Consider the following 45,972-nt stretch of genomic DNA (forward strand, 5'->3'; position numbering starts at 1 on the left):
TGCACGGGGAGCGGCGCAGGTGCACGACGGCCTGACCGAGCTTCACCAGGGCCTCGTCCGGCCCGGCGACCAGGGCCGCCCGGCGCAGGGCCTCGCCGACGGCGGTGTCCGTACCGAAGCGGGCGGCATGACGGACGGCCTTGTCGGCCAGGGTGCGGGCGCGCTCGGGGTCCTCGTCCTTGAGGGCGACGGCCAGGTCGAGCGCCCAGGGAGCCCAGAGGGTGTTGTTCCGGCCGCGCTCCTCCAGCCTGCGCCCGGCGGTCTCCAGCTCCTTGATCGCCTCTTTTCTGCGGCCCTGGGCAAGCAGCAGGCGCCCGGCCAGGCACGCGGCCTCCGGCAGCACGATCGCCGGTGTGTAGGGCGGCTGGAAGCCGTTCTCCTCGGCGAAGGCCTGGGCCTAGTCGACCCGGCCGCGCGCGAGCAGGGTGTCGATCAGCAGGCAGGCGCCGTCCCAGTGGATCGGCAGGCCGGGGCCGAGGCGCTTGCCCAGCCGCAGGCCCTCGCGCAGCAGCACCTCGGCCTCGTCCAGCTCTCCGCGGCGGCGGAAGACCAGGCCGAGGAAGTCGTGCGCGAAGGCGAGGTGGCCGCCGCTCCAGCCGGAGATCTCGAAGGCCCGTACGGCCTCCTTGAAGAGCTCTTCGGCCTGGTCGAGCCGGTCGGTGTAGGCCAGGGTGATGCCGATGATGCTGGGGACCTCGAAGCCCCAGTCGGTGTTGGTCCAGCCCATGCCCTCGGCGAGCCGGCCGTCCACCAGGGCCCGCTCGGCGAACTCGACCACCTGCACGGCGTCCTCGCCGCGGATCATGCCGTCGAAGGCGCGCAGCGCCAGCAGGCTCCGCTCGGCGTTGTCGCGGCCGCGGATGCGTTCGGCGAGCTCGGCGATGCGGCGCGAGCGGCCCAGGGAGTCCTGCTCCTCCACCTGGATGCCCTGCCACAGATAGTGCGCGGCCTGCAGGCGCATCCGCCCGGGGCCCGGCGGGGTGCGCTCGGCCTGGTCCTTGACGACCGCGGCCGCCTCGCGGAGCTGGTTGTTGTGCGCGTAGGCCTGGGAGAGGCGGTAGGTGGCGTCGACGCGCAGGTCCTCGCTGAGGTGCGGCAGGGAGAGCGCCGTCCTGAGGTGGTTGACGGTGGTCGGCGGCGAGGTGAGCAGCGCGGAACAGCCGAGCTCGTAGAGGACGGCGGCCCGCTCCTCCTCGGGCGGCGGCTCCTGCAGGGCGCGCTCCAGACAGCGGCGGGCCGCATCCGGCGCGCCGACCGCCAGGTGCTCGCGGGCGGCCACGCGCAGCTGCTCGACCAGCTCGGAGTCGTGGTCGGGGTGGACCTCCAGCAGGTGCCGGGAGGCCGCGGCGGCGCCGAGCCCCGCTTCGGTGACGGACCAGGCCGCCTGCCCGTGCATGGCGGTGCGGGTGGCGGGCGGGATCGAGGCGTAGATGGCGGTGGCGATCAGCGGGTGGACGAATTCCAGGTCGATGGCGCCGGTGAGGATACGGGCGTGCCGCAGCTTGTCCGCGCACTCGGCGGCCTGGGCAGGCCCCATGCCCGCGAGGTTCGCCGCCAGGGACGGCTGGATCTCGGTGCCGAGGACGGCCGCCGCCCAGGCGAAGCGGGTGACGGCGGTGCCCAGCCGCTCCAGGCGGGACACCAGCCCGCTGCCGCGGGAGGTGGCGCCGAGGTCGCGCAGGAGGGAGGCGGACTCCTCGACCGGCTTGAGGCCGCGGTCCTGTGCCTTGGCGACCAACTCGACGGTCTCGTAGGGATTGCCGCCGGTGACGGCCCAGACCTCGCGGCAGAACGGGGCGTCGGCCTGGTCCGGGAAGGAGTCGCGCACCAGGCGGTTGACCGCTTCCGGCGTCAGGGCGCGCAGCTCCACGGGGCGGGAGCTGCGACCGGTGACCAGAGCGCGGAAGCCCGGTGCGTTCTCCGGGAGTTCCTCCGGGCGGTAGGAGATGACGGCGAGCAGCGGCGTCTCCTGCAGGCGCACGGCGAAGTAGGAGAGCCAGGTGAGCGATTCGGCGTCGGCCCAGTGGGCGTCGTCGATCATCATCACCACCGGCTCCTGCCGTGTGGCGAGTTGGGTGACGAGCCAGTCGATGCCGTCGCGCACGCCCTGGGGGTCCTGCGGACCGATCGGCGGGGCGATGCCCAGCGCGGGGCCGGCGATCTCGTACCAGCCGCCGAGCAGCTCCTTGCGGTCGCTTTCGGTCATCGGCGCCAGGAACGGCTGGAGCAGCTGGCGGACGACGTGGAAGGGGACCGGCTGCGCGGACTCGCTGCCGCGCGCGAAGAGGACGGTGCACTTGCCCGCCTCGATGGCCATCCGGCGCGTCTCGCCGAGCAACGCCGTTTTCCCCAGGCCCGCTTCGCCGCTGTAGAGCAGCAGGCCACCCAGCCGGGGCCGCCCTTCGGTCGCAGTTCCGCACAGCCTTTGCACCGCTTGTTCAGCGGCTTGCAGCTCGAGCTCCCGCTCGAACAGGGCGGCGGATGCGTTCTGTTCACGCTGATGCCCTGACATGGCGATGTCTCCCCGGAAGATGTGGTGGGGCGAGCCTAGCCCCGTCCGTGAGGCCAGGGGCAGGGTTCGGCAGACGGACCACTCGGGAGCGTGACCCTCCCCCGCCCGCCCCCGGAGCCCGTTCCGCACCACGGGCAGCATGCCCAACTTGCACCGAACACACATTCATACGATTCGTAAACCCATTCGGAATTCGAAGCGCGAGGCCATTATGGAGCCTTTCGAATTCCTACGTCAGGCCAATCTGCGAATATGACAACTTCGCGCATGAGCCCCGCGCGACCGGCTACGCTCCATGTCGCGCAGCGGGTTGTGGCGACTACTTCACGGTGCGCACAAGTGCTGCGCCGGCGCCGTTCTCCGCGGGAGACACCCGGAGAATGCCGCGCGCCGGATCCCGTTGCAGATACGCCTCCTTACAGAGTTCCGAGGATCCCGATGGTTGGTACCGGCTCGTCAGTTCAACGGCGGCCCGTCTCCGCTCTGATATGGCTGATCTCCCCCTTGGTGCTGGCCGTGTGCACGGGTACGGCGATTCTCGCCGTCGCTCCCGACGCCCGCGTGCCGGTGGCCTGGTGCGGGTCCTCGGCCACGGTCGCGGTGGCGTTGGCAAGCTCCGAGGCCGCCCGGCGGGGACGGATCATCGCCGCCTTGCGGCGGCGCTGCGCCGAGCAGGAGGCCGGCCTGCGGTACCAGCTCGACCAGCACGAGACGGAGACCCGCCGGCTGGCCAAGGAGCTGCTGCCCCGGGCCATCCACCTGCTGCAGCGCGGCGCCCCCACCGAGGTCGTGCTGCGCCACACGCTGCCCGTCCACGACCTCGAACCCGGCTACGCGGCCGCCCACCGCTCGGTGCTGAAGTCCGTCATCGAGGCCGTGCAGGCGGAGGAGGGGCTGCGTGACTCCGCGCAGCGCGCCTTCGTCAACATCGCCCGCCGCATGCAGGCCATCGTGCACCAGCAGGCCTACGACATCCGGGAGATGGAGCACAAGCACGGCAACGACCCGGACGTCTTCGGCGACCTCCTCCACCTCGACCACGGCAACGCCCTGACCGGCCGCCTCGCCGACAGCATCGCCGTCCTCGGCGGCTCCCGCCCCGGCCGCCAGTGGAAGAACGAGATCCCGCTGTACAACGTGCTCCGCGGCGCCATGTCGCGGATCCTGGAGTACCGGCGGGTCGACCTGCACTCGGTGGCCGACGTCGCCGTCGTCGGGGCCGGCGTCGAGCCGGTGATCCACGCCCTGGCCGAGCTGCTGGACAACGCCACCCGCTACTCGCCCCCGCAGACCCGGGTGCACCTGACGGCCGTGGACATCCAGTCCGGCATCGCCGTCGAGATCGAGGACGCCGGGGTCGGCCTGACCGACGAGGCGCGCCGCCGCACCGACCGCGTCCTCTCCCGCGAGGGCGCCCTCGACCTCGACGACCTCGGCGAGGCGCCGCGGCTCGGCCTCGCGGTCGTCAGCCGGCTCGCCCGCACGTACAACTTCCTGGTGTCGCTGCGGCCCTCCGCCTACGGAGGCGTCCGGGCCGTGCTGGTCATCCCCATGGACCTGATCACCGCCAGCAAGCACCCCGGCGGCGACATCGCCCGCGCCGCCAAGCTCCCGCCCATCAAGTCCAAGCGCCGCCCGGGCCAGAAGATCCCCCCGCCCGCTCCGCAGACGGCTCCGCCGATGATGGAGCACCCCATCCCGCCACCGCTCGGGGACAGCGGGCTGCCGCAGCGGCGGCGGCGGCGCGGCCCCGCGCCGCTCCCGTTCGGCCGGGGCGCGGCCGAACGGCGGGACCGGTCACCGGCCCCGCCCGCCGCGCCGGCCGCTCCGGAGGAGGCCCCCAAGCAGCCCGGGATGTGGCTGGCCGCCTTCAACCGCGGCATCAACGGGGAGTCCCTGGAGCCGGATCCCGGCCGGCCGAACAGTGATATCCCGTCAGACAAGGAAGAGTAGCCAAGTGACGCAGCCGCGGTTCAACATGGACTGGATGCTCAAGGACCTGGCAACCAGTGTTCCGCAGACCCGCCACGTGATCGTGCTGTCCTCGGACGGCCTGCGCATGGCTCAGCACGGCACCGACCCGGACGCCGCCGACCGCCTGGCCGCCGCCTGTGCCGGACTGCAGAGCCTCTCGACGGCGATCGCCGGTGAGTTCCCGCACGGGGACGGGCAGATGCGCCTGGTCGTGATCGAGGTCGACGGCGGATTCTTCTATCTGATGGCCGCCGGGGCCGGGGCCTTCCTGGCGGTGCTGGCCGACGACGACGTGGACGCCGAGCTGATGGGCATGCGGATGCGGGATCTGGTGGCCCGCATCGGTTCGCATCTCACCAGTCCGCCGCGGGTCGGCGGGTCGGTGACATGAGCACGGAGGGACCCGGCTCCCCGACGGCGCCCGGCAGCCCCGACCGGCTGTACATCCTCACCGGAGGCCAGGCCCGCGCGGAGCGCAAGACGGAGCTCGACCTGGTGACGCTGATCGTCTCCCGGTCCGAGGCCGACCCCGGGCTGCAGCCCGAGCACGCCGCCATCGTCAGGATGTGTGCCTACCCGCTCTCCGTCGCCGAGATATCGGCCTATCTGGAGCTGCCGGTCAGCACCCTGACCCTGCTGCTCACGGAGCTGGTGGCGGGCCGGCACGTGGAGGCCCGGCCGCCGGTCCCGGCGGCAGCCCTGCCCGACGTACAACTTCTGGAGGCGGTGATGAATGGACTACAGAAGCTCTGATCCCCCGGGGTTGGAGACCTATGCGGGGCCGCGCAGCGAGGACGTCCTGCCGGCCTCGGCCACCGCGGCCGTCAAGGTGGTCATCGTCGGCGGATTCGGGGTCGGCAAGACGACCCTGGTGGGCTCGGTGAGCGAGATCCGGCCGCTGACCACCGAGGAGACGATGACCCAGGCCGGTGTCGGCGTGGACGACATCGCCGGCATCGAGCACAAGACCGAGACGACCGTGGCCATGGACTTCGGCCGGATCAGCATCAACGAGCAGCTGGTGCTGTATCTGTTCGGCACGCCCGGCCAGGAGCGCTTCTGGTTCCTGTGGAACGGCCTGTTCGAGGGCGCCCTCGGTGCGGTCGTCCTCCTCGACACCCGCCGCATGGACGTCAGTTACGACGTGATCGGGCGCCTTGAGGAGAAGGGGGTGCCGTTCGTCGTCGGCGTCAACCGCTTCCCCCAGGCCCCCAGATATCCGATGGAGAAACTCCGGGCGGCCATGGACCTCGACGACTCGGTGCCCATGGTCGACTGCGACGCCCGGGACCGCGCCTCCTGCCGCGACACCCTGCTCACCCTCATGCGCTACCTCTACACGCTCACCACCGCCTCCACGGAGCACCAGTGACCCTGCCTTCCGAACGCCCCCGCACCACCTCCCCGGCCGGGCCTCCCCCGCAGTGCCCGGCACACGCGACCGGCCCCGGCGGCATCACCCGGCTCTACGGCCCCGAGGCCGAGGCCGACCCCATGGGGCTGTACGAGCGGCTCCGCCAGAAGCACGGCCAGGTGGCGCCCGTCCTGCTGCACGACGACGTCCCGGCCTGGCTCGTCCTCGGCTACCGCGAGAACCTCGACGTGGCGCGTACCCCCTCGCGCTTCTCGCGCGACTCCCGGCGGTGGATCGAGGCGCGGGAGGGCCGCGTGGCGCCGACCCACCCGCTCGCGCCGATCACCACCTGGCAGCCGATCTGCGTCTTCGCCGACGGCCAGCAGCACGAGCGCTGGCGCGGTGCCGTCAACGACAGCATCGCCCGCTTCGACAAGCGGGGCATCCGCCGCCACGTCACCCAGTACTCGAACCAGCTCGTCGACCGCTTCTGCGCCGCGGGCCGGGCCGATCTGGTGCACGAGTTCGCGGAGCAGCTGCCGATGATGGCGATGACGCAGCTGCTGGGCATGCCGGAGGCGTACAGCCCCCAGCTCGTCAATGCCGCCCGGGACATGATCAAGGGCACCGAGACGGCGATCGCGAGCAACGAGTTCGTCCAGGAGACGCTGCGCAAGCTGGTGGCGCGCAAGCGCGTCGAGCCGGGCGCCGACTTCACCAGCTGGCTGCTGGAGCACCCTGCCGGGCTGTCGGACGACGAGGTGCAGCAGCATCTGCGGTTGGTGCTGATCGCGGCCTTCGAGACCACGGCGAACCTCATCGCGAACACCCTGAAGATGGTGCTCACCGACCACCGCTTCCAGGCCTCGCTGGCCGGCGGGCACATGACGCTGCCGGATGCGGTCGAGCAGGTCCTGTGGGACGAGCCGCCGTTCATCACGATCCTGGGCCGCTGGGCGACGCAGGACACGGAGCTGGCCGGTCAGCAGATCAAGGAGGGGGACGCCCTGGTCCTGGGGCTGGCCGCCGCCAATATGGACACGGTGATCCGCCCCGATCCCGACGTCCCCGTCCACGGCAACCGCTCGCACCTGGCGTTCAGCGGCGGTCAGCACGAGTGCCCGGGCCAGGACGTCGGCCGGGCGATCGCGGGCGAGGGTATCGACGCCCTGCTGCTGCGGCTGCCCGACCTCACCCTCGCGGTGGAGGAGCCGGAGCTGACCTACCGCTCGACCCTGATGTCCCGTCACCTGACCGAGCTGCCGGTCCGGTTCACGGCGCGGGCGCCGCTGCCTCCGGAGGAGACGCCGACACCCGCGCCGGAGCCGCCGGCGCCCGCTCAGCCGGCCCGCGCCGAGCAGCCGGCCATCCCGGCGCCGCCGGTCCGGGCCGCCGCCGTGGAGACGCCCGGTTCGCGGCGGTCGTGGTGGAGGTCGCTGCGGCGCCTGCTGTGGCGGCGGTAGCAGCCGGCCTCGAGCTGGTCCCACCACCAGGCGATGGAGGGAATGGGCAAGGGCGCCGGGCTGTCGTCCGACGGGAGTGGCTTCCACCACTCCGCGCCCTCCCCGGCCCCGTAGGGGTCCAGGTAGCGGGCGCAGCCCGAGGCCCAGTCCAGGTGCCCGCGGACGAAGTGTCCCAGCGCCACCAGATAGCAGCGCAGTTCCACTCCGGCCATGGGCCAGATCTGCTCCCGTAAGCGCAGGAAGAGCGTCATGACGCGGTCGCGCATCGCCATGGCCTCTTCCTGGGCGCGGGCGGGTTCCCAGCCGCGCTCCTGGGCGAGGACGTCGATCAGGTTGAGGTTGTCACCTGCACGCTGGATCTCCTTGTTCCGTGAGTAGAAGTCGTTGTCCCAGGCGACGAGCGTCCAGGTCATCTCGGTGAGGGCCCGGACCTCGGGCCGGTCCAGGTCGCGGTCGTCGAGCTCGTAGCCTCCTGCGATGTCCATCAGGGCGGTGGAGGGTGCCATGCCGATGGCACGCATCCACATGGCGGCGTAGTCGTTCACCGACGGCAGGGCGCGGTCGCGGCGGCAGGCGGCCTCCCACACCAGGCTGGTCAGGTAGGTGCGCATGCCTTCGGTCCAGCGGCGTAGCTGGGCCGGTGTCGCGTGCTCGGCCAGCTCCAGGCGGACGGCCCGCAGCGCCGCGGCGTGGGGCGAGTCATCCGGCCACTCCGGCACCGGCGCTTCCAGGACGCGCATGATGCGTGAGGTCGCGTGCGCCAGGCCGTGGGCGCTGGCGGTCGACTCGTCGCACAGGGCGTCGTCCAGGGAGAAGAGCACGGCGTGGAGCTTGGCGACGACGGTGAGCGCTCCGGGCTGACCGTAGGGCATGGTCCGGGCCGTGAGCCCGCCGAAGTCGCACCGGACGAGGCGCTGTCGCTGGTGGGCCGAGGTGTCGAGCTGCCGCTGGAGCATCCAGTCGACCGACGCGCGGTCGATCTCCCGGACGCACGGGTGCACCGCCGGCGGTATCGGGCAGTAGAAGGGCACGTTCTCCAAGGGCTGTACTGATATGCGATCTCGCACGCCCGTCACGGCGCCTCCCCAGGCCGGCTCGCAGCGATCCTGTCCACTTTTGCGCGGTACCTGCCCAGGGTGGACCGGGGATAACCCGCGGCGCATACCCGGTCACACCTTTCCAGCGCGGGACGGAAGGCTCACTTCGGATCGTTTCTGACCGGACCCGGCCAAAAGAGCTTTTCCCATGAGAGGCGACGGTGGAATATTGCACCCCGATGTCGGAGTTTTTTCCCCATGATCCTCCGCTGTTCGAAAACATAAGGGTTTGGCCGGATCTCGCTCACGCGTCACGCGGACGAATGATCGACGATCTACGACGGCCGGCGACCGTTCGGGCCCAGGGAGGCACGCCATGACGACGCAACCGCCGGACGGCCCGTACGCCCGGCTGCTGACCCGGCCCTGGCCACGGGCGGCTGCGGCAGTGGGGGCGGGAGCGCTGCCCGCCCTCACGTTTCCCACGCCTTCGCTGTGGTGGCTGGCCTACGTGGCTCTCGTGCCCTGGCTGTCCCTGATCCGTACGGCGCCGGGCGCGCGGCGGGCGGCGCTCGACGGCTGGCTCGGCGGTGGCGGATTCCTGCTCGCCGTGCACCACTGGCTGCTGCCGAGCCTGCACGTCTTCATCCTGGTGCTGGCCGCGCTGCTGGGGCTGTTGTGGGCGCCGTGGGGCGTGCTGGTCAAGCGGCTGCTGGGCGGTTCCCCGGGGCCCGCGCGGGCCGCCGCGGCCCTCGTGGTCATCCCTTCCGGCTGGTTGATGGTCGAACTTGCCCGTTCATGGGAGTATTTGGGCGGACCGTGGGGTCTGTTCGGGGCGAGCCAGTGGCAGGTGGCACCGGCCCTGAAGCTCGCTTCAACGGGTGGGATCTGGCTGGTTAGTTTCCTCCTCGTGGCCCTCAACACCGCCGTTTCCACGGTCATTTGGGCTTCTCGCGCGCGTATCACCGGACTAGTCGGTCTGGTCTGCTGCGCAGCGGTCGTCGCCGGGGTGTGGGTGTGGGCGCCTTCGCCGCGCGCTGCGGGCACCGTCCGGATCGCGCTCGTGCAGCCGGGCGTCGTCGACGGGGCGGGCAACGTCCAACGGCGGTTCGACCGCCAGGAGGAGCTCACCAGGAAGCTGGCCGGGCAGCGGGTGGACCTCGTCGTATGGGGCGAGAGCAGCGTGGGCGACGATCTCGTGCAGCGCCCCGACCTGCGGAACCGGCTTACGGCGCTCTCCCGCGCGGTGGGCGCGGACCTCCTCGTCAACGTCGACGCGCGCCGCTCGGACCGGCCCGGCATCTTCAAGAGTTCCGTGCTCGTCGGCCCCGGCGGCCCGACCGGCGACCGCTACGACAAGATGCGGCTCGTGCCGTTCGGGGAGTACGTGCCGGCGCGGTCGGTTCTCGGCTGGGCGACGTCGGTGGGCAAGGCGGCCGGCGAGGACCGCAGGCGCGGCGAACGCCCCGTGGTGATGCGGCTGCCCGCTTCCCCCTCCGCCCCGGCGGGCCTGCGGATCGGTCCGCTGGTGTGCTTCGAGTCGGCCTTTCCCGACATGAGCCGGCAGCTGGCGCGCGACGGCGCCCAGGTGATCGTGGCGCAGTCCTCCACCTCGACGTTCCAGCACAGCTGGGCCCCGCCGCAGCACGCCTCGCTCGCCGCGCTGCGGGCCGCCGAGAGCTGGCGGCCGGTGGTGCACGCGACGCTGACGGGGGTGAGCACGGTCGCCGGTCCGCGGGGCCGGGCGGCCGGAACCCCGCTCGGCACCGACCGCAGCGCCTCCGCCGTGTACGAGGTGCCGCTGGCCCGCGGCACGAGCCCCTACGTCCGGTACGGGGACTGGATCGTCCTGGCGTCCTTTGCAGTGATCGTCTGCACGTGCGCCGCCGAGGGCGTCCGTCTGGTGCGACGTCGTGTCAGGAAGCCTGCTGCAGAGCGTCGTTGACGATGCGCTCGCACAGCTCGTGGGTGAGCAGCGCGTCCTCGGCGTCGAGCAGCTTGCCCGCCTGCACCGCGTCGAGGAAGGCGAGGACGGTCTGCTCGATGCCGCGCTGCCGGGAGACGGGCACCCAGTCGCCGCGCCTGCGGACGCTGGGCTGTCCCTTGTGGTCGATCACCTCGGAGAGGTTGAGGACCTGCCGCTTGGTGTCCTGCCCGGAGACCTCCAGGATCTCCTCGGTGGAGCCGCTCATCCGGTTCATGGAGCCGATGGCCGTGAAGCCGTCGCCGGAGAGCTGGAGCACGACGTGGTGCATGAGGCCGTCGCGGACGCGGGCGCGCACGTCCACGTGCTCGACGGGCCCGGGGACGAGGAAGCGCAGGGTGTCGACGACGTGAATGAAGTCGTCGAGCACGAGGGTGCGCGGGTCCTCGGCCAGCCCGACGCGGTTCTTCTGCATCAGGATCAGGTCGCGCGGGTGGTCCAGGCACTGGGTGTAGGACGGCGCGTAGCGGCGGTTGAAGCCGACCATCAGGCTGACGCCCCGCTCCCGGGCGAGGCGCACGAGCCGCTCGCTGGTGGCGAGCTCGTAGGCGAGGGGCTTGTCGACGTAGACCGGAACGCCGGCTTCGAGGAGGCGGGTGACGAGCTCGGGGTGGGCCGCGGTCGCGGCGTGGACGAAGGCGGCGTCGAGGCCCGCCGCGAGCAGCGCGTCGAGGTCGGTGTGGCGCTGGGCCCCGGGGATGCGGTGGGCGTCGGCGACGCGCGCGAGCGTGGCGGGGGTGCGGGTGTGGAGGTGGAGTTCGAGGCCGGGCCGGGTGGCGAGCACCGGAAGGTAGGCCTTCTGTGCGATGTCTCCGAGCCCGATGCAGCCGACCTTCACAGTGCCTCCCTGGTACGTGCCTTCGTTTGGGAAGCATACGGGCGTACGGAAGGGCGCCGGCGAAAACCTCTGGCGCGGGCGGCACGGGGACGCCAGGATGACCGCCATGATCGTTCCTGAGCGTCCCCAGCCCCCCACCGTCTCCGACGAGCGCACCAGCCTGGAGAGCTGGCTCGACTTCCACCGCGCCACGCTGGCCCTCAAGTGCGCGGGCCTGGACGAGGCGCAGCTGCGCGAGGCCTCCGCGCCGCCGTCCTCGATGAGCCTCATGGGTCTCGTCCGGCACATGGCCGACGTCGAGCGCAGCTGGTTCCGCCGGTGTCTGGCCCGCGAGGAGGCCGGGCCGATCTACTACTCCGACGAGGATCCGGACCGGGACCTGGAGGTCACGGAGGCGGACGGCTGGGAGGAGGCCTACGCCACCTGGCAGGCGGAGATCGCCGCGGCCCGGGAGGCGGCGCGCGGGCGCTCGCTGGACGACCGCGGCTTCGCCCCGCACCGCAACAAGGAATTCGACCTGCGGTGGATCTACATGCACATGATCGAGGAGTACGCGCGCCACAACGGCCACGCCGACCTCATCCGTGAGCGGATCGACGGGGCGACCGGCGCCTGAGCCATGCCGGACGCATGATCGCACATCACCCGTGCGGGTAATTCCCAATGCGGACGACCGCACAGCAGAGTTGAGCGAGTGCATCGACTGCCTGCAGTGACGGTCATGGCGGCGGTGGCGATGGCGGCCGCCGGGTGTGTGTCCGTCTCCCAGCCGCCCGCCTCCCACTCCCCGCCCCGCCCGCCGGGCCACTCCCGGACGGGCGAGCTCCTGCCCGGTCCCGCCCGCGAGGATCTGATCACCACGGGTCCCGACGGAGCGCCCGTGCCCACGGCTCCCGGGCAGGACCCGAGAGCCGCCACGGCCGGGGGCGCATCGGGCCCGGAGGGCGCGATCACCCCCTCCGGCCGCTCCGGCGCCGGGGACCACCACGACCGGGCGGATCCCTACGGCTTCGGCGACGCCCCGGAGCTGCGGCCGTCCGACGGCGAAGCGGAGCCGTCGCGCTCCTCCGGCTTCCCGCGGATCTCGCACCCGCCCCGGAGGGCGGGCCGCCCGTGGGCCTCGCCGGACCGGCCCGCATCCCCGGACCTCAGCCCGTCCTTCCCGCGGAGCGAGGTGCCCTCCTCGCCGTCGGAGCAGCGCACCGCCGACTCCCCGCCCGCATCCGCTTCCCGCCGGGAAGCGCCGCCGCCCGCGCAGGCGCCGCCACCGGCGCAGGCGCCCGCACCCCGTGCCCGTAACAACAATGTCTGCGCGCTGGGCCGGCAGCACGGGCGCTGGCAGCAGGGCGGCGACGCGTCACGGATCTGCGACTCGGTGTACGGGCACTGACGCACCGCCGCGGGGCGGCCGGGCGCGGTCAGACGGCCGGCACGGCCGCCAGGTCGGGGATGCGCCAGTCGATGGGCTCGTGGCCCTGGGCCGCGACCGCCTCGTTGATCTGGCTGAAGGGTCGGCTGCCGAAGAACTTCTTCGCCGACAGCGGCGACGGGTGGGCGCCCTTGACCACGACGTGCCGGCTCTCGTCGATCAGGGGCAGCTTCTTCTGGGCGTAGTTGCCCCAGAGCACGAAGACGGCCGGGTCGGGCCGGGACGCCACGGCGCGGATGACCGCGTCGGTGAACTTCTCCCAGCCCTTGCCCTTGTGGGAATTGGGCTCCCCGCCACGGACCGTCAGCACGGCGTTGAGCAGCAGGACGCCCTGCTCGGCCCACGGCTGGAGATAGCCGTTGTCCGGGACGTCATAGCCGAGCTCCTCGCGCATCTCCTTGTAGATGTTGCGCAGGGAGGGCGGGGTCTTCACGCCGGGGCGGACGGAGAAGCACAGGCCGTGGCCCTGGCCCGCGCCGTGGTAGGGGTCCTGGCCGAGGATGAGGACCTTGACCTGGTCGTACGGGGTGGCTTCCAGGGCTGCGAAGACCTCCCCGCGCGGCGGGTACACCGGCGCCTTCGTGCGCTCCTCCTCCACGAAGTCGGTGAGCTCCTTGAAGTAGGGCTTGTCCAGCTCCTCGGCGAGGACACCGTGCCAGGACTGGGGCAGCACGTCGGTGACGGTCACGTCAACAACCTCCGGGGTTCGTTCCGTTCTCGTGGAAGAACTTACCGGCGACCACTGACAACGGCCGCCGCCCGCCCCCGCACCCGGTGCCGCCCCGGCCTCAGAACCCCGCGTTCAGGAAGATCCCGCCGTCCACGACGAGGGTCTGCCCGGTGATCCACCCCGCGTCGTCCGAGAGCAGGAACGCGGCCGCTCCCCCGATGTCCTCGGGGACGCCGAGGCGGCCGAGCGGGTACGAGGCCACGACCTCCTCCTCGCGCCCCTCGTAGAGGGCGGCGGCGAACTTCGTCTTGACGACGGCCGGCGCGATGGAGTTGACCCGCACCCCCGGGGCGAACTCGTGCGCGAGCTGCAGCGTGAGGTTGACCATCGCGGCCTTGCTCATGCCGTACGCCCCGACGAACGGGGAGGCGGAGATCCCGGCGACGGAGGCGATATTGACGATCGCACCGCCGTGGTCCTTCTGCCACGCCCGCCACGTCTGCTGCGCGAAGCCGAGGGCGGAGATCACATTGGTCTCGAAGACCTTGCGGGCGACGCCGAGGTCGAGCTCCGCCATGGGGCCGAACACGGGGTTCGTCCCGGCGTTGTTGACCAGGTAGTCGATGCGGCCGAACTCCTCCATCGCGTGCTGCACGGCGGCGGCCTGGTGGGCCTCGTCGTGGGCCTTGCCCGCGATGCCGATCGCCCGGCCCGCGCCGAGCGACTCCACGGCCTGCTTGAGGGCGTCCTCGTTGCGGCCGGTGATCACGACGCGGTCGCCGCGGGCGACGAGCGCCTGCGCGATGCCGTAGCCGATGCCGCGGCTCGCGCCGGTGACGAGGGCGACCCTGCCGGTGTCCTGCCGCCCGGCCTGCCCCCGCTGCTCCTGCTCCTGCTCCTGCTGTGCAGTCATCTCCGTGCTTCCTGTCAGTTGAGCGGTCCGCCGGCCACGTACAGCACCTGTCCCGAGACGAAGCCCGCCTCCTCGCCGGTGAAGAAGGCGACGGCGTTGGCGATGTCCTCGGGCTCGCCCACGCGCTCCACCGGGATCTGCGTCGCCGCGGCGGCCTTGAAGTCCTCGAAGGTCATGCCGAGGCGGGCCGCGGTGGCGGCCGTCATCTCGGTGGCGATGAAGCCGGGGGCGACGGAGTTGGCGGTGATGCCGAACTTCCCGAGCTCCTTGGCGAGCGACTTGGTCAGGCCCTGCACGCCGGCCTTGGCGGCGGCGTAGTTGGCCTGGCCGCGGTTGCCGAGGGCGGAGCTGCTGGAGAGGTTGACTATGCGGCCGAAGCGCGCGTCCACCATGTGCTTCTGGCAGGCGCGCGACATCAGGAACGCGCCCCGCAGGTGCACGCTCATGACGGTGTCCCAGTCGCTCTCGCTCATCTTGAACAGCAGGTTGTCACGGGTCACGCCCGCGTTGTTGACGAGGATGAGCGGCGCGCCCAGCTCGGCGGCGATCCGGGTGACGGCGGCGTCCACCCGGTCGGCGTCGGAGACGTCGCAGCCGACGGCGAGGGCCCGGCCGCCCGCCGCGGTGATCTGCTCGACGGTGCCCGCGCAGGCCTCCTCGTCGAGGTCGAGGACGGCGACCGCGCGGCCCTCCCGGGCCAGGCGCAGGGCGGTCGCGGCGCCGATGCCGCGGGCCGCGCCCGTGACGACGGCCACGCGCTGCTCGGACTCAGGCATACGGGGATCTCCTCACCTCGAAGGCGGCCCGCCCGCCCGGCGCCCGGCCGGACGGGTGAGCAACCGCTTAGTAGCTTCGGCGGATCAGACGCTAGAAGCCCCGCCACCCGCTGTCAACGCCTTCCCGCACGCCTTGCACCTCACCTCACCAGCAGGTCCAGCAGCCGCTCCGGCTCGCTCTCCGGATCCGCCGTCAGGCCGGCGTGCACGGGGCCGGGCTGTACGACCGTACTGCGGGGAGCGATCAGCCAGCGGAAGCGGCGCCCCGGGTCGTCCCCGGCGGCCTGCCCGGCGCGCTCCCCGCCGAGGCAGACGCCCTCGACGGCGCAGAGCGCGGCGCGCACGCCCGCCACGTCCGCCGTCGGGTCGAGGGCCAGCAGCCGCGCCTCGTCCAGGTGGACGCGGGCGGCGACGTAGCCCTTGGCCTGGCAGTAGACGACGACCCCGGCGTTGATCTGCTCACCGCGCTCGACGCGCGGGACGACCCGCAGCAGCGCGTACTCGAATACTTCGCGTCCGTTGTGGCGCCCGGTCACGTCCCGGCCCTTCCGTCGAGCCTGACACGCACCCACTCCGGCGCCTGCGAGGGCTTGTCCTTGCTGCGTTCGCCGACCGTGATCCGGTCGCCGATGCCCTTCGCCCGCTCCAGCAGCACCTCGACGTAGGCCCGGCGCACCGCGTCGGGGCCGTCGAAGCCCGGCTCGTCCGCGAGCCACTCGTCGGGCACGTCGGCGGCGACCTCGGTCAGCAGTTCCTCGGTGACGCGCGGCGCGAGCTCGGCCGCGGCCGCGGCGAGGTCCGGGCCGAAGGTGGCGAGGACGTGGTCGGAGGCGTCGTAGGCCTTGCCCGCGGCCGCGGCCGCACCCGGCCAGTTGTGGTGCCAGATCATGGTGGCGCCGTGGTCGATGAGCCACAGCTCGCCGTGCCACACGAGCAGGTTCGGGTTGCGCCAGGAGCGGTCGACGTTGTTGATGAGCGCGTCGAACCAGATCACACGGCCGGCCTCGGCCGCGCCGACCTCGAAGGCGAGCGGGTCGAAGCCGAGCGCGCCGGGCAGGAAGTCCATGGCGAGGTTGAGCCCGCCGCTGGCCTTGAGCAGCCCTTGCACCTCCTGGTCCGGCTCGCCGCGGCCGATGACCGGGTCGAGCTGGATGCGTGCCAGGTCCGGGACGCGCAGGCCGAGGGCGCGGCCGAGCTGTCCGCAGACGACCTCGGCGACCAGCGTCTTGCGGCCCTGACCCGCACCGGTGAATTTCATGACGTACGTACCGAGATCGTCGGCCTCGACGATGCCGGGGAGCGAGCCGCCCTCACGCAACGGTGTCACGTATCGGGTGGCTGTGACTTCGGGGAGCATTGCCCCAGGCTACTGGGGGGCTTCGGCAGCCCTTTGAACGCGGGCGGCACCGGCTCCGTACGACTGCCTGAACCTGCACGTTCAGAGGAGCGAACATGAACCACACGTCACGGACCGCTTCCCCCGCTTCCGCCGGATCCACGGCACCCACCGGCTCCACGGACTCCACCAGTCCCGCCGCCTCCCGGGCCCCGCGCGGCTCGACCCGCCGCAGCGTCGTCGCGGCGGCGGGGGCCGCCGGTCTCGTCACCGTGCTCGCCGCGTGCGGCGGAGGGGGCGGCGACAACGAGGACAAGGGCCAGGCCGAGGACAAGGGCCAGGGCAAGGACAAGGAAGGGGAGCTCGGGAAGGTCTCGGACATCCCCGAGGGCGGCGGCAAGGTCTTCGCGGACCGGAAAGTGGTGGTGACCCAGCCGGCCAAGGGCGAGTTCAAGGCCTTCTCGGCGGTCTGCACCCACCAGGGGTGCCTGGTCAAGGAGGTCTCCGGGGGCACCATCAACTGTCCCTGCCACGGGAGCAGGTTCGCCGTCGCGGACGGCAGCGTGAAGGGCGGCCCGGCGCCGCGGCCGCTCCCCGAGGAGCAGGTCTCGGTCCACGACGGCTCGCTGCACCTGGGGTGAGCCCGGGCGCCGCAGCCCTGCGTCAGCCGCTCCGGGGCGTGCTCCGCCAGCCGCGCAGGACGGCCTCGGCCGTGGTGACGGTGGCGACGAGCGCCAGGGTGTGGCTGACCATGGCGGCGGTGTAGTCCGCGGGCACGCCGGCGATGGCGTCGGCGGGGACGACGGCCGTGTAGCCGAGGTTGACGGCGTCGAAGACGGTGTTGGGGACGGCCACGTTGGCCGAGACGCCGGTGACGACGAGGGTGCGGCAGCCGAGGTTGCGCAGGAGGGCGTCCACGCCCGTGCCCGCCAGCGGCGAGAGCCCGTGCAGCCGCCGGACGACGAGGTCCGCGTCGCCGACCGGGATCGGGTCGGCGACGCGGACCGCGCGGGTACCGGTCAGCTGCTGTACGGGCAGCCGCTCGGCCGCACGGAACAGGCGGGCGTTGCGGCTGGCGCCGCGGCCGTCGGGGCGGCGCTCGGCGATGGCGTGCACGACCTGGACGCCCGCGTCGTGCGCGCCCGCGACCAGGCGGGCGATGTTCACGAGGGCGCCGGAGGCGCGGGCGGCGGCCGCGAGCTCGGGCAGGGCGCTGTCGGGGCCGACGACGCCGCTCTGGCACTCGACGGTGAGCAGCACGGTCGTCGCGGGGTCGAGCCGCTCGGCGGGCGGATCCGGCGGCGCCATGCTGGTCGCTCCCTCCTGGGGCCGGTGTCCGGCGGGTGAGGGCCGGGCCGCGTGAGGGTAACGGGCATTGCGCCGGAGGGGGAAGGGGCTCACACTTTCTGACGCTCGGTCAGATATCGGGGCGCGGGGAGGAAGCGGGGACGGGCATGGGCATCGGCACGGGCTTCGAGGGCACCGGCGGCGGCGGGCGCGGCATGGGCACGGGCGCCACCCAGCGGCGGGGCCGCCGGATCATGATGACGCGGCCGGAGCTGGACTCCTTCCTCGCCGGGCAGCGCACCTGCCGGGTGGCCACGGTGGGGCGGGACGGGCATCCGCACCTCAGCGCGCTGTGGTTCGCCTGGGACGGATCCGCGGTGTGGCTGTACTCGATCGTCTGCAGCCGCCGGTGGGCGCAGCTGCGGCGCGACGCGCGGATCGCGGTGCTGGTGGACGACGGGCGGGAGTACGGGGAGCTGCGCGGGGCGGAGCTGTCGGGCACGGCCGCCTTCGTCGGCGAGGCCCCGCGCACGGGTGATCCCTGCCCGGAGCTCGCCGCGCCGGAGGCGCTGTTCACCGCCAAGTACTTCGGGGGCCTGCCGTCCATGCCGTACGACGGCCGCCACGCCTGGCTCCGGCTGCTGCCGGAGGCGGTCGTGTCCTGGGACTTCCGCAAGCTGCCGGGCGCGCCGGGCACTCCAGGCACTGCAGGCACTCCGGGCGGCTAGGCGGAACCCGCCATCGCCTCCCCCGCCGCCCTCAGCGCCTCGACCGCCGCGCGGATGGACGGCCGCCGGTCCGCGTCCGCGCGCCAGATCGCGTAGACGTGACGGCGTACGGTGTGCCGCACGGGCACCACGCGCACCCCCTCCGGGACGGGGCCGCGCCCGAGCCGCGGGGCGACGGCGACGCCCAGCCCGGCCGCGATCAGGGCGAGCTGCGTGTGGTGCTCCTCGGCCATGTGGGAGATGCGGGGCTCGATGCCCTTTCCGCGCAGGGTGAGCATCAGCCAGTCGTGGCAGAACTCGCCGCGGGGCCAGGAGACCCAGTCGTCGTCGGCGAAATCTTCCAGGTCGACCTCCTCCCGGCCGGCCAGCGGGTGGTCCACCGGCATCGCCACGTCGGCGATGTCGTCGAGGATCGGGGCCTTGGCCAGCCCGTCCGGCATCGGCAGCGGCTTGTTGTACCAGTCGAGGACGACCGCGAGGTCGACGTCGCCGCGGACCACCCGGGGCACGGCCTCCTCGGGCTCCATCTCCTCCAGCCGGGCCCGCAGCTGGGGGTGGGCGGTGCGCAGCCCGGCGAGGGCGGCCGGGAAGAGACCGCGGGCGGCCGTGGGGAAGGCGCCGAGGAGCAGCTCGCCGACGGCCTGCCCGCGCTGCGCCTCGAGGTCGGCCTGGGCGAGCTCGACCTGCGAGAGGATCCGCGAGGCGTGGTCGGCGAGCAGCCGCCCGGCGTCGGTGAGCCGCACTCCGCGGCCGTGCTTGGCCAGCAGCTGCTGGCCGGTCTCCCGCTCCAGCTTGGCGAGCTGCTGCGAGACGGCGGACGTCGTCACATGCAGCCCGTCCGCCGCGGCGCTGACGGAACCGTGGCGGGCGACGGCATTGAGGGTGCGCAGGCGCTCCAGGTTCAACATATAAGCAACCCTACGTGATACCCCACGCTTATATTTACTTGTTCTAAGGCGTGGGCGCGGCCATTCTTATGGTCATGCGCACCACTGCAAGCTCCGGCTCCTCCAGCTCCACCGGCTCCTCCGCTCCGTCGGCCGTCACCGCTCCCCCGGCTTCCCCTGTTTCGCCCGCGGCCCGGCAGCGGGGCCGCCCCGCCGTGGACTGGAGAATCCGCTTCGGTGCGCTCGCCCTCATCTGGGGATGCAGCTTCCTGTTCATCAAGCTCGGCACGGACGGCTTCTCGCCGCTGTTCGTCTCCTTCGGCCGGATGTTCTTCGGCGCGGCGGTGCTCGTCGCGACGCTGGCCGTGAAGCGGGAGCGCCTGCCGCGCGCCGCGCGCACCTGGGGCCATCTGGCCGTTGCGGCGTTCCTGCTCAACGCCCTGCCCTTCACGCTCTTCGCCTACGCCGAGCTGCGCATCCCCTCCACCCTCGCCGGCATCTGCAACGCCACGACCCCGCTGTGGGGCATGCTCCTCTCGCTCGTGGCCCTCTCCGAGGACCGGCCGACCCGGCGCCGCTTCGCGGGGCTGGCCATCGGCTTCGCCGGTGTGCTGACGGTGCTCGGGGTCTGGCAGGGCTTCTCGGGGCAGGACGCCGTGGGCACGGTGATGGCCCTCGTCGCCGCCGCCAGCTACGCGGTCGGCTGGATCTACGTCCGGCGCACCCTGGCCGACACCGGTGACTCCAACCTGTCGAAGTCCGGCGCGCAGCTGCTGCTGGGCACGGCCCAGCTCGCCGTCGTCGCCCCGGTGTTCGCGCCGGTGCCGACCTCCTTCCCCGCCGTGCCGCTGCTGGCCGTCCTCGCCCTCGGGGCGCTGGGCACGGGCCTGGCCTTCCTCGTGCAGTACGGGCTGGTCGCCGAGGTCGGGCCCACGACGGCGACCATGATCACCTATCTCGTCCCGGTCGTGGCGACCATCGCCGGTGTGGCCTTCCTCGGGGAGACGCTCAGCTGGAACACCCCCGTGGGCGCCCTGATCGTGCTGGCGGGCGCCGCCCTCACCCAGGGCAAGTCACAGAGCAAGGCACGGAGCAAGTCCCGGAACAGGGACCAGTAACAGGGCCCAGGGCAGGGCTCAGGACAGGGCCCGGAAGCCACCGGGCGGGGCGGCGGGGCCGTCAGTCGTAGCGCCCTGCCGCCGAGGGGCGGGTCGCGGATGCCAGGGCATCCGCGCCCGGCTCTATCTCGTCGACGGCCAGGCCCGAGACGGTCAGCCGCACCGCCGGGGGTGATGCGAGCCTGAACCGGGCGCCCGGCGCGACCGCCCACCCCGCGTGCAGCAGCCGCGCGACCGCCGCCGTCTCGTCGGGCACGGGCAGCCATACGTTCATCCCGCTGCGCCCGTGCGCCGCGATCCCGCGCTCGCGCAGGGCCCGGACGAGCGGGTCGCGGCGGCGCCCGTACGCGGCGGAGACCTGCGCCGCATCCACCGCGCCGCTGCGCCACAGGTGCACGACGGCGTCCTGCAGGATGTGACTGACCCAGCCGGGGCCCAGCCGCTGCCGGCCGCGCACCCGGTCCACGGTGACGGCGTCGCCCGTGAGCACCGCGAGCCGCAGATCCGGCCCGTACGCCTTGGCGACGGAGCGCACGACGACCCAGTGGTCGGTGCACCCCGTGAGGGTGTTCAGCGGCAGATCGACGATCCCGTGGCCGTGATCGTCCTCGATGAGCAGCGCCTGCGGATGGCCGGAGAGCACGGCGCGCAGCTCGCGCGCACGGGCCTCGCCGACCACGGCGCCCGTGGGATTCTGCGCCCGGCCGGTGACGATGACCGCTCGCGCTCCCTGCTGCAGCACCCGGTCCGCGGCCTCCGGCAGCGGGCCGTCGTCATCGACGGGCAGGGGGACGGCGCGCAGCCCGAGGGCCGGGACCAGGTCGAGGAGGCTGCCCCAGCCGGGATCCTCGACCGCGACGGCGTCGCCCGGCCGCAGATGCACGGCGAGCACGCGCTCGATGGCGTCGAGCGCGCCGGAAGTGACGGCGAGCGGCCCGCCGGGCACGCCGTCGGCATCGAAGGCCGCCCGGGCGAACCGCTCCAGCTCGGTGCCGACGGCCGGGGCTCCGTACAGCGCGGGGGCCTCGGCGGCCCGCGCGGCGGCAGCCGCGAGCGCCTCGCCGAGCGGGGGCAGCAGAGCCGGATCGGGATTGCCCGCCGAGACGTCCCGGACGCCCTCGGGAGCCTCGACGTGGATGAGCTCGCGGGCCGTGCTGGCCGGGCGGTGACGCACACGGCTGCCGCGGCGCCCGGCAGTCTCGATCACTCCGCGCTCCCGCAGCGTGCGATAGGCGGCGGCGACCGTATTGGGATTGACCCCCAGCTCGACCGCCAACTCCCTCATGGGCGGGAGTAGTTCCCCAGGGGCCAGCTTGCCGGCGCCCACGCCGCGCTCCACGCTCGCGGAAATCTCTGCTGCGCGACGACCTTCGATCCGATAGTCTCCTAGCACAAAGAAGATTATGCACTAGTGCAATGGAGTTCGCAATGACTGTTGCGCCGCCCGCCGCGTACGAGCAGACCGAACGGACCACCCCGACCCGCGCCCGCGAGCGCGCCTCGTACGACCGCGAGGTCGTGCACGCGATCCTCGACGCGGGGTACGTCTGCCATCTCGGCTTCGTGCGCGACGGGGCGCCGGTCGTCCTGCCGACGCTCTATGGGCGCATCGGCGACCGCCTCTACGTGCACGGCTCGACGGGCTCGCGCCCGCTGCGCAGCGCGGGCCGCGCGGAGGACGCGGGCATGCCGGTCTGCGTGACGGTCACTCACGTCGACGCCCTCGTCCTCGCGCGCTCCGCCTTCCACCACTCCCTCAACTACCGCTCGGTCGTGGTGCACGGGACCGCCCGGCAGGTGACCGAGGAGCAGGAGAAGCGCGCGGCCCTCGACGCCCTGGTGGAGCAGGTCACACCGGGCCGGGCGGCGGACTGCCGCCCGGCCTCGGCCAAGGAGCTCGCGGCGACGGCCGTGCTCCGCGTCGACCTCTCCGAAGTCTCCGCGAAGATGCGCACCGGGGGCGTCAACGACGAGATCGAGGATCTGCCTCTCCCCCACTGGAGCGGCCTCGTCCCCGTCGCCCCCGCGTACGGCACGCCGATACCCGACAAGCACCTCGCGCCCGGCACCCCCGTGCCCGACTACATCACCGTTCTGTGAGCGAAGCGCCGAACGGATCCACGAGCGGCTCACCGAGCGGTTCCCCGGACGACTGCGCGGACGGCTCCGCGGGCCGCTCCACAGGCGGTTCCACGGGCGCCGGCGCAGCCTGACCGCGTGCCTCCGCGGCGGCCAGCGCCGCCACGGCGCACAGCAGCACGGCCGTGCCGAGCGCGGTCGCGGCCGTGAGGTGCTCGCCGAGCAGGGTCACGGCGATGACCGCCGCCGTCACCGGCTCCAGCAGCGTGATCACCGACACCGTGGTGGCCCGCACCACCACGAGCCCCGCGAAGAACAGGCCGTAGGCCAGCGCCGTCGGCACCGTCACGAGATAGGCCCCCAGCGCGAGCGTGCGGCCCAGGTGCCCGTCCTGCGGCCACAGCCCCTCGGCGGCCGCCAGGGGCAGGAGCTGCACGGTGCCGACCGCGAAGGAGGTCACGGTCGTGGTGAAGGGGTCCGTGGCCCGCTGCTCGCGCTCCAGGACGCGCGCGTAGACGGTCACGACGGCGTATCCGGCGGCGGAGAGCAGCGCGAGCGCCACCCCCGCCGGGCGCACCGCGCCCGTGCCGTCGTTGCCGAGCATCAGCACGGCCAGCCCGGCGCAGGCCCCGCCCACGGCCGTGACGCCTCCGGCGCCGAGCCGTTCCCCCATGAGCAGCCGGCCGCCGAGGGCGACGAGGACGGGCGAGGCGCCCAGGGTGACCACGGTGCCGACGGCGATCCCGGTCGCCTCCACGGCCGCGAAGTAGGCCGTCTGGAAGACCGTCAGGCCGGTGCCCGTCACGAGGACGCGCGCCGCTCTGCGCGGCCACGGCTCGTACGCCCGGACGGCGCGGTCGCGCGTACGGGCGGTGCGGCGCAGCATCAGGAACCGGGCGGCCAGCAGGAAGACGAGGCCGCCCGCCGTGCGCCAGAAGGTCAGCGCGGCCGGGCCGAGGCCGCTGCCGTCCATGAGGAGGTCGGCGGTGGCGCCGGTGGTCCCCCAAGAGGTGGCCGCGACGGCCACGTAGAGCAGACCGCGGCCGATGGATATGCCGCTCGCCGGGGCCGGCGAGGACAAGGAGGCCGAGGCGGCCGAGGGTGCCAAGGTTGCCGAAGGGACGGAATGTTGCTCGGGCCGCCCGGTGGACGGGCAGGACGACGGAGCGGAACGGGGCATGACTGTTCTCCCGCGGGAAGACGTGAAGTGATCGCTGGTCCCGTGTGCGGGCAGCGGCGATCCGCCCGGGGGCTCCACCCCGGGCCCGGTCTTCCGGGTGCGGCCGCCCGCGCTAGGCGGCGGGAGGCGGCAGAACAGTCTTGTGCATGATCGTCACCCTAGGCCGGGCGGGTTCCCGCGGGCAACTCCCCCTGCCCGGCGGCGGCCGCCGCGGAGTCCGCCGCTGCGCCCTCGCCCTGCGCCACCACCGTCGCGGCGGCCTTCTTGGGCGTGGAGGACTGGGCGATGAAGGCACCCACCAGCACCAGGGCGCCGCCGGTGATCTGCGGCAGCGAGAGGTGCTCGCCGAGCAGCACCCAGGCCAGCACCGTGGCGACCACGGCCTCCAGGCAGGCGACCACGCCCGCCACCTGCGGCGAGAGCCTGCGCACGGCGAGCACGCCGGTGACGTAGGCGGCCACCGTGGCGATCAGCACCACCCAGGCGAGGAGCAGGACGGCCGGCACGCCGGTCCCGCTGATCCGGGCGCTGCCGGCGAGCACGGACCAGTCCATGCCCCAGGGGCGCGCGACGACCGTGAGGACCAGGGCCCCGATGAGCAGTCCGTAGGCGATGACGCCGACGGGGTCGGCGGGCTCCTCGTCGTCCGCGCCGTGGTCGGACAGCACGAAGTAGCCGACCTGGCAGCAGGCGGCGCCGAGAGCGAGCAGCAGGCCCACGGCGTCGAAGCCCATGCCCGACCAGACTTCCACCACGCACGCGAGCCCGGCCACGGCGAGCGCCACGCCCACGGCGGCGGCACGGCTGACCGGCCGGCGCTGCACGAAGCGCACCCAGCCGAGCAGGAGCGCCGGGCCGAGGTACTCCACGAGCAGGGCCACGCCGACCGGGATCCGGGATATCGCACCGAAGTAGCACGCCTGGACGCCGGCGACGGCAAGCAAGCCGAAGCCAGCGAGGAGAGCGGGGCGGCGGGTGACGAGGGCGCGGTGCCGCCATGCGACGGGCAGCAGGACCAGGGCGGCGCCGGCCGCCCGCAGCCACACCACATGGAGCGGGTCGAGACCCGCCTGGATCAGCGGCTTGGCCGCGACACCGGAACCGCCGAACGCGAGCGCGGAGACCAGGGCGAGGCCCAGGCCTGCGCTTCTCTCCTGAGAGGCATGCATCGGGTCATCATGCCAGCAGATGACAGGACCGTCACCCCCGAACACTCATGACAGCCCTATCGGCCCCCGGCGCACCCGCCCGACCGGAACTCACGCGGAACTCATGACACTTCCGGCACTTCGAGGCGGGCCGCGAGCACCTCCGTGTCCACTCCGGCCCGGCGCATGACCTCCGCCGCGCGGCAACGGCCGTCGAGAGCGAGCATCGCGAGGAGGTCCGTCCCTTCCGCCCGGTCGTCACCCCGCGCGCGGGCGCGGGTGAACGCGCCCTCCATGGCGGCGGCCGCGGCAGGCGACCAGCCGGGCGCCCGGCAGTCGAGGAGGACGGGCAGCGAGCCGGAGTCCTCGACGGTGCCGCTCCAGCGCAGCCCGTAGCCGATGGTGCGCTGGACGAGGTAGCCGAGCAGCCGCACGGACTGCCCCGTGCCCCCGCCGTCCACGGCGCGGCACACCTCGGGGTCCGACTCCATCAGGGTGTGGAGCAGGTGGGCGGTGTCGACCTGCCGGTCGCCGTCCCGCACGGCGCGCCTGCGGGCACCCGTGACCGCCGCTGCCAGTTCGGCGCTGAACAGGCCTTCTCGGGCGACGGACGTCGCCCCCGTATCTCCTACGCGGCTTTGCACCCTCCCACCCCATCAGTCACGAACCGCCGGGTCATCCCCGTGGGGAAGCATTCGCGCATCCGACGGCGGTTGGGTACGGGCCGCCGTTTCCTCCTCCCTGAGGAGGACGGGCACGGAATCGTTCTCAGGGGTGTTCCCGGCAGGATCGCGGGAACACCCCTTCTCCGCCGCGCGGTCGGCTCAGCCCTCGTCGGCGAGGATGAGGTAGAGCTTCTTGCGCGATTCATTGATCACGTCCAGAGCCTTCTGCCGCTGCTCGGGGGTGCCGGACTTCCAGACCTGACCGAAGGCCTCCAGGAGGCCGAAGCCCGCCTGCCGGACCTCCTGCATCGCCTCCCAGTCGACGCCGCGACCGGCGTCCTCCCAGGGGGCGTCGGGCCCGGCCTCGGCCTCGGCGAGGCCCGCCTCGGTGAGGCTGAACAGCTTCTTGCCGCCCTCGCTCGCACTCTCGATCAGGCCCTCGTCCTCCAGCATCTGCAGCGTCGGATAGACCGACCCCGGGCTGGGCTTCCAGGCGCCGCCACTGCGCTCGGCGATCTCCTGGATCATCTCGTAGCCGTGCATGGGGCGGTCCTTCAGCAGGGTCAGGATCGAGGCCCGTACGTCACCGCGGCGGGCACGCCCCCCGCGACCGCCCCGGCCGCGCCCCCACGGGCCGCCGAACGGCGGCCCCCCGAAACCGGGCCCGAAGGGCCCGAAGGCCGCCCGCCGCCCGTCGAATTCGCCCGAACCGTGACGGCCGGGCCCATGGTGCTCATGTCCACGAGAACGCCGCATGGCGCTCCTCCCATCGTCCGATCTTCCATACCGTCGATCATCAACACTGTCGTTGATCGGTCGCGACACTTCAACGATATATCGGGACTGTTCTTATGGCAATGCCCCTGCGCGGCTTCCCCCGCACCGCCGCGGCGCTCCCTGCAGGGCCACATCTCGTGAGTTGGCCCTGGCCTGCGGGTCTTCCACGCCCGTAGCGTCCGGCCATGCGCATTCGAATCGTCGACGCCTTCACCGACCGCCCCTTCGCCGGCAACCCGGCCGGGGTCGTCCTCTTCGACTCCGGGGAATTCCCCGGCGACGACCGGCTCCAGCGGGTCGCCGCCGAGGTCAACCTCTCCGAGACCGCCTTCGCCCACCCGCTCGCCGGCACCTCGCAGGACGACGCCGACTGGGCGCTGCGCTGGTTCACGCCGCTCACCGAGGTCGACATGTGCGGCCACGCCACGCTCGCCACCGCGCACGTCCTGCACACCACGGGCGTCGCCACCGGCACCGTCCGCCTCGCCGCCCGCTGCGGCGTCCTCACCGCCACGGCGCACGAGGACGGCTCGATCACGCTGGACTTCCCGACCGCCCCGCTCACTCCGGTCGCCCTCCCCGAAGGGGTGACCGAAGCCCTGGGCGCGGAGGTTCTCAGCACCTACGACACCGGTCCGCACATCGGTGACCTGGTGGCCGAGCTGGCGGACGAGAAGGCCGTACGGTCCCTGGCGCCCGACATCCGCGCCCTCGGCCGGCATTCGCGCCGGGGCATCATCGCCACGGCCCCGGCCGAGGACCCGGCGCGCGGCTACGACTACGTCTCGCGCTGCTTCTTCCCGAACGTCGGTATCGACGAGGACCCCGTGACCGGCAGTGCGCACACCGCGCTCGCCCCCTTCTGGTCCGGGCGGCTGGGCCGTGACGACCTGACGGGCCTCCAGGCGTCCGCCCGGACCGGCCTGGTGCGGACCCGGCTGCGCGGCGACCGCACGCTGCTGACCGGCTCGGCCGTCACGGTCATCGAGGGCGACCTGCTCGCGTGAGCGGGAACGGCCTGCCGGCGTAGCTGCAGGAGCGGCGGCGGGGGCGGGGTCAGGCCGTCGGCAGCCAGCCCACCTTGCCGGCGAGCAGCGCGTATCCGACGAACGCCACGATGTCGATCAGCGCGTGCGCGGCCACCAGCGGCCCGACCCGCCCCCACCGCCGGTAGAGCAGGACGAAGACCACGCCCATCGCCATGTTCCCGATGAGCCCGCCGACGCCCTGGTAGAGGTGGTACGAACCGCGCAGGGCGGCACTCGCCGCCAGCGCCGCCACCGGGGTCCAGCCCAGCTGTCCCAGCCGGCGCAGCAGGTACCCGACGACCACGACCTCCTCCAGCACCGCGTTCTGCACGGCGGAGGCGATCAGGACGGGGATCTTCCACCACACGTCGGGAAGCGACTCCGGCACCACCGTCAGGTTGAACCCCGCGGCCCGGACGCCGAGGTAGAACAGCAGCCCGGTGCCGCCGATGGCCGCCGCCACCCCGGTGCCGCGCGTGAGGTCGAATCCGGGGCGGTCCCGGTCGAGGCCGACCGCGCGCAGGCCCGGCGCCCCCTCGCGCAGCAGCAGGTGCGCCACCAGGAACACGGGCACCAGCGCCGTCGCGATGCCGAAGACCTGCCACGACAGGTCGAGCCAGGGCCGGCCGGGGGCGTGCGAGGCGTTGAGGTTGGCGGCCTGGTCCTTGAGCCCGCCCGGCCTGGTGAGCGCGCCGACGAAGCTGATCAGTGACGACACCGCGCTGGCCCCGAGCGACAGCGCCAGGACCAGGAGCGTCTCGCTGCGCAGCGTGCGCCGCCGGGCGGCTGCGCCGGGCTGCGGGCCGGTCCGGGCTCCGGGCAGGATGCCGTCCTCGCCCTGCGCGTTCTGCCGCACCTGTGCCTCCGCTTCCTCCCGCCCCGCCGGTGGGGCGGCGTCCTGCCGGTCGCCGCCCCTGCAGGCGGCCGCCGTCACAGCTTGCCCGACGCGCTGTGGCCGGTGGGCCAGGGGGTACGGGAGGGGAGGACGTGTCAGTCGCCGGGGCCCGCCGGCCAGGTGTGCACCGGCTCACCGGTACGCATCAGCTCGCAGTAGCGCCGGGTGGTGACGGCCAGCGCCTTGTGGCGGTCCATGCCGTATTCCAGGGCGCGGTGATAGGTGGCGGCCTGCCAGGACGCCCCGTTGGTGCGGCTTCGGCAGCGGCCCTCGATGACCCCGAGGTAGCGGTCGCGGTCGGAGGGCTCCACGCCCCAGGCGTCGAGCCCGGCCGCCGCAAGCGGCAGCAGCTCCTCCTGGACGAGCCGGACGGCCGGCCGCCGTTCCAGCGTCCCCGCCCGGCCCGCCCTCGGCCAGCGCAGCCAGGCGTCGATGCCGTGCCGGCAGGCGGCGTCGAAGTTCTCCGCGGCGACGCGGAACGGCAGCCTGGTCCACACCGGCCGCGGTTCCTCGGCGAGCGCCCTGACCAGCCCGTAGTAGAAGGCGGTGTTGGCGATGACGTCGGTGACGGTGGGGCCGGCGGGCAGCACCCGGTTCTCCACGCGCAGGTGCGGTACGCCGTCGGCCACCCCGTAGACGGGCCGGTTCCAGCGGTAGACCGTCCCGTTGTGCAGCGTCAGCTCGTGCAGCATCGGCACTCCGCCCGCCTCCAGGACGCGCACCGGCTCCTCGTCGTCGGAGATCGGCAGCACCGGGGGGAAGAAGCGCAGGTTCTCCTCGAACAGCTCATATGCAGAATCGATCCAGCGCTCGCCGAACCAGGTGCGCGGCCGCACCCCCTGGGCCGTGAGCTCGGGCGGGCGGGTGTCGGTGGACTGGACGAACAGCGGCGGCCGGGACTCGCGCCACAGCTCCCGGCCGAAGAGGAAGGGGGAGTTGGCGCCGACGGCGATCTGCGCGGCCGCCACCGCCTGCGCGGAATTCCATACGGCGGCGAACCGCCCCGGTGTCACTTGCAGGTGCAACTGCACGGAGGTGCACGCGGCTTCGGGAGCGATCGACTCCGCGGTGCACGTCAGCCGCTCCACGCCCTCGATGTCGATCGTGAAGTGCTCGCCCCGCGCGGCCACCACCTGCGCGTTCAGCATGGCGTAGCGCTCGTCCGCGGAGAGGTTCGCCGAGACCAGGTGGCGGTCCTCCAGGGTCGGCAGAATGCCGATCATCACGATTCCGGAATCGACTTCCATGGCTTTCCGGTCGGCATAGGAGAGAGTCGTCCGCAACTCCTCGGCAAGCTGGTCCAGGACGCTTCCGGACAGCCGGTGCGGAACAATGTTCACTTCCAGGTTGAACCGGCCGAGTTCGGTCTGGAAATCACCGCTTGCGATACGCTCCAGCACTTCGGCGTTCACCATGCTCGGCATCCCGTCGGCCCCCGCGAGATTCAGCTCGATCTCCAGGCCCATGAGATTCCTGGGACGGTCGAAACGCTTCTCTTCCAGCAGCCTCCCCAGCGCTTCCAGGCACTGCCGGAGCTTTGCCCGGTGGCGCTGTCGGTCGGCGAGGTCGACGCCCCCGGCCACGACCTTGTCCCCCATCGCAGGGTCCCTCCTCACGTGGGTCGCCGCGGCGCCGGCCGCTCGCGTCACGGTCGATGATGCCCAGCCAATGTGATCGATAACGCCCCGCCGGGACCACATACCCGCTACGCTCTCGGCAACGCATCCGGTGGCACATTCCGTGGGCATGACGGACCGCCCGGGCTTTGCGACAGCCCGGGCGATAGCGCTGGTGATACCGCTGGTGATAAACACCGACGAGATTCGGCCTACCCTGCCCGGGGCACAATACGAGGTGGCGTGCCCCTACTCGGCACAGAATCACCGAAATCACCCTCCGACAAGGCCCTGATATCCCCTTGCCGGAAATACCGGCGACAGCTAGCCGAAACACCATGTGAACACGTGTCGTATAAACTTCGGGGACGAGGCGGAGAGTAGGCGCCACGGCCCCGGCAGCCGGTACGGTCCCGGCCCCCCTCTGACCCCGCACGCCGACAGCGTCGTCCGCACCCTGCCCAAGCACCACGTGTCTCCGAAGTGAGAGGCGACCCACCATGCCGCTGCATGTCCCCCCTGCCCCTGCGCCTGCCCTGCGCAGTGTTCTGAGCGCCCTCGGTTCCCCCTCCGCCGTCCGCGAGGCCCGCACCCCCTCACTGAAGGCCGCGCAAGGGCCGCTGACCCCCGAACTCCCGCTGCCCGTCCACGTTCTGGAGCAGGCGACGGGCCGCGGCGGCGCCCCGCGCACCCGGCTCACCGGCTGGCGGTTCCTGATCCGCGGCTCCGGGCGCACGGTGGCCGCGGGAGAGACGGTGCAGACCGCGGACGGCTGGGCGTTCTCACACTTCTGCGAGGGCCCTTACCTCGTCTCCACGGAACGCGCGCTGCGGCAGGCGGAGGCGCTCCCGACGCCGTACCAGCCCCGGCTGCTGTCCGTGCCCGAGCTCTACATGCTCACGCTCTGGCTGCACGGGGACATCGCCGCCGACGCCGCCTCGGGCCTGCCCGGGCCGGGCGATCTCCTCGTGCCGCTCGCACCGGCGCCGCCGGGGATCGCCGCGCACCGCCCGCACCGCTTCACCGAGTTGACGCCCCTCCTGACGCTGCGCCTGACGCCCGCCCCGCTGCTGAAGACTCCCGCTTGAGGAACCGTTCCGGCGGTCTGACACCCTGCTTTCTTCCCCTGCGCCCCGCGGCTCCCCGCCGCGGGGCGCACACATGTGCTCACCCTCCCGGACTAGCCCACTCCGACCACCGGTAACCACCCGGCCGGGCAGTCATGTTGGAAGCAACCGCCCGCATGGGTGATGCGTCTCCAACGAGTGAGGAGCGCTGCCGGGAAATCCCTGCGGAATCACGCCCGTGGGGCAACACTGGTATCGACCAACCGATTCGCCAACGGGGGGCGGCATGAACACCGAATCGAGCCGCAGGACAGCCACCACATCACAGCGAAAGAACCCTCCCATGTGCCAGCACCAGCCCACGTGCCCCTCAGCCGACTCCGCCGACCGGGAAGCCGCGCATCTCGTGGCGCACCACCCCGAGCAGGGCTGGAGTCTGCTGTGCAACGGAGTCCTGCACTTCGAGGACACCGGTGAGCTGCTGCCGGACGGCCAGATCATCGCACCGCACCGGCCGCTGGACACGGGGAACGTGGTGACTGCCGCCTGAGCTCTCGCGCCACCGCACACAGCACCAGAGCAGTACAGCGCTCACGCACACCGCACCACAGCGACACCGCACCACCCGCACCACCCGCACGCACAGGGGCCGGCCCGGCGAGATCGCCGAACCGGCCCCGACTTGTGCCGGGCCTCACCCGAGGCCCACGGCTGCGTCAGCCGTCGTAGTCCTCCAGCGGCGGGCAGGAGCACACGAGGTTGCGGTCGCCGTACGCACCGTCGACGCGGCGCACCGGCGGCCAGTACTTGTCGGCGGCCGAGACCCCGGTGGGGAAGACGGCCTCCTCACGGCTGTAGGGGTGCTCCCAAGCGCCCGCCACGGACGCGGCGGTGTGCGGGGCGTGGCGCAGCGGGTTGTCGTCCTTGCTCCACTCCCCCGAGCCGACCTTCTCGATCTCGGCGCGGATCGCGATCATCGCCTCGCAGAAGCGGTCCAGCTCGGTGATGTCCTCGCTCTCCGTGGGCTCGATCATCAGGGTGCCGGCCACCGGGAAGGACATCGTCGGCGCGTGGAAGCCGTAGTCGATGAGCCGCTTGGCGACGTCGTCGACGCTCACGCCGGTCGCCTTGGTCAGCGGCCGCAGGTCGACGATGCACTCGTGGGCCACCAGGCCGTTCGGGCCGGTGTAGAGCACGGGGTAGTGCGGCTCCAGGCGCTTGGCGATGTAGTTGGCGCCGAGCACCGCCACCTGCGTGGCGCGCTTGAGGCCCTCGCCGCCCATCAGCCGGACGTACGCCCAGGAGATCGGCAGGATGCCGGCGGAGCCCCACGGCGCGGCGGAGATCGGGCCGACGCCCGTCGCCGGGCCGGCGGTGGGCTGCAGCGGGTGGTTGGGGAGGTACGGCGCGAGGTGCGCGCGGACGGCGACCGGGCCGACGCCGGGACCGCCGCCGCCGTGCGGGATGCAGAAGGTCTTGTGCAGGTTCAGGTGCGAGACGTCGCCGCCGAACTTGCCCGGCTCCGCCAGGCCCACCAGAGCGTTGAGGTTGGCGCCGTCCACGTAGACCTGGCCGCCCGCCTCGTGCACGGCCGCGCAGATGTCGGCGACGTGCTCCTCGAAGACACCGTGCGTCGACGGGTAGGTGATCATCAGCACGGAAAGCTCGTCGCGGTACTGCTCGATCTTGGCGCGCAGGTCCTGGATGTCGACCTCGCCGTCGTCGGCGGTCTTGACCACGACGACCTTCATGCCGGCCATCACGGCGCTGGCGGCGTTGGTGCCGTGCGCGGAGGACGGGATCAGACAGACCGTGCGCTGCTCGTCGCCGTTGGCGCGGTGGTAGGCGCGGACGGCCAGGAGGCCCGCGAGCTCGCCCTGGGACCCGGCGTTCGGCTGGATGGAGACCTTGTCGTAGCCGGTGACCGCGGCGAGCCGCTCCTCCAGCTCCGTGATGAGCGTGACATAGCCCTCGGCCTGCTCGACCGGCGCGAAGGGGTGCAGCGCGCCGAACTCGGGCCAGGTGACCGGCTCCATCTCGGTCGTGGCGTTGAGCTTCATGGTGCAGGAGCCGAGCGGGATCATGCCGCGGTCCAGGGCGTAGTCCCGGTCGGCGAGGCGGCGCAGGTAGCGCAGCATGGCCGTCTCGGAGCGGTGCTCGTGGAAGACCGGGTGCGTGAGGTAGTCCGCGGTGCGCTGGAGGGACTCGGGGAGGGCCTCGGCGGCCACCGCGTCGAGCGCCTCGACGTCGCCGGCCACCCCGAACGCGGCCCAGACGGAGTCCAGGTGGGCGCGGGTGGTGGTCTCGTCGCAGGCGATGCCGACGTGGTCGGCGTCGGTCAGGCGCAGGTTGACGCCGCGCTCGCGGGCGGCCTCGACGACCTCGGCGGCCCGGCCGGGGACGCGCGCGGTCAGGGTGTCGAAGTAGGCGCCGTGCACGAGCTCGACGCCCCCGGCGCGCAGGCCCTCGGCGAGGATCGCGGCGTAGCGGTGGGTGCGACGGGCGATGGCGGCCAGGCCCTCGGGGCCGTGGTAGACGGCGTACATGCCGGCCATGACGGCGAGGAGCACCTGGGCGGTGCAGATGTTGCTGGTGGCCTTCTCGCGGCGGATGTGCTGCTCACGGGTCTGCAGGGCCAGGCGGTAGGCCTTGTTGCCGTCGGCGTCGACGGAGACGCCGACGAGGCGGCCGGGGAGGCTGCGGGCGAACTGCTCGCGCACGGCCATGAACCCGGCGTGCGGGCCGCCGAAGCCCATGGGGACGCCGAAGCGCTGGGTGGTGCCGACCGCGATGTCCGCGCCGAGCTCGCCGGGCGAGGTCAGCAGGGTCAGGGCGAGCAGGTCGGCGGCGACGGTGACGATCGCGCCGAGCTCGTGGGCCCGCTCGATGACCGGGCGCAGATCGCGCACCGCGCCGGAGGCACCGGGGTACTGCAGGAGGACGCCGAAGACACCGCGCTCGGCGATCTCGTCCGGGATGCCCGCGCTCAGATCGGCGACGACGACCTCGACACCGGTCGGCTCGGCGCGCGTCTCGATCACGGCGATCGTCTGCGGCAGGGTGTCGGCGTCGATGAGGAAGACGCCCTTCTTGACCTTGCCGACGCGGCGGGACAGGGCCATGGCCTCGGCGGCGGCGGTGCCCTCGTCGAGGAGGGAGGCGCCGGAGGTGGGCAGCCCGGTGAGATCGGCGACGACCGTCTGGAAGTTGAGCAGGGCCTCCAGGCGGCCCTGGGAGATCTCCGGCTGGTACGGCGTGTAGGCCGTGTACCAGGCGGGGTTCTCCATGACGTTGCGCAGGATCACCGGCGGGGTGAACGTGCCGTGGTAGCCGAGGCCGATCATCGGGGCGAGGACCTGGTTGCGGTCGGCGAGCGTCCGCAGTTCGGCGAGCACCTCGGCCTCGCTGCGGGCCTCCGGCAGGGCCAGCGCGCCCACGCTCTTGATCACTTCCGGCACGGCGGCGGCGGTGAGCTCGTCCAGCGAGCCGAAGCCGACCTGGGCGAGCATCTTGGCCTGGGCCTCGCCGTCGGGGCCTATGTGGCGGCGCTCGAACGGGGTGTCCCGCTCCAGGTCGGAAAGGGCGATGCGGTGGGCAGTCATCTGCGGAGGCCTCCTGGTCGTTGCGACCTGCGAGGGGTACCACGGCGCGGGTACCCGGACGGCCTCCCCCTCTGTCATCTCAACCTGAGAGCTTCACCGGACCGCAGCGCACGGCCCGGCTTTCACCGTCGGTGAGGAGGGGCTTCGGCGCTTGGCTGACCGGGCCCGCCCTGCTTTCCAGAGTGACCTCGTCCATGCGGTACGGGTGCCTGAGAGATTCCGGGGAGGATTTGCTCCTTCGGCGCCTCCGCTCCGCCCCGCTGGGTGGGCTTCCGGAGGACTCTCCCGCACGGATTCTGCGGCCATTCGCCAGCCTACCAGCGCGGCTTTCCCGCCGGATCTCCCGAGTGGCCGCTTCTCGCTTTGTGTTTTTACGTGGGGGGAGGTGCCGATACAGGGAGGAACCGTGCAGAGCGACATCGATCCCCGGAGCCTGATCGGATGGAAGGTCTTCGACCGCGACGGGGCGAAGATCGGCACGGTGGACGAGGTCTATCTCGACGACGCCACGGGGGAAGCCCTGTGGGCGGCCGTGCGCACGGGCTTCTTCCGGCGGGACACCTTCGTCCCCCTGGCGACCAGCGAGGTCGTCGGCCAGAGCCTGCGCACGGCGTACGACCGGGCACTGATCAAGGAGGCCCCCGACTTCGGCGTCGGCCGCCACCTGTCCCCGGAACAGGAGCTGCAGCTCTACCACCACTACCGACTGGACATCCCGGGGTCGGGCCCGACGACGGGATCCGACCCGGGTCCGGGCTCGGCGGCGGGATCGGGGCCGGGGCCAAGGCCGGGGCCGGGGCCGGGGCCGTAGCCGGGGCCAGGATGAGGGCCGAGGCCGGGGCCAGGGCCAGGGCCGACGGCGAGATCCGGGCCGGAGCCAGGGTCGGGACCGATGGCAGGGCCGGATCCGGGCCCGGGATCCGGGGCGGGCCCGGGACCGTGGCCAGGACCAGAACCAGGACCGGGGCCGGGATCCGGGCCGGAGCCGGAATCCGGGCCCGGGGCCGGATCCGGGGCAGGGCCGGGACCCGGGCCGGCGTCCGCCGAACCGCGAGGTTCCGGCGGATCAGCCTGCTGATCCGCCTCCGGCTCACGCCGTACGAGCGGCAGCGGCTCCCCCGGTTCCAGCGCGGGGTCGTCGACCGCGAACGTCCGCACCCGGCCCGGCTCCGACCAGGGCTGTTCGAAGCGCACCGTGACCCGGCCGACCCCGCTCCCCTGCACCCACCCCGCCCCGTACTCGGCATGCCGCACGTCCAGGCCCGGCAGCCAGCGCCGCGGCCTGTCCACTGCGCCCGCGCCCGCAGCCTCCCCCTGTGCCCCTCCCGAGCCCTGCGGCGCCTCCGCCGCACCACCCGCACCACCCGCACGCGCCGAGACGGCGGCGGCCGCAGCCTCGCTCGCAGCCTGGGCGAAGAGATCCTCCTGGGTGTAGTCGGCGAGCCCGCTGACCCCGACGCCGAGCAGCCGGACCCCGGCCGTGGTGTCGACGCCGTCGATCAGCCGGGCCGCCGCCTCCTTGACCACCGCGGGGTCGTCCGTCGGCCCGCGCAGCGTCTCCGAGCGGGTCAGCGTCGAGAAGTCGTAACTGCGCACCTTGATGACGACGGTGCGCCCGGACCGGCCGGCGGCCCGCAACCGCTGCACGCACCGCTCGGCGAGCCGGGCGATCTCCAGCTGCACCCGCGACCGGTCGGTCAGGTCCTCCTCGAAGGTGTCCTCCACGGACACGGACTTGGCGTCGCGCTCGGCGACGACGGGGCGGTCGTCATGCCCGGTGGCCAGAGCGTGCAGGCCCGCGCCGTGGGCCTTGCCCAGAAGCCGTACGAGCTCCGCCTCGCCCGCCTCCGCCGTCTCCGAGACGGTCGTGATGCCGGCCCGGCGCAGCGTCTCCGCGGTGGCCGGGCCGACGCCCGGGATGGCGCGCACGGACATGGGGCCCAGCAGCTCCAGCTCGGTGCCCGGCTCGATGAGCACCAGGCCGTCGGGCTTGGCCTCCTCGGAGGCGATCTTCGCGAGCATCTTGGAGGCGGCGAGGCCCACCGAGCCGCTGAGGCCCGTGGCCGCGCGGATGTCCCGCCGCAGGCGCTCCCCCACGGCCCGCACGGCCGCCGAGGTCGGCTCGACGCCGCCGGCCTCCAGATCCACGAACGCCTCGTCGAGGCTCAGCGGCTCCACCAGCGGCGACAGCGCGCCGAGCAGGCCCATGACCACTTCGCTGACCTCGCGGTAGAGCGAGAACCGCGGAGTGAGATAGGCGGCGTTGGGGCACAGCCTGCGGGCCTGGGCCGTGGCCATCGCGGAGTGGACGCCGAAGACCCTCGCCTCGTACGACGCGGTGGCCACCACGCCGCGCGGGCCGATCCCGCCCACCACGACGGGCTTCCCGCGCAGGCTGGGCTTGGCCGCCTGCTCGGCCGCAGCGTAGAAAGCATCCATGTCCAGATGCAGGATGGTCGGCGCACCTCTCACGACACCGATGCTGCCGCATGCCACTGACAATGACGCCGATGCGCCCCGGCATGCCTGACATGCCCCGATGTGTACGGCGGGCACACGGCGGGTGAGCCGGGCCGGCCGAGCCGGGGCGGGGCAGGGCGGCCGGAGTGCCGCCCGACGGTCAGCCGACGCGGTTGCGGCGGCGGGCCAGCTCGTCGGAGGGGTTGGGGCGGATCAGTGTCTCGCCGGTGTCCACCCGCTCGCCGTGCAGCTGGGACAGCGCGCTCTCGACATCGCGCCACACGACGCCCACAGCGATCCCGAAGACGCCCTGCCCGCCCTGGAGGAGGTCGACGACCTCGTCGGGCGAGGTGCACTCGTACACCGTGGCGCCGTCGCTCATCAGCGTCATCCGGGGCAGGTCGGCCATACCGCGCGAGCGCAGGTGCTGGACGGCCGTGCGGATGTTCTGCAGGGACACCCCGGTGTCCAGCAGCCGCTTCACGATCTTGAGGACCACCACGTCCCGGAAGCTGTAGAGCCGCTGGGTGCCCGAGCTGTGCGCGGGCCGCACGCTCGGCTCCACCAGGCCCGTGCGCGCCCAGTAGTCGAGCTGGCGGTAGGTGATGCCTGCCGCCGCACACGCCGTCGGCCCGCGGTAGCCGATCAGATCGGCCTCCGGACCCCGCGGTGCGGTGACCTCCACCGGGGTGGCATGACGGGGGGCCTGTTCGACCGCTCCCCCGAACAGCGGATACGGACTGCCGACCGCCGTCCCGTCGCCCATGCTTCTCACGCCGACCTCCGTCCTTGACCTGCCTTCTCGACGGTAGGCAGTCACCCGGGGTGCGTCAACGATCGCCACACTCGGCACGCCGAGTGATAATCACCCAGAGAGTGGTTTTGCGTGCCTCTGTGCCGGGAAAGGCTAATCGAATGCGCCGCGGCGGACCGTCGCGGAGCGCTCCGGCCGGCTCACTGACTGCTGGTGCCGAAGTCCTCCGGCGAGATCTGGTCGAGGAACTCGCGGAACTTCTCGACCTCGTCCTCCTGCTCGTCCGGGATGGCGATCCCGGCGTCGTCCAGCACCCCGTCACTGCCGTAGATCGGCGTGCCGGTGCGCAGGGCAAGCGCTATGGCGTCGGACGGCCGGGCACTGACCTCCACGCCGCTGGCGAAGACGAGCTCCGCGTAGAACACACCCTCGCGCAGGTCCGTGATGCGGACCTCCGTGAGCTGCTGGCCGACCGCTTCCAGCACGTCCTTGAAAAGGTCGTGGGTCAGCGGGCGGGCCGGGGCCATGCCCTGCTGGGCAAAGGCAATGGCCGTCGCCTCTCCCGGTCCGATCCAGATCGGGAGGTAGCGGTCGCCTCCCACTTCACGCAGGAGCACGATCGGCTGGTTGGAGGGCATTTCCACCCGGACACCCACGACATCGAGCTCGTTCACACAGCAACCCTAGGACGTGCCCGGCCGGTTTGGGTAGTCGGGCACTCGCCGGTCAGTGCGAGCCCGCGTGCAGGGCGGCCTGCATGAGCGCCGCGTGCAGGCGCACGGAGAGCGTGGCCAGCTCGCGCGTGGTGGCCTCGGCATGGGCCCTGGTCTGCGGATTACGGTGCCGCCGCAGTGGTGCGACCACCTGTTCGACCAGGCCGGCCTGGCGGTCGGCGGCGGCCTTCATGGCGCGAAGGTGCCGTGGCTCGAGACCGAAACGGCCCAGGTCGGCGACGAGGCGCGCCACAGCCACCGCATCGGCGTCGAATCCGCCGTCCGGGTGGGCGGTGACCAGCCCGTACGACTCCCACTCCACCAGCTCACTCTCCGTGACACCGGTGGCACTCAGCATCTCCTCCCGGCCGATCCGAGCGGCCGGAGAGGGCACGGCGGCCCCGATCTCCGCACCCGCGGGCACGGCGGCCTCGCCGAGCGCGGCGACCGGACCGCCCTCCTGTCCATCGGCGGCCAGGAGGGCGGCATCGCGGGGCTTCGCGGGGGCGGGCAGCTGCGGCGCCTCGCCCCGCGCCCGCGCTTCGAGGTGCTCCTTGATGACCCGCAAGGGAAGGTAGTGATCGCGCTGCATGCGCAGCACACAGCCGAGCCGCTCCACGTCCTCCGTGCTGAATTTGCGGTATCCGGACGGCGTGCGCTGCGGCTCCACCAGGCCCTCCGCCTCCAGGAAACGAATCTTGGAGATGGTGACCTCGGGGAACTCCTCACGCAGCAGGTTGAGCACCGTGCCGATGCTCACCAGCCGTCCCTCCGCACCGACGGCACCGGATGACCCGGTACCGCCCGACGGTGTTCGAAGCATGGCCCTTCCCTTACGGGGTCAGATGCCCCGCTGGCTGCCGTAGAAGACCAGCCGGTACTTGCCGATCTGGACCTCGTCGCCGCTGTTCAGAGGCACCGAGTCGATCCGCTCACGGTTGACGTACGTACCGTTGAGGCTGCCGACGTCGGAAACGGTGAAGCTGCCGTCCTGGCCTCTGCGGAACTCCACGTGCCGGCGGGAGACCGTGACGTCGTCCAGGAAGATGTCGCTCTGCGGGTGCCGGCCGGCCGTGGTCAGCTCGCCGTCCAGCAGGAAGCGGCTGCCCGAATTCGGCCCGCGACGGACCACCAGCAGCGCCGAACCCAGCGGCAGGGCGTCGACGGCCGCCTGCGCCTCCGGGGAGAGCGACGGGATCGGCGTCTGGCCGGTGGTCTCGGAGTCGTACGCCTCGAGACCGGAGATGGAGATGGTCGAGGTGGTCTCCGAGGCACGCTCGGCGACGGCACCGGGCCGCAGCGGGGCACCGCAATTGGAGCAGAACCGGCTCGCCTCGGCGTTCCGGTGGCCGCACCTCGTACATACCGGCAAGGCAGACCCTCCGTGCGCACTCGAGGTCGCTGGTGCCCCGAAACCTATGCGCCCGGTGGCGGCAGGGTCAACAGCCGACCCGCCCGGAATGTCTCCTCCCGGAGCTCCCACCTGATCCCGGAACAGCGGACGCCCCTCCTGGGCGCCCTCCCGGCTCTCGCCGCCCTCCACCGGACGCGACGCGCGGTGGCGGGCGCTGCCACCGTCCTGGCGTGCGCTCTTGCCGAACAACTTCGCAAACAACTTCACGGGCGATTCCCCTTGACCGAAACAGACCCGCCCGTGGGGCAGGACAAAACCTCGATGCACACACCATCCGACCTGGACATCCATACAACGTCCGTGGTCAACAGACAGTTTCCACCACGCACCCTCGACTTGGTGCGCCGACCCCCCGCAACCTCATGGCCTCCCTTTGAAGCCTGCATGACCGCCCGCCTCACTGCGATGACGACCGAGCGTAGTCAGGCCGCTTCGCCGGGCGCAAGGCGTCCACAATGATCTTCTCAGACCGCTGGACCGTGACGCCCGCCTGCTCCTTCTCCAGCGTCTGCACCACACCGCCGGGGATGTTGAGCGCGGGCTCCAGATCCTGCGGCTTGCCGATCACCTTGAACCGGTAAGGCTGCGAGACCTTCTTGCCGTCGATCTCCACCTTCCCCGCCGCGCCCGAAAAATAGGTGCCGGCGACGATCCGGACGTCATTGATCTGGATGGCCTCCGCACCCGCGGCCCGCAGCTCCTGGATGGTGTCCAGCAGCTTGTCTGCCTCGACGGCGCTCTTGGGGTCGCTCACCGTGAGCTCGATGCCCGGCCCCTGCGCCCCCACCGTGCCCGCGAGCACCGCCAGCTGCTGCTCCTTCTGCGTGGTCTGCTTGCGGGCCTCCGCGGCCTGGTTGGAGCTGCTCTCCAGCTCGGTGCGCTGGTTCTCCAGCCGCCGCTTCTCGTCCTCCAGCCGCTTCGTGCGGTTGTCCAGCTCGTCCAGGATCCGTACGAGGTCCTCCTGCCGGGCACCGCGCAGCGCGCTGTTGTCACTGGTCGACCGGACCTGGATGGCCAGGCCCAGCCCGAGGACGCACAGCAGCACCGCGACGGTGAGCTGTGCCCGCGTCAGCCGCGGCGGCCAGAAGGCCTTGGCCAGACGCTGACGGCCCGTCACGGGCTCGGCGGCGGTACGCGGAGCGGACGCGGGAACGGACGCGGGAGCGGGGCCCCCACCGGTCCCGTCGGACCCGGAGACGGCTTCGGGCTCGGGTCCGGTTGCGCCGCCCCCGGGTCCGGGAACAGGCTCGGCATCCGGAGCGGACTCCGGCGCGGACTCCGCGGACTCTGCGGACTCTGCGGACTTCTCCGGCTTGCGGCCCTTGCCGGGTTCGCCGACAGCCTTGCCGGGCTCGTCGGCCGCGCCGGGCTCGTCGGCCGCGCCGTCCGTACCGGACTTCGCCGGCTCTCCGGCCGGAATGCCCTTCTTCGGATCCTTCGGACTCTTCGGGCCCTTCGGTCCCTTCGGCTCCTCCGCGGAGGCGGATCCCGGCTCGTCGGGCGTGTTGTCGTCGGTGCTCATCGGCCTCACGCCCGGAAGACGTGCCGGCGAATCGCGGCCGCGTTGGAGAAGATGCGGATACCGAGGACGACCACGACGCCGGTGGACAGCTGAGCCCCCACGCCGAGCTTGTCACCCAGGAAGACGATCAGTGCCGCCACGACCACGTTGGACAGGAAGGACACGACGAACACCTTGTCGTCGAAGATCCCGTCCAGCATCGCCCGGAGGCCGCCGAACACCGCGTCGAGGGCCGCCACGACGGCGATGGGAAGGTAGGGCTCGACCACCGTCGGCACCACGGGACGGACGACAAGTCCGACCACGACTCCCACGACGAGGCCCAATACGGCGATCACGATGTGCCCTTCCCTGTGTCGGTGGCGCGCTCGGACGCGCCACCCCCCTGCGGCTGTGCGGTACGTACGATCAGGCTCGGCGCGGCGGGCAGCCGGACCTCTCCCTGAGCGGAAATGCTGTAGCGGACCCCGTAGTTCTGCTGCAGAACACGCAGATACTGCCCGTCGACGCTGCGCTGGAAGGCATTGGCGAACTTCTGCCCGTCACCGATCGCGAGCACCGTGTACGGCGGCACCAGCGGCCTGTTGTCCACCAGTATGGCGTCACCGGCGGCCCTGATCGCCGACAGCGACGTCAGCCGCTGTCCGTTGACCGAGACGGCCTCCGCCCCGGACTGCCACAGACCGTTGACGATGCGCTGCATGTCGCGGTCGCGCACCCGGCCCGTATCGGAGAAGCCGGTGCTCTCGCGCGGACCGCCGCCACCGCTCTGCTTCGTCTGCTTGGCGTCGTCCACGACGAGCTTGACCCCGGGGCCCTGCACGGCGGTCGCGCCGGCGAGCAGCGCCACCAGGTCGGCCTTGTCCCCGCCGTGCTTCTCCAGGACGTCGCGCTGCTTGCTGCCGACGGCATCCCGCAGGGTGTCGACGTTCTTCTGCAGAGTGTCGGCCGCCGAGGTCTCCCGCTCGATGCGGTCGATGAGCTGCTGGCGCTCCTTGGCCAGCGTCGGTGCCGATATCTGCGCCTGCGCCGCCCCCAGCGTCACCACCACCGCGGCGAGCAGCAGGGCCGCGGCGAGACCCAGCTTCGCGCGCAGCGGGCTCGGCAGCTTGCTGCCGCCCTCCGCCTTCCGTCTGGCCGCGGCCTCCGCGTAACCGTCGTCGAGGCTGTGGTCCATCACGTTGGTCAGCAGCGACATGGAGGCATCGGGGCGCGGAGCCGGCGGGGCCGTGCTCCGAACGGGGGGCTGCTGCGACATGCCGCACATCGTCGCACGTCGGGGGCGTCGTCTCCCAATGGCCCCACCGGCGCGCCGGGCGCAGGATCACTCCGGCACCGGTCCGGCTCCAAGGAGACGACGCCCGCCGGGTCCTGACCCGGCGTCCGCGCTCAGCGCCCGGCGCCGTCCACGACCGCCGACCACTCGTCGAGCAGGGCCTGCGCCGAGGCGTCGTCAGGCCCCTCGGCCCACAGGTGGGTCACTGCCTCGGCCGGGTCGGGCAGCACCATGACCCAGCGTCCGTCGGCCTCGACGACCCGCACTCCGTCGGTCGTGTCCACGTGCCGGTCCCCGGCCGCCTCGACCACGGACCGCATCACGAGCCCCTTGACCGCCCACGGGGTCGGCAGGTCGCGGCGGAGCACGTGGGCACGGGGGATGCGCGCGTCTATCTGGCTGAGCGTGAGCTGAGTGCGCGCCACCAGGCCGATCAGGCGGACGAATGCGGCAGTACCGTCGAAGACGCTGGTGGACTCCGGCACGATGAAGCCGCCGCGCCCGTCCCCGCCGAAGATCGTGGTCTCCGCACGCCCGACCCTGGTCAGATCGTCGGGCGACGTCGTCGTCCACTCGACCTGGGTGCCGTGGTACGCCGCCACCTGCTCGGCGATGCGCGTGGTGGTCACCGGCAGCGCCACCTTGCCGCTGCGCCGCTCGGCGGCCACCAGGTCGAGCAGGACGAGCAGGGCCCGGTCGTCCTCCACGATCCGGCCGCGCTCGTCGACGAGGGAGATCCGCTCGCCCACCGGGTCGAACCGCACGCCGAACGCGGCGCGGGCCGACGCCACGATCTCCCCGAGCCGGACCAGGCCGGAGCGGCGGTCGTCCGCGGTCTCGGTGGGGCGGGACTCGTCGAGCCCGGGGTTGATGGTGAACGCCTCCACACCGAGCCGGCCGAGCAGGCTGGGCAGAACGAGGCCGGCGCTGCCGTGCGCCGCGTCCACCACGACCTTGAGCCCTGCCTCGGCGACTCCACTGGTGTCCACGGAGCGCAGCAGCGAACCTGCGTAGGAGTCGTAGACGCTGGAGGGGAAGGAGAGGTCGCCGATCTCCCCGGGGAAGGCTCTCCGGTACTCCTGGCGGGCGTAGACGCGGTCGAGCTTGCGCTGTCCGGCCTGGGAGAGGTCGGCGCCGCGCTCGTCGAAGAACATGATGTCGACGGAGTCGGGGACGCCCGGTGTCGTACGGATCATGATGCCGCCGGCACTGCCGCGCGCCGTCTGCTGGCGGGCCACCGGCAGCGGCACGTTCTCCAGGTCGCGTACGTCTATGGCGCTGGCCTGCAGAGCGGAGATCACGGCGCGCTTGAGCGCTCGCGCACCACGGGAGTGGTCACGGGCCGTGGTGACGGTCGAGCCCTTCTTGAGCGTCGTGGCGTACGCGCCCGCGAGCCGTACCGCGAGTTCGGGCGTGATCTCCACGTTGAGGACGCCGGAGACTCCGCGCGCGCCGAAGAGATGGGCCTGACCGCGGGACTCCCAGATCACCGAGGTGTTGACGAAAGCGCCCGCCTCGATGGTCTTGAAGGGATAGACCCGGACATTGCCCTGAATAATCGATTCCTCACCGACGAGGCACTCGTCGCCGATGACCGCGCCGTCCTCGATCCTGGCGGCGCGCATGATGTCGGTGTTCTTGCCGATGACACAGCCGCGCAGGTTGCTCTGCTGGCCGATGTAGACGTTGTCGTGGACGACGGCCTTGTGCAGGAAGGCTCCGCTCTTGACGACGACGTTGGAGCCGACGACGGTGTGCTCGCGGATCTCGGCGCCGGCTTCGACCTTGGCGTAGTCGCCGATGTAGAGCGGGCCGCGGAGGGTCGCGTCGGGGTGGACCTCGGCGCCTTCGGCGACCCAGACGCCGGGCGAGATCTCGAAACCGTCTATGTCGACGTCGACTCTGCCTTCGAGCACATCGGCCTGTGCCTTGACGTAGCTCTCGTGGGTGCCGACGTCCTCCCAGTAGCCCTCGGCGATATAGCCGTAGACCGGCTTGCCCTCCTTCATCAGCTGCGGGAAGACATCGCCGGACCAGTCGACGGGGACGTCGGCCTCGACGTAGTCGAAGACCTCGGGCTCCATGACGTAGATGCCCGTATTCACCGTGTCGGAGAAGACCTGGCCCCAGGTGGGCTTCTCGAGGAAACGATCCACCTTGCCGTTCTCGTCGACGATGGTGATGCCGAATTCAAGGGGATTGGGAACGCGCGTGAGGCAGACGGTGACCAGTGCGCCCTTCTCCTTGTGGAAACGGATCAGGTCGGTCAGGTCGAAATCGGTGAGGGCGTCTCCGGAGATCACCAGGAAGGCATCGTCCTTGAGCGCCTCCTCGGCGTTCTTGACGCTGCCCGCGGTGCCGAGTGGCTTTTCCTCATTGGCATAGGTGAGCTCCATGCCGAGCTCCTCGCCGTCCCCGAAGTAGTTCCTGACGAGGGAGGCGAGGAACTGCACGGTCACCACGGTCTCGGTGAGCCCGTGCCGTTTGAGCAGTCGCAGCACATGCTCCATGATCGGCCGGTTGGCGACCGGCAGGAGCGGCTTGGGCATGCTCGAGGTCATGGGGCGAAGGCGAGTGCCTTCACCGCCGGCCATCACGACGGCCTTCATGTCGGAAGCGTCCTCCTTGAGAGACGACGGTCATGCCGACTTCACGCCCGGGATGGCCGGAGTAGGGCCGGGAGTCTGCAGCGAGATCAGTCGGCCGTGGCGTCCGCCTTGACCAGGCGGCGGACCTGGACCACATAGAGGATCCCTGCCCACCAATAGAGGGTTGTACCCCATCCGGCGAACGCCCATCCGAAAATCGCGGCAAGTGACGGCAACCAGCCCTCTCCGTCACTGAGAAGCAGCAACGGGAACGCGTACATCAGGTTGAAGGTCGCGGCCTTGCCGAGGAAGTTCACCTGCGGCGGCGGATAGCCGTGACGCCTCAGAATCCACACCATGACCAGCAGCATCGCCTCGCGGGCGATCAGGGCGGCGGTCATCCAGAGCGGAAGGATCTCACGCCACGTCAGACCGAAGAGCGTGGAAAGGATGTAGAGCCGGTCGGCGGCCGGGTCGAGCAGCCGGCCGAGGCTGCTGATCTGATTCCAGCGCCGGGCGAGCTTTCCGTCGAGGTAGTCACTGACACCGCTGAGGGCCAGGACGAGCAGCGCCCACCCGTCGTGCTCCTGAAGAATCAGCCACAGGAAGAGAGGGACGCCGACCAGACGCGCCATGCTGAGGATGTTCGGGATGGTGAGGACGCGGTCGGTCTGAACTCGCGTCTCCTGGACCTCCACCCGGGGGCCTCCTGTGGGAAATATGCGAACGATACCCCCCGACCTTACCCTTCGGCACGGCCGGGCCGCGGGGAGGGTGTCAAGGGGTCCTGAAAAGCGTCAAAACGTCAAAACGTTCTGAACGCAAAAATGCCTCAGGCCCCGAGTGATAACACTCGGGGCCTGAGGCTGAAAAATTGTTCGG

42 protein-coding genes, 2 pseudogenes and 1 riboswitch (1 of these 45 running past the window's edge) are annotated in these 45,972 nt (G+C 72.1%); of the genes and pseudogenes, 16 read left to right on the forward strand and 28 right to left on the reverse strand.

All coding sequences use genetic code 11. The annotated features are described in order from the left end of the window. Nucleotides 1-2,512 (reverse strand): annotated as a pseudogene (locus IE241_RS30015) (ATP-binding protein); it reaches 203 nt to the left of the window's first position. Nucleotides 2,513-2,950: 438 nt separating this feature from the next. Between IE241_RS30015 and IE241_RS30020 the strand changes: the two are divergent. From IE241_RS30020 to IE241_RS30040, 5 genes are read left to right on the forward strand one after another with little or no spacing between them, the layout of a single operon-like run. Next, nucleotides 2,951-4,465 (forward strand): sensor histidine kinase, encoded by a 1,515-nt coding sequence (locus IE241_RS30020; protein ID WP_190025002.1) that lies wholly within the window; start codon nucleotides 2,951-2,953, stop codon nucleotides 4,463-4,465. Between the two features lie 25 nt (nucleotides 4,466-4,490). Beyond that, on the forward strand, nucleotides 4,491-4,877 hold the full coding sequence (locus IE241_RS30025) for a roadblock/LC7 domain-containing protein (protein WP_206329087.1): 387 nt from the start codon (nucleotides 4,491-4,493) through the stop codon (nucleotides 4,875-4,877). Next, entirely contained in the window at nucleotides 4,874-5,239 is a 366-nt protein-coding gene (locus IE241_RS30030) for a DUF742 domain-containing protein (RefSeq protein WP_030364421.1), read from the forward strand. Before IE241_RS30025 ends, IE241_RS30030 begins: the two co-directional genes overlap by 4 nt. After that, on the forward strand, nucleotides 5,220-5,858 hold the full coding sequence (locus IE241_RS30035) for a GTP-binding protein (protein ID WP_190025003.1): 639 nt from the start codon (nucleotides 5,220-5,222) through the stop codon (nucleotides 5,856-5,858). Before IE241_RS30030 ends, IE241_RS30035 begins: the two co-directional genes overlap by 20 nt. Next, a complete protein-coding gene (locus IE241_RS30040; protein WP_190025004.1) occupies nucleotides 5,855-7,303 on the forward strand; it encodes a cytochrome P450 in 1,449 nt (482 codons plus the stop codon). Before IE241_RS30035 ends, IE241_RS30040 begins: the two co-directional genes overlap by 4 nt. 263 nt (nucleotides 7,304-7,566) lie before the next feature. Here the strand turns inward: IE241_RS30040 and IE241_RS34460 are convergent. Further along, nucleotides 7,567-8,466: pseudogene (locus tag IE241_RS34460) on the reverse strand (terpene synthase family protein); the annotation flags it as partial. 250 nt (nucleotides 8,467-8,716) lie between these two features. Between IE241_RS34460 and lnt the strand changes: the two are divergent. Further along, on the forward strand, nucleotides 8,717-10,285 hold the full coding sequence (gene lnt / locus IE241_RS30045) for an apolipoprotein N-acyltransferase (protein WP_190025005.1): 1,569 nt from the start codon (nucleotides 8,717-8,719) through the stop codon (nucleotides 10,283-10,285). Here lnt and IE241_RS30050 read toward each other — a convergent pair. After that, nucleotides 10,257-11,162: a Gfo/Idh/MocA family protein gene (locus IE241_RS30050; RefSeq protein ID WP_190025006.1), complete on the reverse strand. Its 906-nt coding sequence runs from the start codon at nucleotides 11,160-11,162 to the stop codon at nucleotides 10,257-10,259. The two genes, lnt and IE241_RS30050, sit on opposite strands and share 29 nt — an antisense overlap. 106 nt (nucleotides 11,163-11,268) lie before the next feature. Here IE241_RS30050 and IE241_RS30055 point away from each other — a divergent pair, with 106 nt between their 5' ends. Next, on the forward strand, nucleotides 11,269-11,778 hold the full coding sequence (locus IE241_RS30055; protein ID WP_190025007.1) for a DinB family protein: 510 nt from the start codon (nucleotides 11,269-11,271) through the stop codon (nucleotides 11,776-11,778). Nucleotides 11,779-11,856: 78 nt separating this feature from the next. After that, nucleotides 11,857-12,552: a hypothetical protein gene (locus tag IE241_RS30060; protein ID WP_190025008.1), complete on the forward strand. Its 696-nt coding sequence runs from the start codon at nucleotides 11,857-11,859 to the stop codon at nucleotides 12,550-12,552. Between the two features lie 28 nt (nucleotides 12,553-12,580). On the opposite strand, the gene IE241_RS30065 is transcribed toward IE241_RS30060, so the two are convergent. The 5 genes from IE241_RS30065 to IE241_RS30085 all read right to left on the reverse strand — a co-directional run bounded on the left by IE241_RS30065 (nucleotide 12,581) and on the right by IE241_RS30085 (nucleotide 16,307). Continuing rightward, nucleotides 12,581-13,279 (reverse strand): uracil-DNA glycosylase, encoded by a 699-nt coding sequence (locus tag IE241_RS30065; protein WP_190025009.1) that lies wholly within the window; start codon nucleotides 13,277-13,279, stop codon nucleotides 12,581-12,583. A 100-nt stretch (nucleotides 13,280-13,379) separates the two neighbouring features. Then, the gene (locus tag IE241_RS30070; RefSeq protein WP_190025010.1) at nucleotides 13,380-14,174 is read right to left on the reverse strand and encodes an SDR family oxidoreductase; all 795 of its coding nucleotides are present in this window, start codon (nucleotides 14,172-14,174) and stop codon (nucleotides 13,380-13,382) included. A gap of 14 nt (nucleotides 14,175-14,188) precedes the next feature. Then, on the reverse strand, nucleotides 14,189-14,950 hold the full coding sequence (fabG, locus tag IE241_RS30075; protein WP_190025011.1) for a 3-oxoacyl-ACP reductase FabG: 762 nt from the start codon (nucleotides 14,948-14,950) through the stop codon (nucleotides 14,189-14,191). A gap of 140 nt (nucleotides 14,951-15,090) precedes the next feature. Then, nucleotides 15,091-15,486, reverse strand: a complete 396-nt coding sequence (locus IE241_RS30080) for a DUF3037 domain-containing protein (RefSeq protein WP_058041356.1) — start codon at nucleotides 15,484-15,486, stop codon at nucleotides 15,091-15,093. Next, nucleotides 15,483-16,307 (reverse strand): HipA family kinase, encoded by an 825-nt coding sequence (locus IE241_RS30085; RefSeq protein WP_190025012.1) that lies wholly within the window; start codon nucleotides 16,305-16,307, stop codon nucleotides 15,483-15,485. Before IE241_RS30085 ends, IE241_RS30080 begins: the two co-directional genes overlap by 4 nt. A 95-nt stretch (nucleotides 16,308-16,402) precedes the next feature. Here IE241_RS30085 and IE241_RS30090 point away from each other — a divergent pair, with 95 nt between their 5' ends. Then, entirely contained in the window at nucleotides 16,403-16,927 is a 525-nt protein-coding gene (locus IE241_RS30090; protein ID WP_190025013.1) for a Rieske (2Fe-2S) protein, read from the forward strand. 22 nt (nucleotides 16,928-16,949) lie between these two features. On the opposite strand, the gene IE241_RS30095 is transcribed toward IE241_RS30090, so the two are convergent. Next, on the reverse strand, nucleotides 16,950-17,594 hold the full coding sequence (locus IE241_RS30095) for a cysteine hydrolase family protein (RefSeq protein ID WP_190025014.1): 645 nt from the start codon (nucleotides 17,592-17,594) through the stop codon (nucleotides 16,950-16,952). 194 nt (nucleotides 17,595-17,788) lie between these two features. On the opposite strand from IE241_RS30095, the gene IE241_RS30100 reads away from it, so the two are divergent. Beyond that, nucleotides 17,789-18,301 (forward strand): pyridoxamine 5'-phosphate oxidase family protein, encoded by a 513-nt coding sequence (locus IE241_RS30100; protein ID WP_190025043.1) that lies wholly within the window; start codon nucleotides 17,789-17,791, stop codon nucleotides 18,299-18,301. Here IE241_RS30100 and IE241_RS30105 read toward each other — a convergent pair. Then, nucleotides 18,298-19,209 (reverse strand): LysR family transcriptional regulator, encoded by a 912-nt coding sequence (locus IE241_RS30105; RefSeq protein ID WP_190025015.1) that lies wholly within the window; start codon nucleotides 19,207-19,209, stop codon nucleotides 18,298-18,300. The genes IE241_RS30100 and IE241_RS30105 overlap by 4 nt on opposite strands. A 74-nt stretch (nucleotides 19,210-19,283) precedes the next feature. Here IE241_RS30105 and IE241_RS30110 point away from each other — a divergent pair, with 74 nt between their 5' ends. After that, on the forward strand, nucleotides 19,284-20,306 hold the full coding sequence (locus IE241_RS30110) for a DMT family transporter (RefSeq protein ID WP_190025016.1): 1,023 nt from the start codon (nucleotides 19,284-19,286) through the stop codon (nucleotides 20,304-20,306). 61 nt (nucleotides 20,307-20,367) lie between these two features. Here IE241_RS30110 and IE241_RS30115 read toward each other — a convergent pair whose 3' ends face one another. After that, nucleotides 20,368-21,699 (reverse strand): aminotransferase class I/II-fold pyridoxal phosphate-dependent enzyme, encoded by a 1,332-nt coding sequence (locus IE241_RS30115; protein WP_190025017.1) that lies wholly within the window; start codon nucleotides 21,697-21,699, stop codon nucleotides 20,368-20,370. Between the two features lie 35 nt (nucleotides 21,700-21,734). Between IE241_RS30115 and IE241_RS30120 the strand changes: the two genes are divergently transcribed. Next, complete coding sequence (locus IE241_RS30120) at nucleotides 21,735-22,406, forward strand: pyridoxamine 5'-phosphate oxidase family protein (protein WP_229900035.1); 672 nt, start codon at nucleotides 21,735-21,737, stop codon at nucleotides 22,404-22,406. Here IE241_RS30120 and IE241_RS30125 read toward each other — a convergent pair. From IE241_RS30125 to IE241_RS30140, 4 genes are all read right to left on the reverse strand, one after another. Next, the gene (locus IE241_RS30125) at nucleotides 22,393-23,493 is read right to left on the reverse strand and encodes a DMT family transporter (RefSeq protein ID WP_373300803.1); all 1,101 of its coding nucleotides are present in this window, start codon (nucleotides 23,491-23,493) and stop codon (nucleotides 22,393-22,395) included. The two genes, IE241_RS30120 and IE241_RS30125, sit on opposite strands and share 14 nt — an antisense overlap. Before the next feature lie 230 nt (nucleotides 23,494-23,723). Continuing rightward, nucleotides 23,724-24,734, reverse strand: coding sequence for an EamA family transporter (locus IE241_RS30130; protein ID WP_190025020.1), 1,011 nt, complete (start codon nucleotides 24,732-24,734; stop codon nucleotides 23,724-23,726). A 101-nt stretch (nucleotides 24,735-24,835) separates the two neighbouring features. Beyond that, complete coding sequence (locus IE241_RS30135; RefSeq protein ID WP_229900037.1) at nucleotides 24,836-25,357, reverse strand: Clp protease N-terminal domain-containing protein; 522 nt, start codon at nucleotides 25,355-25,357, stop codon at nucleotides 24,836-24,838. A gap of 180 nt (nucleotides 25,358-25,537) precedes the next feature. Beyond that, nucleotides 25,538-26,134, reverse strand: coding sequence for a PadR family transcriptional regulator (locus IE241_RS30140; protein ID WP_190025021.1), 597 nt, complete (start codon nucleotides 26,132-26,134; stop codon nucleotides 25,538-25,540). Between the two features lie 206 nt (nucleotides 26,135-26,340). Here IE241_RS30140 and IE241_RS30145 point away from each other — a divergent pair, with 206 nt between their 5' ends. Further along, nucleotides 26,341-27,162 carry a PhzF family phenazine biosynthesis protein gene (locus IE241_RS30145; RefSeq protein ID WP_190025022.1) on the forward strand — a complete coding sequence of 274 codons (822 nt, stop codon included), beginning with the start codon at nucleotides 26,341-26,343 and terminating at the stop codon, nucleotides 27,160-27,162. A gap of 49 nt (nucleotides 27,163-27,211) precedes the next feature. Here IE241_RS30145 and IE241_RS30150 read toward each other — a convergent pair whose 3' ends face one another. After that, a complete protein-coding gene (locus IE241_RS30150) occupies nucleotides 27,212-28,009 on the reverse strand; it encodes a CPBP family intramembrane glutamic endopeptidase (RefSeq protein WP_190025045.1) in 798 nt (265 codons plus the stop codon). A gap of 164 nt (nucleotides 28,010-28,173) precedes the next feature. Then, nucleotides 28,174-29,676: a glutamate-cysteine ligase family protein gene (locus tag IE241_RS30155; RefSeq protein WP_190025023.1), complete on the reverse strand. Its 1,503-nt coding sequence runs from the start codon at nucleotides 29,674-29,676 to the stop codon at nucleotides 28,174-28,176. Between the two features lie 518 nt (nucleotides 29,677-30,194). Here IE241_RS30155 and IE241_RS30160 point away from each other — a divergent pair. Further along, nucleotides 30,195-30,782: a hypothetical protein gene (locus IE241_RS30160; protein WP_190025024.1), complete on the forward strand. Its 588-nt coding sequence runs from the start codon at nucleotides 30,195-30,197 to the stop codon at nucleotides 30,780-30,782. A gap of 322 nt (nucleotides 30,783-31,104) precedes the next feature. Continuing rightward, on the forward strand, nucleotides 31,105-31,311 hold the full coding sequence (locus tag IE241_RS30165; RefSeq protein WP_058041342.1) for a DUF5999 family protein: 207 nt from the start codon (nucleotides 31,105-31,107) through the stop codon (nucleotides 31,309-31,311). Between the two features lie 166 nt (nucleotides 31,312-31,477). Here the strand turns inward: IE241_RS30165 and gcvP are convergent, their stop codons facing one another. After that, complete coding sequence (gcvP, locus tag IE241_RS30170) at nucleotides 31,478-34,363, reverse strand: aminomethyl-transferring glycine dehydrogenase (protein WP_190025025.1); 2,886 nt, start codon at nucleotides 34,361-34,363, stop codon at nucleotides 31,478-31,480. 187 nt (nucleotides 34,364-34,550) lie between these two features. Beyond that, a riboswitch (glycine riboswitch) is annotated at nucleotides 34,551-34,661 on the reverse strand. Between the two features lie 108 nt (nucleotides 34,662-34,769). Here gcvP and IE241_RS30175 point away from each other — a divergent pair. Beyond that, nucleotides 34,770-35,174, forward strand: a complete 405-nt coding sequence (locus tag IE241_RS30175) for a PRC-barrel domain-containing protein (RefSeq protein WP_190025026.1) — start codon at nucleotides 34,770-34,772, stop codon at nucleotides 35,172-35,174. On the opposite strand, the gene IE241_RS30180 is transcribed toward IE241_RS30175, so the two are convergent. The 10 genes from IE241_RS30180 to clsA form a co-directional block, all read right to left on the reverse strand. Beyond that, nucleotides 35,063-36,835: a DNA polymerase IV gene (locus tag IE241_RS30180; protein ID WP_229900041.1), complete on the reverse strand. Its 1,773-nt coding sequence runs from the start codon at nucleotides 36,833-36,835 to the stop codon at nucleotides 35,063-35,065. The genes IE241_RS30175 and IE241_RS30180 overlap by 112 nt on opposite strands. 148 nt (nucleotides 36,836-36,983) lie before the next feature. Next, nucleotides 36,984-37,589, reverse strand: a complete 606-nt coding sequence (locus tag IE241_RS30185; RefSeq protein ID WP_373300804.1) for a MerR family transcriptional regulator — start codon at nucleotides 37,587-37,589, stop codon at nucleotides 36,984-36,986. 188 nt (nucleotides 37,590-37,777) lie between these two features. Then, the gene (locus tag IE241_RS30190; protein ID WP_014058684.1) at nucleotides 37,778-38,251 is read right to left on the reverse strand and encodes a bifunctional nuclease family protein; all 474 of its coding nucleotides are present in this window, start codon (nucleotides 38,249-38,251) and stop codon (nucleotides 37,778-37,780) included. 52 nt (nucleotides 38,252-38,303) lie between these two features. Next, nucleotides 38,304-39,113, reverse strand: a complete 810-nt coding sequence (ftsR, locus tag IE241_RS30195) for a transcriptional regulator FtsR (protein WP_190025028.1) — start codon at nucleotides 39,111-39,113, stop codon at nucleotides 38,304-38,306. Between the two features lie 18 nt (nucleotides 39,114-39,131). Then, entirely contained in the window at nucleotides 39,132-39,995 is an 864-nt protein-coding gene (locus IE241_RS30200) for a double zinc ribbon and FHA domain-containing protein (protein ID WP_190025029.1), read from the reverse strand. 106 nt (nucleotides 39,996-40,101) lie between these two features. Continuing rightward, nucleotides 40,102-41,226 (reverse strand): DUF881 domain-containing protein, encoded by a 1,125-nt coding sequence (locus IE241_RS34465; protein ID WP_229900043.1) that lies wholly within the window; start codon nucleotides 41,224-41,226, stop codon nucleotides 40,102-40,104. A 5-nt stretch (nucleotides 41,227-41,231) separates the two neighbouring features. After that, on the reverse strand, nucleotides 41,232-41,564 hold the full coding sequence (locus tag IE241_RS30210) for a small basic family protein (RefSeq protein WP_030364457.1): 333 nt from the start codon (nucleotides 41,562-41,564) through the stop codon (nucleotides 41,232-41,234). After that, the gene (locus tag IE241_RS30215) at nucleotides 41,561-42,484 is read right to left on the reverse strand and encodes a DUF881 domain-containing protein (protein ID WP_190025030.1); all 924 of its coding nucleotides are present in this window, start codon (nucleotides 42,482-42,484) and stop codon (nucleotides 41,561-41,563) included. The genes IE241_RS30210 and IE241_RS30215 overlap by 4 nt, the downstream gene beginning before the upstream one ends. Nucleotides 42,485-42,615: 131 nt before the next feature. After that, the gene (locus IE241_RS30220; protein WP_190025031.1) at nucleotides 42,616-45,111 is read right to left on the reverse strand and encodes a mannose-1-phosphate guanyltransferase; all 2,496 of its coding nucleotides are present in this window, start codon (nucleotides 45,109-45,111) and stop codon (nucleotides 42,616-42,618) included. Between the two features lie 86 nt (nucleotides 45,112-45,197). Beyond that, complete coding sequence (clsA, locus tag IE241_RS30225) at nucleotides 45,198-45,788, reverse strand: cardiolipin synthase ClsA (RefSeq protein WP_190025032.1); 591 nt, start codon at nucleotides 45,786-45,788, stop codon at nucleotides 45,198-45,200. Nucleotides 45,789-45,972 lie beyond the last annotated feature (184 nt).

It is taken from the genome of Streptomyces hiroshimensis (assembly GCF_014650335.1).
GTDB lineage: Bacteria > Actinomycetota > Actinomycetes > Streptomycetales > Streptomycetaceae > Streptomyces > Streptomyces hiroshimensis.

Coding starts and splice junctions, on each gene's coding strand:
- IE241_RS30020 (WP_190025002.1), top strand. CDS start 2,951: ATGGTTGGTACCGGCTCGTCAGTTCAACGGCGGCCCGTCTCCGCTCTG.
- IE241_RS30025 (WP_206329087.1), top strand. CDS start 4,491: ATGGACTGGATGCTCAAGGACCTGGCAACCAGTGTTCCGCAGACCCGC.
- IE241_RS30030 (WP_030364421.1), top strand. CDS start 4,874: ATGAGCACGGAGGGACCCGGCTCCCCGACGGCGCCCGGCAGCCCCGAC.
- IE241_RS30035 (WP_190025003.1), top strand. CDS start 5,220: ATGGACTACAGAAGCTCTGATCCCCCGGGGTTGGAGACCTATGCGGGG.
- lnt (WP_190025005.1), top strand. CDS start 8,717: ATGACGACGCAACCGCCGGACGGCCCGTACGCCCGGCTGCTGACCCGG.
- IE241_RS30055 (WP_190025007.1), top strand. CDS start 11,269: ATGATCGTTCCTGAGCGTCCCCAGCCCCCCACCGTCTCCGACGAGCGC.
- IE241_RS30070 (WP_190025010.1), bottom strand. CDS start 14,174: ATGACTGCACAGCAGGAGCAGGAGCAGGAGCAGCGGGGGCAGGCCGGG.
- fabG (WP_190025011.1), bottom strand. CDS start 14,950: ATGCCTGAGTCCGAGCAGCGCGTGGCCGTCGTCACGGGCGCGGCCCGC.
- IE241_RS30085 (WP_190025012.1), bottom strand. CDS start 16,307: ATGCTCCCCGAAGTCACAGCCACCCGATACGTGACACCGTTGCGTGAG.
- IE241_RS30090 (WP_190025013.1), top strand. CDS start 16,403: ATGAACCACACGTCACGGACCGCTTCCCCCGCTTCCGCCGGATCCACG.
- IE241_RS30095 (WP_190025014.1), bottom strand. CDS start 17,594: ATGGCGCCGCCGGATCCGCCCGCCGAGCGGCTCGACCCCGCGACGACC.
- IE241_RS30100 (WP_190025043.1), top strand. CDS start 17,789: ATGGGCACGGGCGCCACCCAGCGGCGGGGCCGCCGGATCATGATGACG.
- IE241_RS30105 (WP_190025015.1), bottom strand. CDS start 19,209: ATGTTGAACCTGGAGCGCCTGCGCACCCTCAATGCCGTCGCCCGCCAC.
- IE241_RS30110 (WP_190025016.1), top strand. CDS start 19,284: ATGCGCACCACTGCAAGCTCCGGCTCCTCCAGCTCCACCGGCTCCTCC.
- IE241_RS30120 (WP_229900035.1), top strand. CDS start 21,735: ATGACTGTTGCGCCGCCCGCCGCGTACGAGCAGACCGAACGGACCACC.
- IE241_RS30130 (WP_190025020.1), bottom strand. CDS start 24,734: ATGCATGCCTCTCAGGAGAGAAGCGCAGGCCTGGGCCTCGCCCTGGTC.
- IE241_RS30140 (WP_190025021.1), bottom strand. CDS start 26,134: ATGCGGCGTTCTCGTGGACATGAGCACCATGGGCCCGGCCGTCACGGT.
- IE241_RS30145 (WP_190025022.1), top strand. CDS start 26,341: ATGCGCATTCGAATCGTCGACGCCTTCACCGACCGCCCCTTCGCCGGC.
- IE241_RS30155 (WP_190025023.1), bottom strand. CDS start 29,676: ATGGGGGACAAGGTCGTGGCCGGGGGCGTCGACCTCGCCGACCGACAG.
- IE241_RS30160 (WP_190025024.1), top strand. CDS start 30,195: ATGCCGCTGCATGTCCCCCCTGCCCCTGCGCCTGCCCTGCGCAGTGTT.
- IE241_RS30165 (WP_058041342.1), top strand. CDS start 31,105: ATGTGCCAGCACCAGCCCACGTGCCCCTCAGCCGACTCCGCCGACCGG.
- gcvP (WP_190025025.1), bottom strand. CDS start 34,363: ATGACTGCCCACCGCATCGCCCTTTCCGACCTGGAGCGGGACACCCCG.
- IE241_RS30185 (WP_373300804.1), bottom strand. CDS start 37,589: ATGGGCGACGGGACGGCGGTCGGCAGTCCGTATCCGCTGTTCGGGGGA.
- ftsR (WP_190025028.1), bottom strand. CDS start 39,113: ATGCTTCGAACACCGTCGGGCGGTACCGGGTCATCCGGTGCCGTCGGT.
- IE241_RS30200 (WP_190025029.1), bottom strand. CDS start 39,995: ATGGATGTCCAGGTCGGATGGTGTGTGCATCGAGGTTTTGTCCTGCCC.
- IE241_RS34465 (WP_229900043.1), bottom strand. CDS start 41,226: ATGAGCACCGACGACAACACGCCCGACGAGCCGGGATCCGCCTCCGCG.
- IE241_RS30215 (WP_190025030.1), bottom strand. CDS start 42,484: ATGTCGCAGCAGCCCCCCGTTCGGAGCACGGCCCCGCCGGCTCCGCGC.
- IE241_RS30220 (WP_190025031.1), bottom strand. CDS start 45,111: ATGAAGGCCGTCGTGATGGCCGGCGGTGAAGGCACTCGCCTTCGCCCC.